Genomic DNA, 57,135 nt, shown 5'->3' with positions numbered 1-57,135 from the left:
GACATCGCCGAAACGAGCCCTGATTGCTCCATCTGCTCGAGCAGGCGCGCCGCGCGGTTGTAGCCGATGCGCAAATGACGCTGCACGAGCGAGATCGACGCGCGCCGATTCTTGATCACGATCTCCACTGCCTGGTCGTACAGCGGATCGGCCTCGCCGTTCGCGTCGCCGCCGGCCGCGGCCGAGCCCTCGTCGCCATCGGCCGTGCCGCCTTCGAGCAGCCCCTCGATGTAATTCGGCTCGCCATGCTCCTTGAGCTTCTCGACCACGCGATGCACCTCGTCGTCCGAGACGAACGCGCCATGCACGCGCACGGGCAGGCCGGTGCCGGGCGGCAGATACAGCATGTCGCCCTGGCCCAGCAGCGATTCCGCGCCCATCTGATCGAGAATCGTGCGCGAGTCGATCTTCGACGACACCTGGAACGCGATGCGCGTCGGCACGTTCGCCTTGATGAGGCCCGTGATCACGTCGACCGACGGGCGCTGCGTCGCGAGAATCAGATGAATGCCCGCCGCGCGCGCCTTCTGGGCGATCCGCGCGATCAGTTCCTCGACCTTCTTGCCGACCACCATCATCAAATCGGCAAGCTCGTCGATCACGACGACGATATTCGGCAGCCGGCCGAGCGGCTCCGGATCGTCGGGCGTCAGGCTGAACGGGTTCGGAATTTTCTCTTCGCGCTTCTTCGCATCCTCGATCTTGTTGTTGTAGCCGGCAAGATTGCGCACGCCGAGCTTGCTCATCAGCTTGTAGCGGCGCTCCATCTCGGCCACCGTCCAGTTGAGCGCGTGGCCCGCCTGGCGCATATCGGTGACGACCGGGCACAGCAGGTGCGGAATCCCTTCGTAGACGCTCATTTCGAGCATCTTCGGATCGATCAGGATCAGCCGCACCTGCTCGGCGCTCGCCTTGTACAGCAGCGACAGAATCATCGCGTTGATCCCGACCGACTTGCCCGAGCCGGTCGTGCCGGCAACCAGCAAGTGCGGCATCTTCGCGAGATCCGCGCACACCGGCTTGCCGCCGATGTCCTTGCCGAGGCCGAGCGTGAGCATCGACGGCGCGTCCGCGTAGACCTCGGAGCCGAGGATCTCCGACAGCCGCACCGTCTGGCGGCGCTGGTTCGGCAGCTCGAGCGCCATGTAGTTCTTGCCGGGAATCGTCTCGACGACGCGGATCGACACGAGCGACAGCGAGCGCGCGAGATCCTTCGACAGATTGACGATCTGGCTGCCCTTCACACCGGTCGCGGGTTCGATCTCGTAGCGGGTGACGACGGGCCCCGGATATGCGGCGACGACACTCACCTCGACGCCGAAATCCTTCAGCTTCTTCTCGATCAGGCGCGACGTGAATTCGAGCGTATCGGCGGAGATCGTTTCTTGCGCGGCGCTTGCCGGATCGAGCAGCGAGATCGCGGGCAACGTCGAGTCGCCCGGCAAGTCGGTGAAAAGCGGCTGCTGGCGCTCCTTCTCGGCGCGCTCGGATTTGACCGGCGTGACCACGGGCGGCACGATCGTCACGGGCTCGTGCTCCTCGATACGCACGCGCTCCTCCTCGACCTTGCCTTCGCGCTTGACGGCCGCCGCCTCGCCGAGCTTGCGGTCGCGCTCGGCCTCGCGGCGCAGCCGCGCGAGCGTGACGGCCGAGATGATCGCGCCGCCCACGCGCTCGGCCACCGACAGCCACGAAAAGCGGAAATACAGCGACAGCCCGATCGCGAGCGCGATAAGCAGCACGAGCGTGCCGCCCGTGAAGCCGAACGCGTGCGACACGCCGCGCGCGATCGTCTCGCCGACGACGCCGCCGGGCGCGCGCGGCAATGGCAGCTTCAGCGACCACATGCGCAGCGCCTCGACACCGTCGCTCGCGAGCAGCACGAGAACGAACGCGAAGCCTTCGGCAAGCCAGCCGATCGACTTTTCGGGCTTTTCCGGCTCGTCGGTCAGCGTCTCGTGCCGCGTGATGCGGCGATAGTTCGCGGCCACGCGCCGCCCGAGCAGCACGACGAGCCAATAGGCGGAAAGCCCGAACAACAGCAGCAGGATGTCGGCCGTCCACGCGCCGACCCGTCCCGCCCAGTTCGCGATGTGATCGACCTGCGCCGCGTGCGTCCAGCTCGGGTCGCTGCGGCTGTAGCTCAAGAGCGCCATGAGCAGGAACGCGAGCAGCGCGACCTGCAGGATCCAGCGGATCTCGACCAGAAGGCGCGACATGCGATGCGGCAGCGCTTGGGCCTGCGCGGTATAAGGAGCTTTTGCCATGAATCCGTCAAGAAGGCGATGAGGCGGCGTCACACCGGGTGCGGGCCGCCGATCGTTCGATTCGGTCTATTGTAAACGCTGCACTGCCCGGCCAAGTGTAAATGACGGTAACGCGTGCGTCGCGCGTGAGGCCCGGGCGACGCTATCGCGCCGATTGAAAACGCGTTGCGGCGGCACGGCGGGCAGGCCTTTATAATGCGCTCTTTGCCCCCATCTGCGACGCTATCCCGCTCGCATCGTGCCGCCCAGCGTCATCCGGCCGGCCGCTTTTTACGGATCATCCTCATGTCCACGCCCAAACACGCGAAAGTCCTGATTCTCGGTTCCGGCCCCGCCGGCTACACGGCGGCCGTCTACGCCGCCCGCGCGAACCTGTCGCCCGTGCTGATCACGGGCATCGCGCAAGGCGGCCAGTTGATGACGACCACCGACGTCGAGAACTGGCCGGCCGATGCGAACGGCGTCCAGGGGCCGGAGCTGATGCAGCGCTTTCTCGCGCACGCGGAGCGTTTCAACACGGAAATCGTGTTCGACCACATCCACACGGCGAAGCTGCACGAAAAGCCGATCCGCCTGATCGGCGACGCCGGCGAATACACGTGCGATGCGCTGATCATCGCGACGGGCGCGTCCGCGCAATACCTCGGCCTGCCGTCGGAAGAAGCGTTCATGGGGCGCGGCGTGTCGGCCTGCGCGACCTGCGACGGCTTCTTCTACAAGAATCAGAACGTGGCCGTGGTCGGCGGCGGCAACACCGCCGTCGAGGAAGCGCTGTATCTGACCGGCATCGCGAAGAAGGTGACGGTGATTCACCGCCGCGACAAGTTCCGCGCGGAGCCGATCCTGGTCGACCGGCTGCTCGAAAAGGAAAAGGAAGGCGTCGTCGAGATCAAGTGGAATCACGTGCTCGACGAAGTGACGGGCGACGACACCGGCGTGTCCGGCGTGCGCATCAAGCACACGCAGACGGGCGAAACCCAGGATGTCGCCGTGCAGGGCCTGTTCATCGCAATCGGCCACAAGCCGAACACCGATATCTTCAACGGACAGCTCGAAATGAAGGACGGCTATATCATCACGTCGAGCGGCCTTGCCGGCAACGCGACGGCAACCAGCGTGGCGGGCGTGTTCGCGGCGGGCGACGTGCAGGATCACGTCTACCGCCAGGCGATCACGAGCGCGGGCACCGGCTGCATGGCGGCACTCGACGCGCAGCGCTATCTCGAAAGCCTGCACGACCGCAAGTGACGATAACGGGCGGTGCGCGACGCTACAATGGCGTCGTCGCGCGCCGCCCGCTCAAGGCTCAAGGCCCCTGCCGCCAGCCGCTGTGCATCGCGCAGCGGCTTTTTCATGCCCGGCGGCGGCACGCTGCCCTCTCGCATCCGAACGATCATGGCGAAGAACCAGCCCCATCCCAGCGACCCCGCGAAGCGGCAAGCCGCCGCCCGGCCCGCCACTCCGGCGCCAGCGCCCGCACCCGCCAGCCCGCCGCCGCCCGCCGCGCTGCGCGGCCAGGGGCTGGCCGGGCTCGGCGCGCTGCGCGCCACGCTCGAGGGCCAAGCCGAGCAACGCGCCCGCGCGCAGGCGCAGGCCGCCCAGGCCGCGCGCGAAGCCGCGGCGGATGCCGATCTGTTCCGCCGCGAAATCGGCGACATCCAGCCGCTCGCCGTGCCGCAGCGCGCCGCAGGCGGCCGCACGCCGCCCGCGCCCGTGCCGAAACACACGCGGCAGGATGAAGCGGCGGTGCTCGACGCCACGTTGTCCGACGAATTCGATCCCGAGACGCTGCTCGACGCCGACGAATCGCTGTACTACCACCGCCCCGGCCTGAGCCGCGACGTGGTCCGCAAGCTCAGAAGCGGCGCGTGGATCGTCCAGGCGCAGCTCGATCTGCATGGCATGCGCCGCGACGAGGCGCGCGAGGCGCTCGCCGAATTCATCCGCGAATCCGCGAAGAAGGGGCTGCGCTGCCTGCGCGTGATCCACGGCAAGGGGCTGGGCTCGATCGGCAAGGAACCGGTGCTCAAAGGCAAGGTGCGCGCGTGGCTCGTGCAGAAAGACGAGGTGATCGCATTCTGCGAAGCGCGCGGCCACGACGGCGGCGCGGGCGCGGTGCTCGTGCTGCTGCGGCAGGCCGGCGTGGGCGGCGAGCGGGGGCCGCGTGCCGCATCCTAGGCTGACGCTGGCGATCACCGTACTCGAGGCGCTTGCCACGCTCGCGTTCGCGATCTCCGGTTTCATCGAGGCCCGCAAGAGCCGGCTCGACTCGGTCGGCACGTTCGTCGTCGCGCTCGCGACCGCGTTCGGCGGCGGCACCATCCGCGACATCCTGCTCGAGCGCCGGCCCTTCTACTGGGTCGTCCACGACGATTACGTGATCGCCATCTTCGCGATGGCGATGTTCGCGCCGATCGTGCTGCGGATGATGTCGCGGCTGTCGGCCGAACGCGCGCTGCTCGTCGCCGACGCGGTCGGGCTCGGCATCTTCAGCATCTCGGGCACGTCGATCGCGCTCGACGCCGAGATGCCGCGCTTCATCGCCGCGATGATGGGCGTGACCACCGGCGTCGCGGGCGGCATTCTGCGCGACGTGCTGTGCAACGACATCCCGCTGATCCTGCGCGACTCGCGCCCGTATGCGACCTGCGCGTTCGTCGGCTGCTGGTTCTATCTGCTGCTGGCGGAGCTGAAGCTCGATCCAGTCTACAGCGTGCTCGCCGCCACCGCGTTCATCCTCGCCGCGCGGCTCGTCACCTATAAGCTCGACATCCGGTTGCCGCACTGAGGGGCCATGCACGCGAAAACGCGAAGGGCCGTTCGTTCCTGCCGGAACAACGGCCCTTCGTCATGAACGCAGGCTGGCCTCGCGCGGCACGGCGGCGCCGCGCGCGCATCACGCGATGCGCGCCTCGGTCGACGGATCGAACAGCACCGCCTTCGACACGTCGAACAGCAGCGACAGCTTCTGCTGCGGCTTCGGATCGGCGGCCGGATGCACGCGGCTCACGATCCGCTTGCCGTTGACCTGCGCGAACACGTGCGTGTCCGGGCCGGTCGGCTCGGTCACGTCGACCGTCACGTCGATCGGCTGCAGCGACGATGCCTCGCCGTTGTGCGCGCTTCGCGCATCGGTGATCCGCTCGGGCCGCAGGCCGAGAATGACGTCCCGGCCGAGGTGCCCGTTCATCCGCTTCGCGTCGAACGGCAGGTGCAGCACGCCGCGCATCGCGCCCGTGTCGAGTTCGAGGCCGACGCCGCTGCCCTGCTCGACCAGCTTGCCGTTGATGAAATTCATCGGCGGCGCGCCGATGAAACCCGCGACGAACAGGTTCGACGGCGAATCGTAAATTTCCTGCGGCGCGCCGAATTGCTGCACGACGCCGTCCTTCATCACCGCGATCCGGTCGCCGAGCGTCATCGCCTCGATCTGGTCGTGCGTCACGTAGACGATCGTCGTGCCCAGGCGCTGATGCAGCAGCTTGATCTCGGAGCGCATTTCGATGCGCAGCTTCGCATCGAGATTGGACAGCGGCTCGTCGAACAGGAAGAGCGACGGATCGCGCGCGAGCGCGCGGCCCATCGCGACACGCTGGCGCTGGCCACCCGAGAGCTGGCCCGGCTTGCGATCGAGCAGATGCTCGATCTGCAGCATCGCGGCGACGCGCTCGACGATACTCTTCTGCTCGCTCTTGGGCACCTTGCGGATGTTCAGGCCGAACGAGATGTTGTCGCGCACCGTCATCGACGGATACAGCGCATACGACTGGAACACCATCGCGATGTCGCGATCCTTCGGCGACAGATCGTTGACGACCTGCCCGCCGATCCGGATCTCGCCCTTCGTCACGGTTTCGAGCCCGGCGATCATGTTGAGCAGCGTCGATTTTCCGCAGCCCGAGCCGCCGACGAGAATCAGAAACTGGCCGTCCTCGATATCGATATCGACGCCCTTGAGGACGGGCACCCCGTTCGGGTAGGTCTTGTACACGTCACGGATGGAAAGGCTTGCCATGCTGTGAATCCTCTGTCTTCAGTGCGGCGCGCGCGCCGCGTCGTGTCTCGTAATCTCGTATCGCCGCGCGGCGCCGGCCGCGCCCGCGTCATCCCTTTACCGCACCCGCCGTCAGCCCGCGCACGAAGTAGCGCCCGGCGAGCACGTAGACGAGCAGCGTCGGCAGCGCGGCGATGATCGCGCCCGCCATGTCGACGTTGTACTCCTTCACGCCCGTCGACGTGTTGACGAGGTTGTTCAATGCGACCGTGATCGGCATCGAATCGACGCCGGAGAACACGATGCCGAACAGGAAGTCGTTCCAGATCTGCGTGAACTGCCAGATCACGCACACCATGAAAATCGGCAGCGACACCGGCAGCAGAATCTTCGTGAAGATCGTGAAGAAGCCCGCGCCGTCGATGCGCGCGGCCTTCACCAGCTCAGCCGGCACGCTCACGTAGAAATTGCGGAAGAACATCGTCGTGAACGCAATGCCGTAGACGACGTGCACGAACACCAGGCCCGGGATCGTGTTCGCCATCCCGAAGTAGCCCTCCAGGCGCGCCATCGGCAGCAGGATCACCTGGAACGGGATGAAGCAGCCGACGAGCAGCATCGTGAAGAACGCGTCCGCGCCGCGAAAGCGCCAGTGCGTGAGCACGTAGCCGTTGAACGCGCCGATCAGCGACGAGATCAGCACGGCCGGAATCACCATCTTGAGCGAATTGAAGAAAAACGGCTTCATCCCGTCGCAGCGCACGCCGGTACACGCCTCGCTCCATGCCTTGACCCACGGCGCGATCGTCCAGTTGGACGGCGGCGTGAGCAGGTTGCCGGTGCGCAACTGGTCGAGATCCTTGAACGACGTCGACAGCATCACGTACAGCGGGAACAGGAAGTACAGCGCGAACAGAATCAGCGCCGCGTAGATCACAGCCCGGCCGATCGTCATCTTAGGCTGCATTGCGGGTGCTCCTCGATTCGAGATACATGAGCGGCACGAGCACTGCGACGACGGTGGCGAGCATCATCACCGACGATGCCGCGCCGACGCCCAGCTGCCCGCGATTGAACGAATACGTGTACATGAACATCGCAGGCAGCGACGACGACGTGCCCGGCCCGCCCGCCGTCAGCGCGACGACGAGATCGAAGGTCTTGATCGTGATGTGACAAAGGATCAGCAGCACCGAGAAAAACACCGGGCGCATGCTCGGAATCACGATCTTGCGGTAAATGGTGGGCAGCGTCGCGCCGTCGACCTGCGCGGCCTTGAAGATCTCGCCGTCCACGCCGCGCAGCCCGGCGAGGAACAGCGCCATCACGAAGCCCGTCGATTGCCAGACGGCCGCGATCACGACGCAGAAGATCGCCTTGTCCGGATCGTCGAGCCAGCCGAACGAGAAGTTCGTGAAACCCCAGTCATGCATCACTTTCTCGAGGCCGAGGCCGGGGTTCAGAATCCATTGCCACGCCGTGCCGGTGACGATGAACGACAGCGCCATCGGATACAGGAACACCGCGCGCAGCGCGCCTTCGTTGCGGATCTGCTGATCGAGCAGGATCGCGAGCAACAGGCCCAGCACGACGCAGATCACGATGAACGGAATGCCGAACCAGCCGAGGTTCGCGGCCGAGGTCCACCAGACGTCGTTGCCGAACAAATCGGAATAGCGGCCGAAGCCGTCGAACGTGTAGTTCGGCAGCAGTCGCGAATTCGTCATCGACAGATAGCTGGTGATGACGATGAAGCCATAGATGAACACCAGTGCGATCGCGATGCTGGGCGCGAGCACCAGTTTCGGAATCCAGCGGTCGGCGAGCGCCGACAGCGGCGACGTGCGGCGTGCGGCGGCCGCGCTGGTTCCGTTTCCGCCAAGTGGGGCAGCCACGTGTTTCGACTCCTGGAGCAAGATCGCCGGCGCCGCGGCGCGACGCCGCAAGCGGACAGCGGATAGGGCGCGAGCCGGCAACCGGCCCGTTTGCAGCACATGCGACGCGCGCAATGCCCGGCGCGCTAAGATCGGCGCAACCGGGCTTGCGCACCGTTCGTTACTTCACCTTCGCGGCCTTCGCGAGCGCGGCGACCGCGCTCTTCGCGTCCTGCTGCGAGTTCATGAACTTCGTCACGACGTCGGTGATCGCGCCCGCGGTGGCGTCGCTCTGAGCCATGCCGTGCGCGAGCGACGGCACGTAGCCGCCGGACTTGATCGCCGCCTGGCCGTCCGCGTAGGACTTCTTCGCGCAATCGTCGAACTTGTCCATCTTCACGCCCTGGCGCACCGGCACCGACCCCTTCAGCAAGCTGAACTGCTCTTGGAACGCGGGCGTCATGATCGTCTTCGCAAGCGCGATCTGACCCGGCGTCGCCGCCTTCTGACCCTTCTGCTGGAAGAACACGAACGAATCGACGTTGAACGTGTAGGCGTTCGCCGTGCCCGGCACCGCCGCGCAGATGTAATCCTTGCCCGCCTTCTTGCCGGCCGCCTCGAACTCGCCCTTCGCCCAGTCGCCCATGAACTGCATGCCGGCACGGCCGTTGATGACCATCGCGGTCGCGAGATTCCAGTCGCGGCCGTTACGGCCGGAGTCGAAGTAGCTTTGGATCTTGCGGACCGTGTTGAACACGTCGAGCATTTGCGGGGAGGTCAGCGTAGCCTGGTCGAGATCGACGAGCGCCTTCTTGTAGAACGCCGGGCCCTGCGACAGCACCACGTCCTCCCACAGCGTCAAATCTTGCCACGGCTGGCCGCCCATCGCGACCGGCTGAATGCCGGCGGCCTTCAGCTTGTCGGCGACCTGGAAGAACTCGGCCCACGTCGCAGGCGGCTTCGCGCCGACCTTGTCGAGCGCGGCCTTGTTGATGTAGAGCCAGTTCACGCGGTGCACCGAGAACGGCGCCGCGACGTAATTGCCCTTGTATTTGATGATCTTGTCGATCTCGGCCGGCAGGTTCTGCTTCCAGTCGCCCGCTGCCGCGTTGATGTCGACGAGCACGCCCTGATCGGCCCATTCCTGAATCAACGGCCCCTTGATCTGCGCGGCCGACGGCGCGTCGCCGCTGATCACCTTGGTCTTCAGCGCGGTCATCGCCGCGGCGCCCGCGCCGCCCGCGACCGCGAAATCCTTCCACACGTAGCCCTGCTTTTGCAGATCGTCCTTGAGCACGCCGACGGCCTTCGATTCACCGCCCGACGTCCACCAATGCAGCACGGTGACATTCTCGGCCGCTTGCGCCGCGGCGGCGCCGAACATCAGACCTGCGGCGCACAACGCGCCCATGATCGCGCGAACTTTCATCAGTTATCTCCTCCAGTTTGGGTCATCCACTCGTCGGACTTTCGATCGCGCCGAACGCGCGAAAGCCGGCTTATTGGCTAGGTCGCCGCACAAACGACGGCACTAAACAAACGGCACAGGAAAGAAGACACGGGGAATCGAGCCGCGAACGACGCGCCACACGCGGTACAGGCCGACGCATGGCGTGCGGGCCGATGCCGGCCGCGGGCTCTCAGAGGCTGAGTGCTGACTCGAGCTTCAACGACTGTCTCCTCCTGGGCTATCCGGTTGCGCTGCCCGACCACCGCCAGGCGTGCACCCCAGGGGCAGCAACGTGCACATATGCGCATCATCAATGTCCGATAACATCCGACGTGCGGCATACATCCGCCGCACGCCCCGTCCGAAGTTCGCGCCTCTTCATGCCGTGCGCTTCTTTTCTTCGTTCAGGTGCTACCCCTTGCGCCGGATTGTAGTTAAACTACAATTCAGTGTCAAAAATATTTTTATCGCACTACGGCCCACGATGCACGGCATCGCGGGCGCCCGAATCCGTGGGAGACACATGCATACCGACTCGAGCTTCACCTTCGTTCTCTTCGGCGGCACCGGCGATCTGTCGATGCGCAAGATTCTCCCCGCGCTCTTCGAGGCGCACCGCGCGAACATGCTGGCCGAAGCCGGACGGATCGTCGCGGTCGCGCGCGGCGCGGCCGATCGCGACGCCTACCTCGGCTGGGTCGAGGAGCACGTGAAGCCGCACGCGGCCAAAGCGGCCGGCAGCGCGTTCGACGAGGCGGTCTGGCGAAGCTTCCTCGAGCGGATCGTCTACGTGAAGCTCGACGCGAGCCGCGCGCAAGACTACGCGCTGCTGCGCGACGCGGTCGACAAGCTGTCGGGCATCCGCGTGTTCTATCTCGCGACCGGCCCGTCGCTGTTCGTGCCGATCTGCAACGCGCTTGCCGCGGTGGGCCTCAACGAGGGCGCGCGCATCGTGCTCGAGAAACCGCTCGGCTACGATCTGCGTTCGTCGAATGCGATCAACGACGCGGTCGGCGAGATCTTCGCCGAAGAGCAGATTTACCGGATCGACCACTACCTCGGCAAGGAGCCGGTGCAGAACCTGCTCGCGCTGCGCTTCGGCAATGCTCTTTTCGAGCCGCTGTGGCGCCGCGAATGGGTCGAGAGCATCCAGATCACGATCGCCGAGGAGCTGGGCGTCGAGGCGCGCGGCGATTTCTACGACAATACCGGCGCGCTGCGCGACATGGTGCAGAACCACCTGCTGCAACTGCTGTCGATCGTCGCGATGGAGCCGCCGCATTCGATGGATTCCGATTCGGTGCGCGACGAGAAGCTGCGCGTGCTGCGCGCGCTCAAGCCCGTCGATCAGCGCGACATCGGCAAGGTCGCGGTGCGCGGCCAGTACCACGCCGGCGTGATCAAGGGCGCGCAGGTGCCGGCCTATGCGACCGAACCCGGCGTGAAGCCGGATAGCCAGACCGAGACGTTCGTCGCGCTGAAGGTTGAGATCGAAAACTGGCGCTGGGCCGGCGTGCCGTTCTTCCTGCGCACCGGCAAGCGCCTGGCCGACCGCGTCGCCGAGATCGTCGTCAACTTCCGGCCGGTGCCGCATTCCGCGCTCGGGCCCACTGCGCTGCGCGCGGGCGCGAACCGCCTGGTGATCCGGCTGCAGCCGAACGAGTCGATCCGCTTGTACTGCCTCGCGAAGCAGCCGGGCGAAGGGATGAACCTCGCGAGCGTGCACCTCGATCTCGCGTTCGACCAGTTCTTCAAGGAAGGCCAGATGGAGGCGTATCAGCGCCTGCTGCTCGACGTGATCAACGGCCGCCTCGCGCTGTTCGTGCGTCGCGACGAGCAGGAGGCCGCGTGGCGCTGGGTCGAGCCGATCCTCAACGAGTGGGCGCGCTCGATGAAACCGCCGAAGCCGTATGCGGCCGGCACCTGGGGCCCCGCCGCCGCGAGCGCGATGCTCGCGCAGCACGGCACCTGCTGGCTCGAAGAAGAAAACTGATGAATGCGGCGCGGCTTCGCCGGCCGCCGCCGCGCCGACCCGCATCAATGCAGTCCCGCACAATTCGATGAATTCAATAAAGACAGTCTGGATGGAGGAGAAGTGATCGAGATTCACGCTTTCGAGACCCCGAGCGCTCAATCCGACGCGCTGGCGCGCGCGGTGGGCGAAGCGCTCGCGGCCGCGCTCGCGCAACGCGCGCGCGCGACGCTCGCGGTATCGGGCGGCACGAGCCCGCGGCCGTTCCTGCAAACGTTGTCGAACGCGGCGCTCGACTGGCCCCGCATCGACGTGACGCTCGTCGACGACCGCTGGGTTCCCGACACCGACTCGGCCAGCAACGCGAAGCTCGTGCGCGAGACGCTGCTGCAAAACGCCGCCGCCGGCGCGCGTTTCGCGCCGCTGGTGGATACGCGCGAGACGCTCGATGCGCGGATCGCGGCGCTCAACGCGAGCGCCGCGCATGCGCTGCCCGACGTCGCCGTGCTCGGCATGGGTGAGGACGGCCACACCGCGTCGCTGTTCGCCGACGCGCCCGAGTGGACGCACGCGACCACGACGCCCGAGCGCTTCGTCGCCGTGCATCCGCTCGCCGCGCCGCATGCGCGCGTGAGCCTGTCGCTCGACGCGCTCAAGCACATCGATCGTCTGTTCCTGCTGATCGCAGGCAAGCGCAAGCGCGAGGTGCTCGAAGCCGCCGCCGCGCCGCAACAGAACGCGATTTCGCAATTGGCCAACGACAAGGGGACAAAGCTCGATGTCTACTGGTGCGCAAATTAAAGCCGCCGCCGCGAACCAGCACGCGGACGGCCCGCGCCTGCTGGCCGACGTCGGCGGCACCAACGCGCGCTTCTCGCTCGAAACCGCCGCAGGCGAAATCGAGCAGATTCGCGTCTACCCGGTCGCCGACTATCCGACGCTCACCGACGCGATCCGCAAGTATCTGAAGGACGTGAAGATCAATCGCGTGAATCACGCGGCGATCTCGATCGCGAACCCGGTCGACGGCGATCAGGTGCAGATGACCAATCACGATTGGAGCTTTTCGATCGAGGCGACGCGCCGCGCGCTCGGCTTCGACACGCTGCTCGTCGTCAACGATTTCACCGCGCTCGCGATGGCGCTGCCGGGCCTGACCGACGCGCAGCGCCTGCAGGTCGGCGGCGGCACGCGGCGGCAGAACAGCGTGATCGGCCTGATGGGACCGGGCACCGGGCTCGGCGTATCGGGCCTGATTCCGGCCGACGACCGCTGGATCGCGCTCGGCAGCGAAGGCGGCCACGCGTCGTTCGCGCCGCAGGACGAGCGCGAGGATCTCGTGCTCCAGTACGCGCGCAAGAAGTTTCAGCACGTGTCGTTCGAGCGCGTGTGCGCGGGCCCCGGCATGGAGATCGTCTATCGCGCGCTCGCCGCGCGCGACAAGAAGCGCATCGCCGCGAGCGTCGACACCGCCGAGATCGTCGAGCGCGCGCACGCGGGCGACGCACTCGCGCTCGAAGCAGTCGAATGCTTCTGCGGGATTCTCGGCTCGTTCGCCGGCAGCCTCGCGCTGACGCTCGGCGCGCTCGGCGGCGTCTACATCGGCGGCGGCGTCGTGCCGAAACTGGGTGAGTTGTTCATGCGCTCGTCGTTTCGCGAACGCTTCGAGGCCAAGGGCCGCTTCGACACGTACCTCGCGAACATCCCGACCTATCTGATCACCGCCGACTATCCGGCCTTTCTCGGCGTATCGGCGATTCTCGCCGAGCAGTTGTCGAACCGCTCGGGCAGCGCGTCGTCGGCCGTGTTCGAGCGCATCAGGCAAATGCGCGATGCGCTCACGCCCGCCGAGCGCCGCGTCGCCGATCTCGCGCTCAACCATCCGCGCTCGATCATCAACGATCCGATCGTCGATATCGCGCGCAAGGCCGACGTGAGCCAGCCGACCGTGATCCGCTTCTGCCGCTCGCTCGGCTGCCAGGGGCTGTCGGACTTCAAGCTCAAGCTCGCGACGGGCTTGACGGGCACGATCCCGATGAGCCACAGCCAGGTTCATCTGGGCGACACCGCGACCGATTTCGGCGCGAAGGTGCTCGACAACACCGTGTCCGCGATCCTGCAGTTGCGCGAGCATCTGAACTTCGGCGACGTCGAGCGCGCGATCGATCTGCTGAACAACGCGCGGCGTATCGAGTTCTACGGGCTCGGCAATTCGAACATCGTCGCGCAGGACGCGCATTACAAGTTCTTCCGCTTCGGCATCCCGACGATCGCCTACGGCGATCTGTACATGCAGGCCGCATCGGCTGCGCTGCTCGGCCAGGGCGACGTGATCGTCGCGGTGTCGAAATCCGGCCGCGCGCCGGAGCTGCTGCGCGTGCTCGACGTCGCGATGCAGGCGGGCGCGAAGGTGATCGCGATCACGTCGAGCAACACGCCGCTCGCCAAGCGCGCGAGCGTCGCGCTCGAAACCGATCACATCGAGATGCGCGAATCGCAGTTGTCGATGATCTCGCGAATCCTGCATCTCGTGATCATCGATATCCTCGCGGTCGGCGTCGCGATCCGGCGCGCCACGCCCAATGCGGAACTCGCCGAAGCGATGGCGCGCGCGAAGGCGCGCGCGGGCGCGAAGGCGGACGACGAAAGCGCTGACGTGCTCGATTGGCTGAGCCACGGCGCGTCGCCGGTCGCGCGGGACTAGCGCGGCCGCTCGGCGCGCAACGCGTTGCGCCGAACGCGGAAACAGCGCCGCCGGCATGACCTCCGGCGGCGCTGTTTTTTTTGGATTGCCCGCGGCCCGACGTAAAAAAGGGGCTTGCTGCTTGCCATTTGCCGCTATGCGCTTGCGGGCCGTTTCGGCCGCTCGCCCCCGCCGGCGCAAACCCTTGCCGCCGCGCCCCTACCCCGCGTTTTTCACCGGCCGCCCGTGCCAGCGCAGCACGAGCACGCGCCCCGCGAAGCACAGCAGCCCCGTCGCACCGATCGTCACCCCCATCGCGAACGGCGAGCCGTCGGACAGCGCGCCGATCACGACGCTCGCGAGCGCACCGAGCGCGAGCTGCATCGCGCCGAACACGGCAGCCGCCGCGCCGGCGTTGCGCGTATAGCGGTGCATCAGTTCGGTCGTGCAGTTCGCCGACAGCACGCCGACGACACCGACGACGAAAAAAAGCCCCACGACGATCGACCACAGCCCGCCCAGCCCGGTGATCGCGAAGAACGCGACCGCGAGCGACGCCACGCAACTCACGAGCGCCGCGGCCGCGATGAGCGCGAGCGAGCCGACGCGGCCGACGAAATGCGTGTTCACGAAGTTGCCGATCATGATGCCGACAACATTCAGCCCGAACAGCAGCCCGTAATGCTGCGGCGACACGTGGAAATGCTCGATGTAGACGAACGGCGTCGCGGTGATGTACGCGAACATCGACGCGAACGCCATGCCGCCGCACAGGACGTAGCCCCACGCGAGCGGATCGGCGAGTATGCGCCCATACGCGGCGAACGCGCGCAGCACGCCCGCGCCGCCGCGTTTGTCGCGCGGCCAGGTCTCCGGCACGCGCAGAAACGCGGCCGCCGCGCACGCCGCGCCGAACAGCGCGAGCACGACGAACACGCCGCGCCAGCCGAGAAAGCGCAGCACCTGGCCGCCGATGAGCGGCGCGAGCAGCGGCCCGATCGCGGTGACGATCGCGACCATCGACAGCACCTTCGCCGCGTCGGCGGGCTCGTGCGCGTCGCGCGCGATCGCACGCGCGAGCACCGATGCCGCGCCCGCGCCTAATGCTTGCAGAAAGCGCACCACGATCAGCTGGTCGATCGACGCGGCCACGAAGCAGCCGATGCTCGCGAGCGTGAACAGCGCAATGCCGCCGAGCAGCACCGGCCGGCGGCCGTAGGTATCGGACAGCGGACCATAGAGCAGCATCCCGACCGAGAAGCCGGCCATGAAGCTCGTCAGCGTGCGCTGCGCGGCGGCGGCGCTCACCTGGAAGCCCGCCGCGATCGCGGGCAGGCTCGGCAGGTACATATCGGTGGCAATCGGCCCGCACGCGGCAAGCGCGCCGAGCAACAGGATCAGCCGGCCGTCGGGTCGGCCTCGGGAAACGTGACGCATCGGAATTCCATACGGAAAAGGGGCAGCCGAACCGCATTGGCCGCGCACGCGCGAGCAGTTGCGCACGCCCGGTCCGCCCAGCCCGGCAAGACAACGACGAAAAAGGCGGCCGACCGCGCCGCCATGGCCCCCGATTGTAAGCGAGCCACTTCGGCGCTTCGGTTAAGCTTCTCACTTTGGTCCGACAGCCCGCCCGCCAAATTGCCGACATGACTGCCTTCCTGCTGATCTGGAGCCCCAAGAAATGGCCGTGGCCCGAGTTGCCCGAGTTTGCCGCGCGCGTGCAGGCGGGCGAAGCGGTGGCCGACGTCTGGGGCTGCGGCTTCTCGCGCAGCATCCTGCCGGGCGACCGCGTGTTTCTGCACCGGGTCGCGCAAGAGCCCAAGGGCGTGTTCGGCTCCGGCTACGTAACGCGCGCGCCATATGAGGTGCCCGATTCGGCGACCAAGCGCGGTTACCGGCTCTGCATCGATTTCGTCTACGACTGGCTGGTCGACGGCCATCGCCAGGTCGTGATCGCGCGCGACGCGCTGCGCACGCATCCGTATTCAGTGCAGACCTGGGACGCGCAGACCTCCGGCACGTCGATCAAGCCGATGGTCGAGGGCCCCCTCGAGAAGCGCTGGGCCGAGCTGACCGGCAAGCGCAAGCCGCCGCGGCGCGCGTAGCCGCACGCACGGGCGGCGGACGGCAGCGACGCCGCCGAGCGGCCGCGGGCCGCCGCCCCGGCCGTCCTCCCCCCTTCCGCGCGCCGCCTTTGCGACGCACAAGCGTGCGCATACCGATCCGGTTCCGGCCTGCCCGCCCGCGCCCGCTTATGCCCGCCCCGCCTCCCGCGCCCCCTGCCAGCGCATCGGCACGAGCGCGATCGTCCGCCGCGCGCCGCACACGGCGCGTCACCCGCACGCCCCGGCGCGCCAAACCGCCACGCCCGCGCCGGACTCGCGCCGCACGCGTCTTAGGTACAATCGAGCGGTCAACGCATAGCCATCCCCGATACGCCGTCCGACGCGAACCGCGGCCCCGCCGCTCGCGCGCACGGCCCTCTCTGTCGTAGGTCCCATTCATGTCGAACAATCAAACTCTCTTCGAACGCGCGCAACGAACCAATCCGGGCGGCGTCAATTCGCCGGTGCGCGCGTTCCGCTCGGTCGGCGGCACGCCGCGTTTCGTCAAGCGCGCGCAAGGCGCGTATTTTTGGGACGCCGACGGCAAGCGCTATATCGATTACATCGGCTCGTGGGGGCCGATGATCGTCGGCCACGTGCATCCGGAGGTGCTCGACGCAGTCCAGCGCGTGCTTGCCGACGGCTTTTCGTTCGGCGCGCCGACCGAGGCCGAGATCGAAATCGCCGAGGAAATCGTGAAGCTCGTGCCGTCGATCGAGCAGGTGCGCATGGTCTCGAGCGGCACCGAGGCGACCATGAGCGCACTGCGCCTTGCGCGCGGCTTCACCGGCCGCAGCCGGATCGTCAAGTTCGAGGGCTGCTACCACGGGCACGCCGACAGCCTGCTCGTGAAAGCGGGCTCGGGGCTGCTCACCCTCGGCAACCCGACGTCGGCGGGCGTGCCGGCCGACATCGCGAAATACACCACCGTCCTCGAATACAACAACGTCGCCGCGCTGAACGAAGCGTTCGCCGCGTTCGGCGATGAAATCGCCGCGGTGATCGTCGAGCCCGTCGCGGGCAACATGAATCTCGTGCGCGGCACGCCCGAATTCCTGAACGCGTTGCGCGCGCTGTGCACGAAGCACGGCGCCGTGCTGATCTTCGACGAAGTGATGTGCGGTTTTCGCGTCGCGCTCGGCGGCGCGCAGCAGCACTACGGCATCACGCCGGATCTCACCTGCCTGGGCAAGGTGATCGGCGGCGGCATGCCCGCCGCCGCCTTCGGCGGCCGCCGCGACATCATGGCCGAACTCGCGCCGCTCGGCGCGGTGTATCAGGCCGGCACGCTATCGGGCAATCCGGTCGCGGTCGCCGCGGGGCTCGCGACGCTCAGGCTGATCCAGGCGCCCGGTTTCTACGACGCACTCGCCGACAAGACGCGCCGCCTCGCCGACGGCCTCGCCGCCGAGGCGCACGCGGCAGGCGTGCCGTTTTCGGCCGATGCGATCGGCGCGATGTTCGGCCTCTACTTCACCGAGCGCGTGCCGACCCGCTTCGACGACGTAACCAAGAGCGACATCGAGCACTTCAAGCGCTTCTTCCACCTGATGCTCGACGAAGGCGTGTATTTCGCGCCGTCCGCTTATGAGGCGGGTTTCGTGTCGAGCGCGCACGACGACGCGACGCTCGACGCCACGCTTGCCGCCGCCCGCCGCGCGTTCGCGGTGCTCGCCGGCTGAGCGCGCGGCCGCTCGAACCACAGGACGCGCCCATGTTTTCGGAACAGGACTTTATCCACATGCAACGCGCGCTTGCGCTCGCCGCGCGCGGGATGTACACGACGACGCCGAATCCGCGCGTCGGCTGCGTGATCGTCAACGGCGACGCCGTCATCGGCGAAGGCTTCACCCAGCCGGCCGGCCAGGATCATGCGGAAGTGCAGGCGCTCAAGGACGCGCGCGCGCGCGGCAACGACGTGCGCGGCGCGACCGTCTACGTGACACTCGAGCCATGCAGCCACTTCGGACGCACGCCGCCGTGCGCGCATGCGCTGATCGACGCGCGCGTGGGCAAGGTGGTCGCCGCGATGGAAGACCCGAATCCGCAGGTGTCCGGACGCGGCCTCGCGATGCTGCGCGATGCGGGCGTCGACGTGCGTTGCGGCCTGCTCGCGCACGACGCGCACGAGCTGAACGTCGGCTTCGTGTCGCGGATGACGCGCGGCCGGCCGTGGGTGCGGATGAAAGCCGCCGCGTCGCTCGACGGCCGCACCGCGCTCGCATCCGGCGAAAGCCAATGGATCACCGGCGAAGACGCGCGCGCAGACGGCCACCAGTGGCGCGCGCGCGCCTGCGCGATTCTGACGGGCATCGGCACCGTGCGCAAAGACGATCCGCGGCTCACCGTGCGCGGCGTCGACACGCCGCGGCAGCCGCGGCGCGTGCTGGTCGACAGCCACCTCGACGTGCCGCTCACCGCGCACATTCTCGAAGACGCGCCGCCCGTCATTTTCTGCGGCGCGCTCGACGCGCAGCGCGAAGAGCGCGCGCAGGCGCTGCGCGCGCGCGGCGCCGAGATCGTGCCCCTGCCAAACGCGCACGGCAAGGTCGATTTGCCCGCGATGCTCGCCGCGCTCGGCGAGCGCCAGATCAACGAGCTGCACGTCGAGGCGGGCCATAAGCTGAACGGCTCGCTGCTGCGCGAGCATTGCGTCGACGAACTGCTCGTCTACGTCGCGCCGACCCTGCTCGGCGCGGATGCGGCATCGATGTTCGATCTCGCCGGGCCCGCGTCGCTCGCGGACCGCGCGCGGCTCGCATTTCACAGCGTCGAGCGCATCGGCGACGACCTGCGCGTGCTCGCGCGTTTCGTCGGCGCTCACGCCGCTGCGCCCTCCACTCTCTGACAACGGAAACCGACCAAAATGTTTACCGGAATCGTCGCGGCAGTCGGCCGCATCGAAACGATCGCGCCGCTAGGCGCCGAACCCGAGGCCGGCGTGCGCGCCACCGTGCGCGCCGGCGCGCTCGATCTGGCCGACGTCGCGCTTGGCGACAGCATCGCGATCCAGGGCGCGTGCATGACCGTCATCGCGAAAACGGCCGACACGTTCGACGTGGAGATCTCGCGCGAGAGCCTGAACCGCACGGTCGGCCTCGCCGCGCCGGGCGACGTGAATCTCGAAAAGGCGCTGCGCGCGCACGACCGGCTCGGCGGCCATCTGGTGTCCGGGCACGTCGACGGGCTGGGGGTCGTCACGCGCTTCGCGCGCGTCGGCGAGTCGCACGAGCTGCGCATCGTCGCGCCGCGCGAGCTTGGTCGCTATCTCGCATACAAGGGATCGATCACCGTCAACGGCGTGAGCCTCACGGTCAACGCGATCGACGATCAAGCGCACGGCTGCGAATTCTCGATCAATCTGATTCCTCATACGGTCGAGGTGACGACGCTCAAGCATTTGCAGCCGGGCTCGCAGGTCAATCTCGAAATCGATCTGATCGCGCGGTATGTGGAGCGGATGCTGGCCACCGCCTCCGCGGCCGGCGGCCAGCCTTCCCGGTAAATCGATTGCCGGAATCAGCCGCCGGGCCCGCCAAGCTGCCGCGCGATGCGCCGCCGCAATTCCGGCAGCACATCGGAGCCGAACCACGGATGACGCTTGAACCACGCCTGGTTGCGCGGTGACGGATGCGGCAGCGGCAGCACCGCCGGGCCGTATTCACGCCACGCTTGAACGGTTTCGGTCAACGACGCCCGGCGTGCGTCGCGCAGGAAATGCCGCTGCGCATACTGGCCGATCAACAGCGTGAGACGGATCGCCGGCAGTTCCGCGAGCAGACGGTCGAGCCACAGCCGCGCGCATTCGGGACGCGGCGGATTGTCGCCGTTCGCGCCGCGGCCCGGATAGCAAAATCCCATCGGCACGATGGCAAAACGCGACGCGTCGTAGAACGTGCCGGCATCGACGCCCAGCCATTCGCGCAGCCGCTTGCCGCTCGCGTCGTCCCACAGCACGCCGCTCGCATGCACGCGCGCGCCCGGCGCCTGCCCGACGATCAAGATGCGCGCGTCGCGCCGCGCGCGCAGCACCGGACGCGGGCCGAGCGGCAGCTCGGCCTCGCAGGCGCGACACGCGCGAATATCGGCGAGCAGCGCGTCGAGCGGTGTGCGGAGTGGTTCAGGCATCGGCGGAGATTGTCATGTTCAAGGCCCGCGCATCGCGCGGCAACGAACATTGTAAGCCGGGCGCTTGCCAAGCCAGGCAAGGCCAGATCAACCCGGACCAGGCTGGGCCGGAGACCGCGCGGCCGATCCAGGCCGCGCCGCAACGCCATCCGGCCTCCCCCGGAATGCAAGGGTCCGCACCCCGCCCGCGGATTCGTCCGCGCCCGGCCGCACCGGCCGTTCGGCCAATGCAACGGGCCGTCGCACCATCCGAGGCGATAACCCGCCGCGCGTGGCGTAAAATACGCGCTTTCCCTTTCATGCATCCCTTTATGACGCTCGCCTCCACGCCTGACATCATCGCCGAGCTGAAAGCCGGCCGGATGGTGATCCTGGTCGACGAAGAAGACCGCGAAAACGAGGGCGACCTCGTGCTCGCCGCTGAATTCGTCACGCCGGAAGCGATCAATTTCATGGCGCGCTACGGCCGCGGGCTGATTTGCCTCACGCTCACGCAGGAGCGCTGCAAGCTGCTGAACCTGCCGCTGATGACGTACCGCAACGGCACGCAATACGGCACCGCGTTCACGGTCAGCATCGAGGCCGCCGAAGGCGTGACGACGGGCATCTCGGCGGCTGACCGCGCGCGCACGATCGCCGCCGCCGTCGCGCACGACGCGCGGCCCGAGCACATCGTCCAGCCCGGCCACGTGTTCCCAATCATGGCGCAGCCGGGCGGCGTGCTGGTGCGCGCGGGCCACACCGAGGCGGGGTGCGACCTGACCGCGCTCGCGGGTCTGACGCCCGCGGCCGTGATCTGCGAAGTCATCAAGGATGACGGCACCATGGCGCGCCTGCCGGATCTGATCGAATTCGGCCGCGAGCACGGGCTGAAGATCGGCACGATCGCCGATCTGATCCACTACCGCAGCCGCACCGAATCGATCATCGAACGGGTCGCCGAGCGCACGATGCAAACGGCGCACGGCGCGTTCAAGGCCGTGCTGTACCGCGACCATCCGAGCGGCTCGCCGCATATCGCGCTCGTGCGCGGCACGCCCGCGTCGCACGAAGCCACGCTCGTGCGCGTGCACGAACCGCTGTCGGTGCTCGATCTGCTCGAAACCGGCGTGTCGACCCACTCATGGACGCTGCACGCCGCGATGAAGGCGATCGCCGAGCGCGAGTGCGGCGTGATCGTGCTGCTCAATTGCGGCGATACCAACGAGCACCTCGTCGACGTGTTCCTCGCGTTCGACGAACAAGAGAAGGCGGCCGCGCTCAAGCGCCGGCCGGTCGATTTCAAGACGTTCGGCATCGGCGCGCAAATCCTGCGCGATGTCGGCGTCGGCAAGATGCAGGTGCTGTCGAATCCGCGCAAGCTCGGCAGCATGTCCGGCTACGGCCTTGAGGTCGTCGGCTTCGAGCCGATGCCGGGCGGCGCGTAACGGTTTTGTCACGGCTTTCGTGCCGTACTTGTCGTCAGCCTGCGCTGCAGTCAATCACACCGCTCATCCACTTTACGGAAAAAATATGGAAATCGGACAATATCAACCGAATCTCGAAGGCGACGGCCTGCGTATCGGCATCGTTCAGTCGCGCTTCAACGAACCCGTGTGCAACGGCCTCGCCGATGCCTGCGTCGAGGAACTGGAACGGCTGGGCGTTGCCGGCGAGGACGTGCTGCTCGTGACGGTGCCGGGCGCGCTCGAGATTCCGCTCGCGTTGCAAAAACTCGCGGAAAGCAACCAGTTCGACGCGCTGATCGCGCTCGGCGCGGTGATCCGCGGCGAGACGTATCACTTCGAACTCGTGTCGAACGAGAGCGGCGCGGGCATCACGCGCATCGCGCTCGATTTCAACACGCCGATCGCGAACGCCGTGCTCACGACCGACACCGACGAACAGGCGATCGCGCGGATGACCGAAAAGGGTCGCGACGCCGCGCGCGTTGCCGTCGAGATGGCCAATCTCACGATCACGCTCGATCAACTCAGCGATGACGAAGAGGACGAGGACGACGAAGAAGACGACGAAGAGGAACGCGCATGAAGAAGAGCGCCCGCCGGCAATCGCGCGAGCTTGCGACGCAAGGCCTGTATCAATGGCTGCTGTCGAATGCGGCGCCGGGCGAGATCGACGCGCAATTGCGCGGCGCGCTGGGTTACGACAAGGCCGACAAAACGCTGCTGGATACCCTGCTGCACGGTGTGATCCGCGAACACGCGGCGCTCTCGGACGCGCTCTCGCCGAACCTCGATCGCCCGATCGACCAGCTCTCGCCCGTCGAACGCGCGGTGCTGCTGATCGCGACGTATGAACTCACGCACCAGATCGAAACGCCGTATCGCGTGATCATCAACGAAGCGGTCGAGTTGACGAAGACGTTCGGCGGCTCGGACGGCTACCGGTACGTGAACGGCGTGCTCGACAAGCTCGCCGTCAAGCTGCGGCCGACCGAAACGCAGGCGCGGCGCGACCCGTCGTAATGCGCCCGGCGGGCGCGGCGATCGGCTGCCGGTGCGCCCGCCTGCCGGCCCATGCCGCGCGCGGCGTTCATGCAACCGCATCGCCGCCGCCGCGGGCGTTTCCCGCTGCGGCCCTGCGTCGCCCGCTCCCTTTTTGTAACCGCCTCTATCCGACGATGAACACCGCTACCGATTCGCCCGTCAGGCTTGCGTCGCGCGTCGATGCGATCGAGCCGTTCTATGTGATGGAAATCGTCAAGGAAGCCGCCGCGCTCGAGCGCGCGGGCCGCGACATCATCCACATGAGCATCGGCGAGCCGGATTTCACCGCGCCGGAGCCGGTCGTCGAGGCGGCCGCCGCCGCGTTGCGCCGCGGCGTCACGCAATATACGAGCGCGCTCGGCATCGCGCCGCTGCGCGAAGCGATCGCCGCGCACTACGCGCGCGCATACGGGCTCGCGATCGAGCCCGAGCGCGTCGTCGTCACGGCGGGGGCGTCGGCAGCGCTTTTGCTCGCCTGCGTCGCGCTCGTCGGCCGCGACGACGAGGTGCTGATGCCCGATCCTTCATACCCGTGCAACCGCCACTTCGTCGCAACGGCCGAGGGCCGCGCGATCCTCGTGCCGAGCGGCCCCGAAGCGCGCTTCCAGCTCACCGCGCGCGACGTGGACGCCCGTTGGACCGAGCGCACGCGCGGTGTGCTGCTCGCGTCGCCGTCGAACCCGACGGGCACGTCGCTCGCGCCCGGCGAACTCGGCCGGATCATCGGCGCGGTGCGTGCGCGCGGCGGTTTTGCGATCGTCGACGAGATTTATCAAGGATTGAGCTACGGCGGCGCACCGGTATCGGCGCTGTCGTTCAGCGACGACGTCGTCACCGTCAACAGCTTCTCGAAATACTTCAACATGACGGGCTGGCGGCTAGGCTGGCTCGTCGTGCCGCCGGCGCTCGTCGCCACGTTCGAGAAGCTCGCGCAGAACCTGTTCATTTGCGCTTCCGCGCTCGCGCAACATGCAGCGCTCGCGTGCTTCGAGCCGGATACGCTCGCCATCTACGAAGCGCGCCGCGCCGAATTCCAGCGCCGCCGCGACTTCATCGTGCCGGCTATCGAATCGGTCGGCTTCAAAGTGCCGGTGATGCCGGATGGCGCATTCTATGTTTACGCGCAATGCGGCGGCGTCGCGCACCCGGCGGCCCGCGACAGCGCCGCGCTCACGCAGGCAATGCTGCACGACGCGGGCGTGGTGCTGGTGCCCGGCATGGATTTCGGCATCCACGCGCCGCGCGACTATATCCGGCTATCGTATGCAACCGCATATGCGCGGCTGGAAGAAGCGATCGAGCGGCTACGCAAGCTGTTTGGCGGGTAATCACCACGCCGCGCGCCGCGCCAGATTGCACTGGCGCCATGCAGAGGCTGTGCAAACGAAACGTTAACCCAATGGGCTCGAAGCGCCGTATCCGGCAGGCGCGCTGGGCTCGGGCGCACCGCCCCGGTCGTGTTCAGCGGTGCGTCGCGCGAGCCGCGCCGCATCACACCACACTGCACTGCCCGACGCGGCACGGCGCGGGCGCCGCTCGGCACTGCCAAACAACGGACGCTCCCAGCCGTTCGCCCGGAAAACGGTCTGGCCGGATACAAGAAGGCCGGGCCCGCTGAAAGCGTGGCCCGGCCTTTTCTCATTCTTTATCCTCAACCGCTCCCGCCGGAACCGGAACAGTGGCGATCCGCCCAGACGCCGAGTCAGGTACCAAGATCGGGTGCAGCAGGATCGTGCTTCGCCGCCGTGTCGACACTGGCATCGTCATCCTGCGGCTGCGCCTTCGACGCGGCAGCAGAATTCATCGTCAGCGGGTGCGCGCTGTCGAGCGTCGCGTGCACGCGTTTTTGCGATCCGCCCGTCGCGCCCGGCGCCGACACCGCCACCGTCGTCACCGCCCCCTGCGCAGGCTGTTGCGGCGTGAAGATCGGCACCTTGCGCCCACGCGCGACATCGCGCAGCCGATCGCGTTCGCTAATCACCTTCGCGCCATAGCCGCCGTCATCCGCCGACGTCGCGCCGACGTACAGCCGCAACCCGCCGGCAACCGAGCCGCCGCGCGCAATGCAATCCTTCAGCACGAGCGCGCCAACCTGAATGTTGACGAGCGGCTGCAGCGCCGCGCCCGTGCCGCCGAAATACTCGAACTTGTCTGAATGGACCTTCGACATCACCTGCATCAGGCCCTGCGCGCCGACGCCGCTCTCGGCGTACGGATTGAACCCTGATTCAATCGCCATCACCGCCAGAATCAGCAGCGGATCGATACCGACTTCCCGGCCCGTCTCGAATGCCGTCTTCACGAGCTGGCCGAGCGGCTCCTGCGCAACGCGGTAGCGCCGCGCCAGATAAGTCGCGACGAGCGCCTGCTCGCGATTGGACACGAGCGCGCGATTGTCGCGCGCATCGGCGGCAACGCGCTGCGCCGGGATCAGTTTCGCGAGCGACACCGGCGACACGCCATTGCGCACCGCATCGAACGTCGCGTCCGCCGGGCTCGCAGCGGCTGCCACGGCCGGCGCGGCAGATACCGTCTGCGCACGAACCATCGCTTCGTTCTCGTTCACGCCCGAAGGGCCGAACGACGGCAACGGATGGCCGCTAAGCAGCCGTGCCGGGCCGGCCTCGACCGCGGCCGACACAAAAGGCATCAGCTTCGCCGCCAACGTGCCGCGCACGTTCGGCAGCAGCCATAGCGCGAGCGAAACCGCCACCGCGCAGCAGCCGACGACGCTAAACAAATGGTGACTGACACGCGTCCCACGACGCAGCACAACGCGCAACATCTGCGCATGCCGCTCGTTGGGGCGCCACGATAACCAAGCATTCATTCAGATCCTCCATGAGCATGACGCCTGCGGCTCGCTCGGCTCTAGATGGCGAGACGTGACGCGCTGCCGCGGAATCAAGACACCGAGCGTCTTGGTTGGACCGCATCGGTATCGGAGAGACGGTATAAGTACCGTCCGGGGCCACGGCGGAATTGGGCCTGCGCACAGAGGCGGGCACACGCGCGGTGGCTCCCACGCAAAAAGCCAGCGCTGACTGGGCGCTGGCCAGGGCAACAAACAGACCGTCGAAAAACCGTGCAGGTGTCGGCCGACGGAGACGCGTTGCGTCTATAGGACCGGGGATGGATTGGTTCAAAAAACTTGAGCCTGCAACCAATGTGAGCGGATTCTAGCAGGGTTTTATAGATCGTCAACACTATAGAAATAGATTTTCATAACAAAAAGTAATGAATTAACAGCGCGCTGCGGCCGATGCCGCTTGCCGTCTGGCATCCCGATCCGCCGCCATTTTTTGAGATTTCGGGCGGCTGACCGTTCGGCCGGGTAAAATCGGCGCTCGCTTCCAGGCGGACCCGACGCCCGCCCTCACCGCCGCCGCCTGCCGCGCGCGGCCCGGATATTCTTCATGAGATACAAAGATTTACGCGATTTCACGAACAACCTCGAGCGGCTCGGCGAGCTGCGGCGCGTCACGCAACCCGTATCGCCCGTGCTCGAGATGACCGAGCTTTGCGATCGCGTGCTGCGCGCGGGCGGCCCCGCTCTGTTGTTCGACGCGCCGCCCGGCTATCGGTTTGCGGTGCTCGGCAATCTTTTCGGCACACCGCGGCGCGTTGCGCTCGGCATGGGCGTCGATGCCGACGACCAGGCCGCGCTCGCGTCGCTGCGCGACATCGGCCGGCTGCTGTCCGCACTCAAGGAACCCGATCCGCCGAAAAGCCTGAAGGACGCCGGCAAGCTGCTGTCGCTCGCGAAGGCCGTCTGGGATATGGGGCCGAAAACCGTATCCGCGCCGCCGTGCCAGGAAATCGTTTGGGAAGGCAACGACGTCGATCTCGCGCGACTGCCGATCCAGACCTGCTGGCCGGGCGACGCGGCGCCGCTCGTCACGTGGGGGCTCACGGTCACGCGGGGGCCGAACAAGACCCGCCAGAATCTGGGCATCTATCGCCAGCAATTGATCGGCCGCAACAAGCTGATCATGCGCTGGCTCGCGCATCGCGGCGGCGCGCTCGACTTCCGCGAGTTCGCGCTGCGCCATCCCGGCCAGCCCTACCCGGTCGCCGTCGTGCTCGGCGCCGATCCGGCGACGACGCTCGGCGCGGTCACGCCCGTGCCCGACACGCTGTCCGAATACCAGTTCGCGGGCCTGCTGCGCGGTGCGCGCACTGAACTCGCCAAGTGCGTGACGCCCGGCGTCGACACGCTGCAGGTGCCCGCGCGCGCCGAGATCGTGCTCGAAGGCTTCATCCACCCGCAGCCGGACCGCGCGGCGCCCGCGCCGGCCGGCGCGCCGCCCCGGCCGGCCACCGGCCCGGCGGCGGCCTACGAACACGCGCTCGAAGGTCCGTACGGCGATCACACGGGCTACTACAACGAACAGGAATGGTTTCCGGTGTTCACCGTCGAGCGCATCACGATGCGCCGCGACGCGATCTATCACACCACCTACACCGGCAAACCGCCTGACGAGCCGGCCGTGCTCGGCGTCGCGCTGAATGAAGTATTCGTGCCGCTGCTGCAAAAACAGTTTCCCGAGATCACCGATTTCTACCTGCCGCCCGAAGGCTGCAGCTACCGGATGGCGATCGTCCAGATGAAGAAGAGCTACGCGGGCCATGCGAAACGCGTGATGTTCGGCGTCTGGAGCTTTTTGCGGCAGTTCATGTACACGAAGTTCATCGTGGTCGTCGACGAGGACGTCGACGTGCGCGACTGGAAGGAAGTAATCTGGGCGATCACGACGCGAGTCGATCCGGCGCGCGACACCGTGCTCGTCGAAAACACGCCGATCGACTATCTCGATTTCGCCTCGCCCGTCGCGGGCTTGGGCTCGAAGATGGGCCTCGACGCGACCAATAAATGGCCCGGCGAAACGCAACGCGAATGGGGCCGGCCGATCGAGATGGACGCCGCCGTGAAGGCGCGCGTCGATCGGCTGTGGACCGAAATCGGCTTGTCGTGAACGCCGCGGCTGCCGTAGCGTTTTGTGCCGTCATCGCGCAATGAGCCCGGACGACGAAAAGCGCGCGGACAGAGGGCCGATGCGCGTGCCATTTGGCGTGCCATTTGATATCGGCGCTGTTGTCCGCTTATTTCTCGTATGACGCGATCGCGGGCGGCGCTCGCGACTTGATTCCGAACGTCACCGCCTGACAGCGGCGGGATTTGCATGGGCCGCAACGCGGCAGGCAAGCGGCCCAGCGGCATGCAGGACGCCTGGGACGCCGCGGCGTCAGATGCGGCCGCCCGGCTGGCGGCCGGGCCGCTTCGCCGGGATCGCGTTCCCCCGCCGCCAAGCCAAGCCCGCCGCGCCCGGCACACCGCTCACCCGCGCAACCACTCGCCGTAGCGCGCGAGATCGACGTTGCCCCCGCTCAGGATCACGCCGACGCGCTTGCCCGCCACCGGCAGCACGCCATCCAGCACCGCCGCCGCCGCCAGACAGCCGGTCGGCTCGACGACCATCTTCATACGCTCGGCGAAAAAGCGCATCGTGTCGACCAACTGCGCGTCGCTGACCGTGACGATTCGCTCGACGAGCTTTCGGATGATCGGAAAGTTGTGCGCACCGACATGCGTCGACGCCGCGCCGTCCGCGATCGTGCGCGGCACCGGAATATGCACGACCTCGCCGCGCGCCAGCGACTGTTGCGCGTCGTTGCCCGCCTGCGGCTCGACGCCGATCACGCTGCAGCCGGACGCGAGCGCCGCCGCCGACAACGCGCTGCCCGCGATCAATCCGCCACCGCCCACCGGAACGACGAGCATATCCAGCCCGCCCACTTCGTCGATCAATTCCTTCGCCGCCGTCCCCTGCCCCGCGATCACATGCGGATGGTCATAAGGCGGCACGAGCGTCATCCCCCGCTCGTCGGCAAGCCGCGCGCCAATCTCCTCGCGGCTTTCCGTATAACGGTCGTAGGTGATCACTTCGCCGCCGTACTCCTTCGTCGCCGCCATCTTCGCGGCGGGCGCATCTTGCGGCATCACGATCGTCGCCCAGATACCCGCGAGCCGCGCGGCGAGCGCAATCGCCTGCGCATGATTGCCGGACGAATAGGCCAGCACGCCGGCGCGACGCTGCTCGACATCGAAATGCGAAATCGCGTTGTATGCGCCGCGAAACTTGAATGCGCCCATCCGCTGAACATTCTCGCATTTGAAGAATAGCGTCGCGCGGGTGCGCGCATCGGCGGTGCGGGACGTCAGCACGGGCGTGCGATGCGCGACGCCGGCCAGCCGGGCCGCGGCGTCGGTGACGTCGTCATAGGTGGGAAGAACGATGGAATCGGAGGTGGGGGAAGTGGACATGGGCGATGGCGCGGCAAGGCGATGGGTTGGAATGAAGCGAATATTGTCCCAGCTTCACCCGGCTTTTGCTGCCCGGAAATACGAACGGCGCGGCACGAATCGCTCCGTGCCGCGCCGTCATGCGGCGCGCCGCCTGCCGGGCGCGCCGGCCGACCGGCGTCAACGGCGCCAGTATGGCCGGCCGTAGCCGCCGTAATAGCCGTGATGCCAGTACGGACGCCCGTAGTAGCCGCCCACCACGACCGCGGGCGGCGGGTAATAAACGGGCGGCGGCGCGTAGACGACGGGCGGCGGCGCATACACGACGGGCGGCGGCGGCGCGGCGTAAACCGGATACGCCGGCGCGACGAGCGGCAATCCGATGCCGACGCCGATCGACACGTGCGCGTGCGCGGCGCCCGCGATGCCGAGACCCAGCGCGGCGGCGGCGATCAACGGAACGAGCTTTTTCACTTTGGTTCTCCTGGGCGACAGGCATCGGGCGCCGGCCGCATCGACAGCAAAGGTAGCTTGCTGCATGCGACGAATGTAGCGAAAACCGGTATCACGAGCCACGACCATTTGTTGCAAATTGCAATTTCGAAAAACGGGCCGGCGTTGGTTCGCGCGGCGTCGTGAAACGTCCCGCGCGGGCGGCCCGTCGGCCGTTCGGCGAATCGCGGGCGATCGGCGCAGGCGCGCGCGGCGCGGCCGCGCCGGGCGCTGCGCGGCCGGTAATGAACGATTACAAATTAGAGACAGCACATTGCCGGCAAAAGACGGATTCCGCTCCGGCAGCCACACCGATTTTGGGGCGGGAGCACGCCGTGCGCCCCCAAATACGCGATACTGACGAATTGCGCCGCCCCAACCTCAGGACCCGCCGCCATGCCCTTATCCGCCTCGCCTCGCATCGGCTTCATCGGCGCAGGCCGGCTTGCCCGCTGCGTCGCGCGCCGGCTTGCCCGCGCCGGGTACGCCGTCACCGCCATCGCGAGCCGCTCGGCCGCGTCGGCCGCGGCGCTGGCCGAACTGGTCGACATCGATTCGGCCGCTCGCGAAGCGCAGGCCGACGCCCGCCCAGCGGCGCCGCAAACCGTTCGCTGCGCTGCGCTGGACTCGCCGCAAGCGGTCGTCGACCACGCCGAGCTGATCTTCGTGAGCGTGCCCGACGACGCGCTCGCCGAGGTCGCCGCCAGCCTGCGTTTCGCGCCGGACCGTGCGCACGGGCAAGCGCTTGTCCATTGCAGCGGCGCATCGAGCCTCGCGCTGTTGGCGCCCGCGCGGGCGCAACGCGCCGCGACGGGCAGCTTCCACCCGCTCTATCTGTTCGGCGGCGGCGAAGCCGACCTCACGCGCATCGAAGGCTGCTCGGTAACGATCGAAGCCGACGGCGCGCTGAACGATCTGCTCACCGCCTTCGCCGCCGCGCTGGGCTGCCATCCGCTGCCATTTCCACAGGGCCAACTGACGCCGGACGACCGGATGCTTTATCACGCGGCCGCCCACTATGCGGCAAGCTTCACGCTGTCCAATCTCGCCGAATGCGTCGAGCTGTGGCGCACGCTCGGCCTGGCCGAGGACGACGCGCTGCGCGCGCTGTTGCCGATGCTTGCCGGCACGCTCGAAACCGCACGCGACAAGGGGCTCGCGAACGCCTTGTCAGGCCCCGTGTCGCGCGGCGACGCCGGTGTCGTCGCGCGGCAGCTCGCGCGCCTCGCATCGCAAGGCGGCGATCACGCGACGTTCTACGCGCTCCATACCCGCCGCGCGCTCGCGCTTGCGCGGCGGCGCACACCGTCGTCCGTTGCGCCCGCATCGCTCGATGCGATCGAGCGCGCCGTCACCGCATCGCTCGCGCCGGAGCGCGCCGCCACCCGCCCCGCAGACGGCGAGCCGTGATAAGGTGACGCCCGATGCGCGCCGTCCGCGGACGGCGCCGGCACGCTACCCGACTGCCTGTACCCAGAAAAGGATTCCAACGATGTTCGGCGAGATTGCCCGCTTTCTGCTCAATACCGTCTTCACGCTGTTCGGCGCGGCGCTGCTCCTGCGCGTCTGGCTGCAAGCCGTGCGCGTGCCGCCGTACAACCCCGTCACGCAGACCGTGCTGCAAGCGACCAACTGGCTCGTGCTGCCGCTGCGGCATATCATCCCGGGCGTGCGCGGGATCGATTGGGCGAGCGTCGCCGCAACCGTCATCACGTCGCTCGTCTATGTGACGCTGATGGTGTCGATGGCAGGGGTCGACGCGCTGTCGATCGCGCCGACGCTCGTCATCGTCGCGCTGCTGACGGTCGTGAAGTGGGCGCTCAACCTCGTGCTGTGGCTGACGATTCTGATGGCGCTGCTGTCGTGGCTCAATCCGCGCTCGCCCGCGATGGAAATCCTCTATCAACTGACCGCGCCGCTCCTGAATCCGCTGCGCCGGCTGATTCCGAATCTCGGCGGCATCGACTTGTCGCCGCTCCTGCTGTTCGTGATCGTCCAGGTGCTGATCATGATCGTCACGCGCGCCGCCGTTTCGCTGACGCTGTTCGGCATCTGATGGGCCGCGCGCGCCGGCACCGGCGGCATCATCGCGCGCCGGCGGGCGCCGCCGGCGCGGCGCCTTCGTCGAGATTGTCGATCACGCCGAAGCGCACCGGAATCGTCGCGTAACAAAGCCGCACTTTCTCGCGCGATACGCGCTCGATCAGTTGCCGTGCTTCGTCGTCGGTCGCAATGAATTCGACTTCGATCGCAAGCGAGCCTTGCAACTCGAAAAAACGGGCTTCGTGCAGCATCCGGTGCCTGCCGAATCCCGCGATCGCGCGAAATGCCGAGCCGCCGGCGATGCCCATCCGGTTCGCCTCGTCGAGCAGCCATTCCCAGAGCGGCTTCCAGTGCAGACGATGATCCTCATGGACATAAAAGCGCAGCAAGACCCGATCTTGCGCGCGCGCCTCGCAGGCGATCCCGTTCATCGCCCCCTCCCCCGCCTACGGCGGATCAGCCCGGCACGAGCCACGCTCGCGCGCTCGCCATGCCGAGCCACGTCAACGTGAATGAACCTATCAAGTGTAGGGCAGCAACGGCCAACGCCCAACCGAGTTCACCCTGCGTCAGATGCGAAATCACTTCGGCCGAGTAAGTGGAAAACGTCGTGAGGCCGCCCATGAAACCCGTGATCACGAACAGCCGCCACTCCGGCGGCAACCCCGCCTTCGCGCTGAACACGGCGATCGCGACGCCGATCAGATAGCCGCCGATCAGATTCGATGCGAGCGTGCCGAGCGGTATAGCGGGAAAGATCGCATTCAGGCCGAGGCTCAAAAACCAGCGCAACAATGCACCGAGCCCGGCGCCGACGAAAATGGCTGCGATCGAATAGAACAAGGCTGCTCCTATCTGGCGTTGAATGAAGCGGTAGACGTAGACACCCGTCGGGCTTCGACGCGCCGACGCAACCGGCGCTCGAGCGCGAGAAACTCGTCATCATACGTCCGCCTCCCGCGCACCGCATCGATGGCCGCCACCATACCGGGCTGGGCCGCTCCGTCCGCCCGCGCCCCCGCTCGACGATGCGCGGCGATCCACGTGCCTGCCAATCGCACTACGCCCCGCCGCCGAAGCACGATGTACGGAGCACGGCCAACGCACGCGGCGAGCGAACCGGCATGTTGAACCAAAGACAAACGAACGCGCGCCGGTCACGCGGCCTGCGCGACCGGCCGAAGCTGGACATGCGTCGAATCGACGCTATCATCGCGGATACCGAAATCATACGTTCCCGAATCGGGAGAAATCCTCATGACCATGACGATCGCCGGGCCCGACGGAAAATTGCGCTGCCGCTGGTGCAACGCCGCCCCCGAGTTTCTTCCGTATCACGATAGCGAATGGGGCTTTCCAGTCGACGACGATCGCCACCTGTTCGAAAAGCTGTGCCTCGAAAGCTTCCAGTCCGGGCTGAGCTGGCGCACCATCCTGGCGAAACGCGAGAATTTCCGCGCGGCGTTTCATCACTTCGACTTCGACAAGATTGCACGCTACACCCAGCGCGACGTTGACCGCCTGCTCGCCGACGCAGGCATCGTCCGCCATCGCGGCAAGATCGAGGCGGTGATCAACAACGCGCAACGGGCCCGCGAACTCATCGAGCAGGAGGGATCGCTCGCGGCGTTCGTCTGGCGTTACGAGCGCCCTGCCGAGCCGCGCGCAAAAGCGCAGGCGGTGGTGTCGACGTCGCCCGAATCGATCGCGCTGTCCAAGGCGTTGAAGGCACGGGGCTGGAAATTCGTCGGGCCGACCACCGTCTATTCGTTCATGCAGGCGATGGGCATCGTCAACGATCACGCCGACGATTGCGTGATCAGAGCCAAGGCCGAGCAAGCCCGCAAGAAACTCAAGCGGCCCGGGAACCGGTAGCGGACCCGCAAAGAAGCCGCGCTCGGCAACGGCCACCGGCGCTTGCGCGTTGCTGCGTGACCGGGAAAAGAACGGAAGACGAAAACCGCCCATTCGATAGCGATGTCTAACCGGTTCATGACTTGCGGTTCATGACTTGCGGTTCATGACTTGCGGTTCATGACTTGCGGCACACGCAAGCAGCCCGCGAGCGCGGCGCACATGGCACGCGTCGCCGCCTCGGCGACGCAAGGCGGTTCGGCATGCGCGCGAGCGGTTCGAGACGCGGTGTCGGGCGGCTATATCGGCCGCGCACTCCCCGCGAAGTGATTGGCGAAGCGCTGCGGAACGGCAATTAAGGCAATGGCGGGGCGCACAAAGTTGCCCGGGGAGGTGGAATGCCTTATACTTCAGCGCTCTGCGGGCGTCGTATAATGGCCATTACCTCAGCTTCCCAAGCTGATGACGTGGGTTCGATTCCCATCGCCCGCTCCATCCGAGCTTCCTAGATATTCACCGATTTCCATCATCGGCTGTCGATAAAGGTTTTTCTTCGACAGTGCTCCCGCCGAATCCATCGAAATCCTTGTTGAGCGGCCGGTTTCGCGTCGAGCGAGCGCCGGACGCCCGGCGCGCATTCTCTCCGCGATCGGTCGTCCAACACGAAGCCATCTTCGAGCGCTTCATGCGTCATCTTGCGACCTCCCACCGGACGCCGGCCACGCGGTGGACGAGTTCGACGAACACATGCCGCGCCATCGCGCGATCGTCGCGCGATGGCGCCCCACGGGCATCATCGCCTATTCATCGCGGTTGATCGGCGGCCTGGAAGGCTTCGTTGTGAACTGGACAATCGGCCGGCGGCCGGGCACCGAACGCAAACAAGCCGTTCGATGCTCGCGACCGGCGGACAGCGACTGTCGAGCGATTCGTCGAGGTACTTGCATTTCGCATCCGCCGGTCGCGATCGGACGCCCTGCTCGTTTCAATCTGCCGGACAAACGATCACGTGCGGCGGCCCGCCGCCCCGTTTCCAACATCGTCAAGCATGGTGGCGAGGACAAGCGCGGCAATCAGCCCGAGATGCTCGAAAAAGCTGTTGAGCGCCATGAAGCGCGCGACGCCCGCCTGATTCCAGAAGTCGTTCGCCACCGCCATTGCGACGACGGTCAGCACGCCGAGCCCGCCCGCGCCGATCCAGGTGAACCGGCGAAATATCACGCACAGCGAACCGCCGATCTCGACCACAACCGCCAGTGCAGCCCAGAGCGCGGGTGGGTGCAGGCCGAAATGCGCCTGCTCCGCGACCGCATCGCCGAAATGCAACGCCTTGTTGACGCCTCCGATCAGGAACGCGGAAACCAGCGCAACGCGTGCCAGCGCGCCGGCCCACGGCTGCGCAAGCAGCGCACGAATCCATGCGGGGCTGTATCGGCCGGTTGTCGTCGTCATGTCAGACTGCCCAGCACGAACAACCGAACGCGCCCCAGAAGCCCTTCGCGTCCGACGTCGGCAGCGCGCGACCCCACGCGCCCGCATGCGCATGGCCGTGTACGCCGCACGCACTGTCGCAGCCGCACATCGCCGCCGCCGCCGCGCGCTGCAGCGGTGCGCCGTTGCGCTGTGCCGCGCCCCAACCGCCATACCCCCCGTACTCGCGCACCGGCGACCAGTCCGGCATCGCCGGCGGAATCGGCGCATCGTGCGACGCGAACGGGCCCGCGCCCCACACGATCTTGCCGCCCACCACCGTCAGCAACGCCGTCGTGTCCGCTATATCGTCTTGCGCGCATGCGAAGAAATCGCGATCCGGCACCACCAGGTCGGCGAGTTGCCCGACCGCGATGCGGCCTTTCTTGCCCTCCTCGTTCGAGAACCAGCTCACGTACTCGGTCCACATCCGAAGCGCGGTTTCGCGATCGAGCAGGTTGCGCTGCGGATACATCCTGAGACCGCCGACCGTCTTGCCCGTCACGAGCCATGCGAGCGACACCCACGGGTTATACGACGCGACGCGCGTCGCGTCGGTGCCCGCCGAAACCTTGATGCCCTTGGACAGCATCTTCGCCACCGGCGGTGTCGCTTCGGCCGCCTGCGCGCCGTAGCGCTCGACGAAATACTCGCCCTGGTACGCCATCCGATGCTGCACCGCGATGCCGCCGCCCAATGCCGCAATACGATCCATCGATTTTTCGGTCACGGTTTCCGCGTGGTCGAAGAACCAGTTCAATCCTTCGAGTGGAATGTCCTTGTCGACCTTCTCGAACACGTCGAGCGCGCGGCTGATGGTTTCGTCGTAAGTCGCATGCAATCGCCACGGCCAGCGATTCTCGGCGAGCACGCGCACCACGCCTTCGAGATCGTCTTCCATCTGCGCGGGCAGATCGGGGCGCGCGACGCGGAAGTCCTCGAAGTCGGCCGCCGAGAACACCAGCATCTCGCCCGCGCCGTTGTTGCGAAAATAGTCGGTGCCGTCGTGATACTTGACGCTCTTCGTCCAGTTCACGAAGTCTTCCTTCTCCGCGTTCGGCTTCTGCGTGAACAGGTTGTACGCGATGCGCACCGTCATCTCGCCCGCGTCGTGCAGCTTGCGGATCACTTCGTAATCGTCGGGGTAATTCTGCGAACCGCCGCCCGCGTCGATCACGCCCGTCACGCCGAGCCGGTTGAGTTCGCGCATGAAGTGGCGCGTCGAGTTGTACTGGTATTCGAACGGCAGCTTGGGGCCTTTCGCGAGCGTCGCGTAAAGGATCGTCGCGTTCGGATTCGCGAGCAGCAACCCGGTCGGGTGGCCGGCGGCGTCGCGCAGGATCGTGCCGCCCGGCGGCTCGGGCGTGTCCTTCGTGTAGCCGACCACGCGCAGCGCGGCCGCATTCAGCAGCGCGCGATCGTACAGGTGCAGGATGAACACCGGCGTATCGGGCGCGGCCGCGTTGAGCTCGTCGATCGTCGGCAGGCGCTTCTCGGCGAACTGATGCTCGGTGAAGCCGCCGACCACACGCACCCATTGCGGCGCAGGGGTGATCGCGACCTGCCGCCGCAGCATATCCATCGCGACGGCGAGCGACGGCACGCCATCCCAGCGCAGTTCCATGTTGTAGTTCAAGCCACCGCGAATCAGGTGGCAATGGTTGTCGATCAGCCCCGGCAGCACCGTGCGGCCGTCGAGATCGACGATCTTCGTCGCACGGCCCGCGAGCGGCATCACATCCGCGTTGCCGCCCACCGCGATGAAGCGGCCGTCCTTGATCGCGACGGCGGCGGCGACGGGATTCGCACGATCGAGCGTCGTGATACGCCCGTTATGCAGGATGAGATCCGGTTGGGACTCGGTTGCGGTCATATGCGTCACCTCGTTTTGATCAAAAACCAAAGAGCTGTTTCAAGGCGGGGATCGCCTGCACGCCGATCACCATGCCGAGCAATCCGACAAGGGCGATCAGCGGCGGCGCCGGAGACCGCACCTTGATTGCGCTGTAAATCACGCCGATCAGCAAGCCCGCGCCAAGGGAAGCCACATAAGGTTCCATACGATCATCTTTTCTCGGACAGGTTGGAATGCAGGCTGTACGCCCTGGCAAACATGCGGCGGGCGGCATTCGTGAATCGGTCACGATCTGGCGCCCGCGATTCCGTATCGCCGATGCCACGTGTCCGCCGGGAGCACGCTGCACCGACAGCCGCAACGGCCCGCGTTACTTCGCCGGCACCGGCGGGATCGACTCGTGCGGCGTCGCGGTGCGCTGCGCGGTCTTGTGGACCATCGTGTACGCGTAATCGACGCCCATCCCGTATGCGCCCGAGTGTTCCTTCGCGATCGCCATCACCGCGTCGTAGGTCTCGCGGTGCGCCCAGTCGCGTTGCCACTCGAGCAGCACCTGCTGCCACGTAACCGGCACGACGCCGGCTTGCACCATGCGCTGCATCGCGAAATCGTGCGCATCCTTCGACGTGCCGCCCGATGCGTCGGCGACCATGTAGATCTCGTAGTCGCCTTCGAGCATCGCGCACAACGCGAACGTCGTATTGCAGACTTCCGTCCACAGGCCGGAGACGACCACCTTCTTGCGGCCGTTCGCAGCGAGCGCGTCGCGCACCTTCTGGTCGTCCCACGAGTTCATCGACGTGCGCTCGAGCGTCTTCTGGTTCGGAAACACGTCGAGCAGCTCGGGAAAGGTGTGGCCCGAGAAACTCTCGCTTTCAACCGTTGTGATCGTGGTCGGGATGTTGAACACCTTCGCAGCCTTCGCGAGCCCGACGACGTTGTTCTTCAGCACCTGGCGATCGATCGACTGCACGCCGAATGCCATCTGCGGCTGCTGGTCGATGAAGATCAGCTGGCTGTTATGGGGAGTCAGTACTTCAAGCTTCGGATTGCTCATGACGGTCATGTCCTTTGGTGCGAAAAAAAGAGAGCCTGCCTCGCCGACAAACCGGGAGGCGCCCAATGCGCAGTGCCGGAGGGTTGGCCTGCCAGCGGTTGTCATTCAACACGCGAATGGATCGTATCGCCAATTAATCGTTTTGATTAATAAAATCCCCAAAGCAAAGCCTTAAAAGATCTTAAAACCATTGAACCGCGTTCCTGCACGCGGAAAGATTTGATACGCTGGCCGCAACTTCCTGATCATTGCCTGATCGGAATTCATTCATATTCGTCTTCCTCACGCGGTTGTCATTTACTCGAATCTCAATCATGAAACCGTATATTTCGTCGCTATTGGCCGGCATTCTCGCTGGCGCCGTCTACTACCTGATCGGCGTGCCGTCACCGGCTCCCCCCACGATCGCGCTGGCAGGACTGCTCGGCATTCTTGCTGGCGAACAGATCCTGCCGATCGCGCGCCGGATGCTGTCAGGGATCCGGTTGCGTACCGCATGGAGCGACGCGAAATGCAGCCAGCACATGTTCGGCCCGCTGCCCGGCGCCCACGCATCCGATGCCGCCGCGAAGAAACACCGATCGACGCCGGCGTGAAGCATCCCGAATCCGGATCGACCAGATTCGGTGATGCCGACGCACGGGCAACCCGATATCCCGACACAGTCGGCACCCGGACGAATTGCTCTGAAAATCGTGTTGGTCCAAACGGTGCTTGGCGATAACATGACAGCCCGATGCCACCGTGGAATTCAACATGAAGCTGTCATTCGAAGCGCTCGAGGCACTGGACGCGATCGACCGCACCGGCACGTTCGCGGAAGCCGCGGAGCTTCTGCACCGCGTACCGTCCGCGCTGACTTATCTCGTACAAAAGCTCGAAGGCGACCTCGACGTCGCCCTGTTTGACCGAAGCGGGCGCCGTGCGAAGCTCACGCACGCGGGTCGCGTGGTCGTCGAAGAAGGGCGACGGTTGTTGCGCGCGGCCGAACAACTCGAACTCAAGGCGCAGCGTGCACAGCAAGGGTGGGAAACGGAGATTCGCATCTGCATCGACGAGATCCTGCCCTTCGACGCGATGTGGCCTTACGTGCACACGTTCTACGGACTCGAGATGGACACGCGATTGCGTCTGTCCACCGAAGTGCTCGGCGGCACTTGGGATGCGCTGATATCACGCCGCGCGGATCTCGTCGTCGGCGCAACGGGCGAGCCGCCGGAACTGCCGGACATCGTCGCGCGGCCGATCGGCACGCTCAAGCATGTGTTCGCGATCGCGCCGACCCATCCGCTCGCGGCGTTGCCCGAACCGCTGTCGATGGCGTCGGTCGTCGCGTATCGCGGCGCCGTCATCAGCGATACCTCGCGCGAACTGCAGCCGCGCTCCATCGCCATCGACGCCGGGCAGCCGTATCTGGCGGTCCCCACCCTCGCCGCGAAGCTGGCTGCGCAGTGCGAAGGACTCGCGGTGGGCACGCTGCCCGATTGCATCGCGGCGCGCGCGATCGCGCAGGGCAAGCTCGTCGCGCGCAAGGTGACCGGCATGCGAGACACGACGCAGTGCTATATCGCATGGCGCGGCGACGAAGCCGGACGCGCGCTGCACTGGTGGGCCGAGCAACTCGCGCACGCCGATCTCGTCGACCGGTTCACCGCGCTCGCCTGATTCGGCCGCACGGGTTCGTCGCGCGCCGGCCGAACCGCCCGCCTCGCGGCAAGACGGCGCCTGCGCGCCGCGTCAAGCGAGCGAATCGTGAAGACGCCTCATCGCCTTCCCAAGCCACTCGATCAGTTTGAACGATGCATGGGCGCTCTCGGCCGGCGGGATCATCATTCTCTCCTCGGTCGCGATGTGTTTGGCCAGGGATTCGCACATCGCCGTCCGAGTTCGGGTTTGCGCGCGATCAGCGGCGACAGGACACGGCTGCTCAACGGATAGCCGTCACGGCGGTCACCGCGTAGACGCTCGCATGAAGCTGCGTATCGGCCAGCACGGGCCAGCACGGCCGATTGGCCGATCGCGTCACCGGGCGCCATCCGCCTGACTTCCCTGTCGCCCGTCCCACCCGGCACGAATACCGGCGCGACGCCCGAGCCGACGATCGTCGGCACGCGCGTATCGGAATTCGACGCATAGATCGCGGCACCTTTATCGAAGACGCGGGCCGCCAGTGCATCGGCCAGCACCGCTATTCGCGGCAAGCGCGCGCGGTTACGGTCCGCCCGACAGCGGCTCGCCGTCGCCCACCTCGAACCCGCGCGCGTGCACTTCCGGCCATGCGTCGGGCACGACCTGCGTCTGTCCGGCGGTATGGGCGAGCGCGGCGGCATACGCGGCCAGCAGACGCACGCGCGCGTCGCCACGCGCTTGCGGGTCGTCCGTGTTGCGCATCGCATCGAGCGCCGCGCGCGCCCGTTCGCGACACTCATCCACCAGCGACAAGCCGAACAGGCACGGAACCGCTATCGCCGCCAGCGCAATGCCGACTTCCACATTGCCGCTCGGCGAAAACGCCCAGTCGAGCGCCGCGCGCAAATTGCCGAGTTCGCGCCGGACCACGTCGAGCCGCGACTCGGCGTTCGGCCCGTCGCGCCCGGCGGGTGCGAGCCTGAACAGCGTATGGAAATAGTTCGCGTGCGCAAGTGCCGCGGCCGCGCATTCCCCGTTGTTCTCAAGCTGCTGCAGCGCGTAGGCGCGCGTCGTGGTCAGCAGCCGATAGCGCGGCGCGCTGGGCGCGTTGTCAACGCTCAAGAGCGACTTCGAGACGAGGCTGGCGATCGTATCGAGCAGATCCGCATCGGCCAACCCCTGCGTTCCGACGACAGCGCGCACCGCGTCGATCGAGAAGCTGTCGCGGAACACGCCGAGCCACCGCAACAACAGACGCTCTGCGTCTCCAAGCAAACGGTAGCTCCAGTCGTACATCGCCTGCAGCGTCTGATGACGCGGCAACGCGGTACGAAAACCGCCGGTCAGCAACCTGAAGTGGTTGTCGAGATGGGCTGCCAGCACATCGATGCCGAGCACTGCGGCACGTGCCGCTGCCAGTTCAATCGCGAGCGGGAGACCGTCGAGACGCCGGCATACCGACGCCATCAACGACACGCTGTGTTCGTCGAGCGGAAAGCGAGGGTCGACGGCGCGCGCGCGCGCCGAGAACAATTGCACCGCGCTTGCGCCCAGGGTCTCGGTATCATCGGCGCCTTCGCCGGGCACATCGAGCGGCGGAATCGGATACAGTCGCTCGCCCTGGATACGCAGTGCCTCGCGGCTGGTCGCGAGCACGCACAATCCGGCGCCCGATTCCGTGAGTGTGGTTGCGATTTGCGCGGCGACATCGAGCAGATGCTCGCAATTGTCGAGCACCAGCAGCATCCGGCGCTGCGCCACGCTGGCCAGTACCGAGTCGAGCGTCGGCGATCCGCCCGGCCGCGCGATGCCGAGCGCACCCGCCAGCGCGTCGGGCACGAATTGCGGACACGCCACCGTGGCCAGCGACACGAACGCGGCGCCGTCCGGGAAGCTTGCGTCGGCCCGCATCGCCGCTTCGAGCGCAACCCGCGTCTTGCCGATACCGCCCGCACCGACCAGCGTCACGACGCGCGCGGCGCCGAGCGCCGCAAGGACGTCGGCGACGGTCTGCTCGCGACCGACGAGCACGGTTGGCGCGGCCGAGAGGCGCGACGTGGCGGTGCGCACGGGTACCGTATCGTCGACGTGGCCGCCAACCAGCCGATAGCCGCGCCCCGGCACCGTGACGATCATGTTGCGGTCGCCGGCCAGTGCCTTGCGCAACGCAGCAATATGCACTTGCAGGTTGTTTTCCTCGACGACCGTGTGCGGCCACACGCGCTGCATGATTTCGTCTTTCGATACCAGCGCGCCGTTTGCCCGAATCAGCAGTTCGAGAATTTCGAATGCGCGACTGCCGATGCGCAGTAATTTTCCGTCCGAGCGAATCTCACGCCTGTCGAGAAAAACATGAAGTTTTCCAATCCGGATCATGGGAATGTTTAATCGATCTCATTCATCGATGCCCTGTCAAAAATGACACCGGTTCGACGCCCATGCTACGGCATTTACCGCGTTTAATGATTCAAATTATCAGAATTCAAAGAACAAATTTCTTGAATCGACGAAAACCACGGGCCGAGACACATCAGCGTAAAAATGCATCGCGCATAACAATGCACGCCCTCGCCTTCCGCGCTTTCAATGCACGAAATAAGCGTTGACGCGTGAATCCGCCTCATGAGCGGAAACAGACGTTTCGTCTGAATTTATTTTCCGATCCGGTAAATCGACACCGCCGGCCGCATCGTTTGCGATCGCAATCCGGTAAAAGTGGCTGCAAAGCACGCGCGAAACGATTCTCGGTGTGACGGACGGTCGGTTTTTCCATTCAGAACGATTCAGATTCGGCACGGCGCTTTCGGCAGTGTGGCGCGCGTCGATGATTCGACGGCACACAGCGGCTCACGACTGACGGCGGGATGGCGAGCGCCATCCCGTGCTCCCAGCCATTGAACGCGTCCGTGGCGGCGCGTGCTGACAAACGGCGCAGGCCGGATGGTTCGCCAGGCCCGCATCGCAATCATCATCCGTCGACGCGGCCCGACAAGGGCCCACGACGGAATGATCTGATGCTGACGATAGCGGGCTGCCGCTGAAGAGTCTTGATGCCGGGCTTAATTTTTCTGGTTGGCGCGGCGCGCATCGTGCGCCGCGTCCGGCTTCATGACAATTCAGCGCGATTTCAGTACAAAACGCATGGTCGCGGGATAGGCTGCCGTCGGCATTCGCTCGCTACGTTCGCGGGCGCGCCGGCTGCCTGTGCGATTGCCGCATGCAGGCACGGCGAACCGCCATTCAACCAACGCGGCATTGTTGTACCGCACGTTCAAGGAGCCCCCATGCGTCCCACCGACACCGACGCCGTTGCCTCGGCGCGTCGCCGAGACATGCTGCTTGCCGGCGCGACCGCCGTTGCGGCCGCTGCGCTGCCGGCCGCCGCAGCCGCCCCCAAACGCGCTGCTTCTGACCATCAAGGAACCCATGCGATGAATACGATCACCACGAAAGACGGTACGCAGCTTTACTTCAAGGACTGGGGCAGCGGCCGCCCGGTCGTCTTCTCGCACGGCTGGCCGCTGTGCGCCGACGCGTGGGACACGCAGATGCTGTTCCTCGTACAGCACGGCTACCGCGTGATCGCGCATGACCGTCGCGGTCATGGCCGCTCGAGCCAGCCGTCGCATGGCAACGACATGGACACGTATGCCGACGATCTCGCAGCGCTGATGAACGCGCTCGATCTGCGCGAGGCCACGCTCGTCGGCCACTCCACCGGTGGCGGCGAAGTCGCGCACTACATCGGGCGCCATGGCACCCAGCGTGTGTCGAAGGCCGTGCTGATCGGCGCGGTGCCGCCGCAAATGGTGAAATCGGCATCCAATCCCGGCGGCCTGCCGATGGACGTATTCGACGGGATTCGCAAGAACGTCGCCGAGAATCGCTCGCAGTTCTACAAGGATCTCGCCATGCCGTTCTTCGGCTTCAATCGTCCGAATGCCAAGGTGTCGCAAGGCACGATCGACGCATTCTGGGCGCAGGGCATGATGGGCGGCGCGTATGGCCAATACCTGTGCGTCAAGGAATTCTCGGAGGTCGACTACACCGAGGACCTGAAGAAGATCGACGTTCCGACGCTGATCCTGCACGGCGACGACGACCAGATCGTTCCGATCGACGATTCGGCACGGCTGTCCGCGAAGATCGTGAAGCACGCGACACTCAAGGTCATCCCTGGCGGCGCGCACGGCATGTGCGTGATCGACGCCGACCGGATCAATGCCGAGCTCCTCGCATTCCTGAAGGCGTAAGCGCGGCCGTCACGCCGACGCGCCGGATTACCCGTTGCAGGATTTCTCAGGCCGTCAGGCCGCGCCGGGCGACACAAGCACGACGCGGCCGCGCATCCGGCATTCATCGCGGCCGCGATGCCCGGCAAGCCGATTCGCGTGCAGTGGATGCGCGAGTGGAAACGCGCGCGGAACCGCTTCACGCCGGCGATGGTCACCCGGTTCATTCAACGCGTCGCTCGACGCGAGCGGCCGCATCGTCGACTGGCAATACGCGTCGTGGAGCCGCGCGCACCACGCGCCCCGGCAATGCCGGCAGGCTGCTGCCCGCGCGGATGCCCGAGCCGCCGTTCGTCTGCGCGCCGTCGACGCCGATGCCGCAACCATAGAGCGACGGCGATCGCCACGCGATCCCGCTGTACGCGCTGCCCAATATGCCGCCGCGGCCGATCCCGGTGTTGCATCCCGCCGAATCGCAGCATCCCCGTCAAGTTCAAGGTATTCCAAGGTATTCGTCGACCGGCTCGCGGGCCTGTTCGAGCACCTCCCGGCACTGCAACGCAAGCGCGGCTGAATGCGGCAATGCGCTTGCGTGGCATCGCGCCGCGTCGAACGCTCCGCACGCCCCTTTGCGTACCGCGCAATGCTCGATTGCGCGCCGGACGCATTCTGCCGTTATCGACCGATCAATAAGATGGGCATCCATGCGGTGGGCCCGCTTCGCCGCAATGGCCATCGCCATGACCGCCCGGCCGACGGGCACCCGGCCTCTCTTTTCAAGGAATCGATCATGTCAGCAGATTCATTCGCGCATGCCGCCCACGCGCATGCTCCCAGGCTCACGCAAGGGCTCATCCTGCTTTTCGCGTTCAGTTGCGGCGCGATCGTCGCGAACCTCTACTACGCGCAGCCGATCACCGAACTCATCGCGCCCGGCCTGCACATGTCCGGCGACACCGCGAGCCTTATCGTATCGCTGACGCAGATCGGCTACGCGCTCGGCCTGTTCTTCATCGTGCCGCTCGGCGACCTGCTCGAAAACCGCAAGCTGATGATCGTCACGGCCGTCGTGTCGATCGTGAGCCTCGCGGCGGCGGCGATGGTGCATACGCCCGGGCCGTTCCTCGTGATCTCGCTTCTGATCGGTTTCAGTTCGGTCGCCGTGCAGATCCTGGTGCCGCTCGCCGCGCATCTCGCGCCCGATCATTCGCGCGGCCGGGTGGTCGGCACGATCATGAGCGGGCTGCTGCTCGGCATCCTGCTCGCCCGCCCGCTGTCGAGCGTGGTGGCCGACGCGTTCGGCTGGCGCTTCGTGTTCGCGGCCGCCGCCGTGCTGATGACGCTCGTGACGGCCGTGCTCGCGCTGACCATCCCGTCGCGCCAGCCCGATCACCGCGCGAGCTATTTCGCGCTGATCGGCTCGCTGCTGCATCTCGTGCGCACGATGCCCGTGCTGCGCCACCGCGCGTTCTATCAGGGCCTGATGTTCGCGTCGTTCAGCCTGTTCTGGACGGCCGTGCCTGTCGAGCTCACGCGTCACTACGGGCTGTCGCAGTCCGCGATCGGCCTGTTCGCGCTGGTCGGCGCGATCGGCGCGACTTCCGCGCCGGTCGCGGGCCGCCTCGCGGATGCCGGCCATACGGTGCGCGCCACGCTGATCGCTTTGGTCGCGGGTGCGATTGCGTATGCGGTGGCACTGATTCACGGTGCGGGGCTGTACGGCCTCGTCGTGACCGGCATCGTGCTCGATTTCGCCGTGCAGATGAACATGGTGCTCGGCCAGCGCGAGATCTATGCGCTGCACGCGGCGAGCCGCAACCGCCTGAACGCGCTCTACATGACCAGCATCTTCGTCGGCGGCGCGATCGGCTCGGCGCTCGCGAGCCCGCTTTACGAACAGGGTGGCTGGCCGCTCGTCGCGGCCGTCGCCGGTGCGTTCCCGATCGTCGCGCTCGCGCACTACCTCGCGATCGGGCTGCCGCACGCGCAACGCCACGCCCGGACCTGAATCGGCGCCGGCACCGGTTCACGCGCGAGCCGGATATCGACCGCTCGCGCGCAGGAACGCCGCCGGCACGTCGGCCGGCTTCCCGCAGGGCTCGCCGGCCGCAGCCGGACGGATTGCGGCATGGCCCTGTTTCACGCCAAAGGCATCCGCCATGTCTTGCGTGCTCAGCAACCACGGCAACCACGATCTGCGCGGCCTCGCGCTTCCCAACCGCGTCGCGATGGGCCCGATGACGCGCTCGCGCACCCTGTCGGGCGGCCAGCCGATCGGCCTGATTCGCAGCGGATGCACTGCTGGCCGAGCCGAAAACGCCCGGCTGATATGGCGGCCACCGCGCGGGCTACGCCGACTATGCGCGTCACGACGCGGCGGGTCGGCACGCGTGACCGCCTCGGCGGCCGCCGGGCGGCCGCTTTGCCCGGGCCGGTCTTCCGGATGCGCGCGCACGCCGTCAAGCGTCTTTCCAACGCGCGCCCAGCACGCGTCCGCAGAAATTCGGCCGATGAAAATCCGGATCGGCCCGCTCGAGCACATCGGCACTCCAGGTGCCGAACGTCGACGCCGGCCGGTGCGCGACCCCGCGCGCGATCGTGTCGAGGAACGCGTCGGCGAACCCGTCGCCACGCGGATAGGCGGCGAGCAACGCGCGGCGTTCGTCGTCCGAATACGCGTCGAGGCCGGTTGCCATCAGGTCGGTCGATACGGCGCACGCCAGTGCACGCGCGAGCGGCGACACGCGCGCGGCCACGCCGGGCGTCGTATGCAGCGCGATCGCGCACCACACGTCGTCGCGCATGCGCTGCGGCATCTGATGACGCAGCAGGAACGCCTGCGCGGCATCGGCGCTATCGAGTTCGTAGCGCGCGTTCGAGCGGCCATACGCCGTGCTCAACCCCATGTTCGCGTACATCGCGGCCACGTACAGCGCGTCGGCATCGCAAGTTTCGCCCGCCCGTCGCACGGCAAGCGACGCGAGGACGAACACGCGGCAAGCATGATCGACGATCGCCCGCGGCAGCGACGCGCGTGCCGCTTCCACTGCTTCGAGCGCCATCGGCGTGCTGGGAATGCGAACGCCGGCGACTTCGTCTTCGGCCGGTGCGCACGTGTGCGCAGAACTCATCTCGTCTCCTTCTACCTCCTGCCGGAGGCCGAAAATGCTTCATTCGTCGCGCCGCGCGGCACGCGGCGAAACAGCCGGCAGCGCCGCCGGTTCAAGCTGTCCTAAAAAGCGGCCCTCGGGAGGCCGAATGCCTCGCACTGCTCGACGGCTTCCATCGCGGCCGCCCGCAGGCGCTGCGCAAAACGACCTTGCACGCGCGCGAACGCGCGATCCGGGCGACGGCCGGCCGTTGCGCGCAGCGGCGCAGGCTCGGCGCGGGCGCGCAGGCCGACACTGCCGAATTCGGCCACCGGCGACCACGCGGGGCTGACCGCCAGCGGCGGCGGCGCGAGCGGCGCGAACTCGCCGTCCGCATGCACGATCTTGCCGTCGACGACCGTCAGCACCGACGACAGGGACTTGATACGCGGTTCGTCGATCGTGAAGTAGTCGTCCGTCAACACCGCAAAATCCGCGTATTGCCCGGGCACCAGCGCGCCCTTGCGATCGTCCTCGCTCGAGAACCATGCGCTGCCGACCGTGTAGCGGCGCAGCGCTTCCATGCGGCTGAGCCGGTTGCGTTCGGGATAAAGCGTCGTGCCGCCGACCGTGCGCCCGGACACCATCCAGTACAGGGAGACGAACGGGTTGTAGCTCGCAATGCGCGTGGCGTCGGTGCCCGCGCCGACCGGCAGGCCGGCCGCGAGCATCGCGCTGATCGGCGGCGTGCGCATGGCTGCTTGCGCGCCGTAGCGCGCAACGAAGTACTCGCCCTGGAACGCCATCCGATGCTGGACCGTCACGCCGCCGCCAAGCGCGGCGATGCGCGCGATGTTCGCGTCCGAAATCGTCTCGCAGTGGTCGAAGAACCAGCGCAGCCCGTCGAACGGCATGTCGCGGTTCACCGCTTCGAGCACGTTCAGGAAGCGCCCGATCGATTCGTCGTATGTCGCGTGCAGCCGAAACGGCCAGCGGTGCCGCACCAGCAGCCGCACCACGGCGGCCAGTTCGGCTTCGAGCGCGGCGGGCAGATCGGGGCGCGGTTCGAGAAAGTTGCCGAAATCGGCGGCCGAATACACCAGCAGTTCGCCGGCGCCGTTCATCCGCAGGAACGCGTCGCCGTCGCCGGGCTTGGCCAGCGTCATCCATTGCGCGTAGTCGTCGAGTTCCCGGCCGGCGTGCTGCACGAACAGGCTGTATGCGATGCGCACCGTCAGTTCGCCGCGCTTCGCGAGCGCGACGATCGCCGCATAGTCGTCCGGATAGGCCTGGAAATCGCCGCCGGCGTCGATCGCGCTCGTCACGCCGAGGCGATTCAGTTCGCGCATGAAGTGGCGCATCGAGTTCATCTGGTCGTCGTGGCCAAGCTTCGGGGCCTTCTCGAGCGCCGCATGCAGGATCGCCATGTCCGGGCGTGCGATCAGCATGCCGGTCGGCCTGCCGAGGCGGTCGCGCTGAATCTCGCCGCCCGGCGGAGCCGACGTCTCGCGGCCGTAACCGATCGCGCGCAGCGCGGCCGCGTTCAGAATCGCGCTGTCGCCGAGGTGCATGACGAAGACCGGCGTATCGGGCGCGATCGCGTTGAGTTCGGCCACCGTCGGCCCGCGCTTTTCCGCGAACTGGAATTCGGTCCAGCCGCCGACGACGCGCACCCACTGCGGCGCGGGCGTGCGCAGCACCTGGCGACGCAGCATGCCGAGCGCGTCGGCGAGCGTCGGCACACCGTCCCAGCGCAGTTCGAGATTGAAATTCAGGCCGCCGCGGATCACGTGCAGGTGCGAATCGTTCAGCCCCGGGATCACGGTGCGGCCGTTCAGATCGATGCTGAGCGTGTCGGCGCACGCATGGCGTACCACCTCGTGGCCGCTGCCGGTCGCGAGGATCCGTCCGTTCTTCACCGCGAGCGCGGTCACGAACGAGCGCCGGTCGTCTTGCGTCGCGATCTTGCCGTTCCATACGATGAGGTCCGCCGCTTCGGCGGATTGCGTCGCCTTAAGCACCGTCAGACCTCCCCGCTCGCGCCGAAAGCAGGCATGCAGCCGCACGCCGCTTGCCTGCGGTTTGACGATACACGGACCATCCACTCCCCCTTGAACATTGAACGATCGGACCGACGGGCCGCGGCGCGTTGGCGCGGCGTCGTCCTGAGCAGGCCGGGCACGCCGCTATGCCACCGACTGCATCGCATCCGCCCCCGCGCGCAGCATGCGCGTTCGGCCCGACGACGGAACCGGCTCCGGGCGAACGAAGTTCTGCACGCGCGCGAGGCGGCGAACATCCACCGCGCGCGATTGCGGATCGAAATACCCTGGCAGGTTGGCGACCAGCGACGAAGCCTGCCCGATCCGCCCGCGCTCGATCAGATGATCGGCGAGATCGAGCGTGCCGCGCAGCGCCCACATGGCCGCGCCTTGCGCGTTCGCCGTATGAATCCCCGTCAGCAGATGACGATGCCCGTCGGTTTCGTAGGCGAGCGCGAGGTCCGCATCCGCGGTGCGGGCCTGCTCGAGCATCGCCAGCCCCTTCGCGCGCAACAGTTCGGGCACGAACAGATGCTCGCCGTGCGCACGGCAGCGCGTGAGCGTCGCGTCGAGCTTCGTGCGCGCCTCGGCCGCGCGGCCCGTGCGCGTCAGCCCTTCCGCGTAGGCGACGATCAACGGCGCGAGCAGGCGCCGGAATCCGCTCGCCTCGACGCGCCGCAGTGCGGGCTCGAGCCGCGCGAGGCCGGCGCCGGGATGCCCGGCCTGCATGTCGAACTGTCCGGCCAAACATTCCGCGTGGCTGAGCCAGATGTCGAACCCGTGCGCCTGCGCGGTCGTGCGCAGCGTCCCCAGATAGTCGGAAATCATGTCGTGATCGCCGTAGTGCAATGCGATCGGGACGGCTGCGGCGGCAAGTACGACGCACAACGCCGGTGCCGACCCGGCACGGCGCGCACGCTCGAGCGCCTGCGCGGCCAGCCGCATCGCATATTCCGGATCGCCCTGTATCCACACGAGCCGGGCCAGCATCGTTCGGCCGAGCGTCGCGACGTCGATCCTCAGCGCCGCCTCTGCGCACGGCGGCTCTCCGGCCTCGGCCAGCTCGGCCGTCGCCGCCTCCAGCCGCTCGCGTGCCTGCGCGTGCTCGCCGAAATAATGGAGCGACGTCGCAACCATCGCATTCGCCAACAGTCGCCGCGACCGGTCGCCGCGCCGCTCGGCGGCGCGCTCGAAACGCGTCGCATAGCGCAACGATTCATGAATGTCGGAGCGCGTCAGCATCGTGTTCCACAGCCCGACCAGCGCGCATGCGTCGAACGCGTCGTCGCCGATCCGGCCCGCCACGGCGAGCGTGCGGTCCCACATCGCGGCGGCCGTGTGCGTATCGCCATCGGTATGCAACAGCGCCGATGCGTAGGCCGCGCGCAAGCGCATCTCACACGCCGCGTCGACGCCCGCCGTTGCGCCCGCCTCGATTGCGTCGAGTGCGCGGCGCGCCGGTGTCGAACATTCACGCATCCGCGCCGGCTCCAGCAGCGCGAGCGCCAGCGCGTCCGCTTCCGGCGCGGGCGGCGCGGGCGGCTCGGCCGCCGCGGGCGCGCGCCGCGCCGGCGGGCCCGCGGCGAGACGCAGGTCCGCAAGATCCGCGGTTTGCGCCTGCATCTGCCTCCGGGCCTCGCCCTGTCCGCGTTCGTAGCGGCCATGCCGCTCGGCAATGGATTCGAATTCACCCTCGTTGTGCAGCTTTTCGAGCGCGTATGCGCGGGTCGATTCCGTCAACCGGTAGCGCACCTGCGCGCCATTGAACTCCACGCTCACCAGCGACTTCGCCACCAGTTCGCCGAGCACTGCGATCATCTCGGCGGCCGGCATGCCGGGATCCATTGCCACCTCGCGCGCGGCATCGAACGTAAACGGGCCGATGAAGCACGCCATGCGGCGAAACAGCGCCCGGGCGGGCGCATCCAGCAGCACGTAACTCCAGTCGAACGTCGCCCGCAACGTCTGGTGGCGCGGCAACGCCGATCGAAACCCGCCCGTCAGCAGGTTCAGCCGGTCGTCGAGACGCGACGCGACGATCTCGAGCCCGAGCGTCGCGACGCGCGCGGCAGCCAGTTCGATGGCGAGCGGCAGCCCGTCGAGACGGCGGCAAATATCGCCGATCAGCCGGATGCCGGCCGCATCGACCGCACAGTCGGGCGTGGCGGCGCGAATCCGCGCCAGAAACAGCTCGACGGCCGAATGGCGCATCATCTCGTCGACGGATGCATTGCCGTCCGGCACGGCCAAAGGACTGACGCGAAACGCGGCTTCGACCGAGATATGAAGCGGCTCGCGGCTCGTCACGAGCACGCGCAGCGCCGTGGCGCGCGAGGTCAGCGTGTCGACCAGGTCGGCAACCAGATCGACGACGTGCTCCGCGTTGTCGAGCACGAGCAGGCCCGGCGACTCGACGAAGGCATCGGCGAGCCGCTCGGCGTCCGGCACGCCAGCCGCGTCGAGCCCGAGTTCGGCGGCAATCGCGAGCAGCACGTCGTCGCGCGTCGCGGCACTCGCCAGCGCGACGAACAGGACGCGCTCGCCGCACCGGCCGCGCAGCTCGTGCGCGACCCGCTCGGCCAGGCTCGTCTTGCCGATGCCGCCCGCGCCGACGAGCGTGACGACCGGCGCACGTTCGATCATGCCGACGATCTGCTCGATCTCGGCCTGACGACCCACGAGCGGGACCGCACGGGCCGCCGCGGCGGCGTCGGGCGGCAACGCGGCCGCGCGCGGCGCCACCTCGGGCGCGGCGGCAGGATGCGCGATCAGCAGATAGCCGCGGCCCGGCACCGTCTTGATCAGGTCGCGGTTCGTGCCCAGCGCCTTGCGCAAGGTCGCGACATGGACCTGCAGCCGGTTCTCCTCGACGATCAGGCCCGGCCAGACGGCATCCATGATGTCGTCCTTCGACACGACGGAACCGTTGGCGCGATACAGTACTTCCAGTATGTCAAGCGCGCGCGCGCCGATGCGCAGCGACGCGCCGTAGCAGCGAATATCGCGCTGCTCGAAATCCACCGATAACGTCCCGATCTGGATCATGGCCGCCTCCAGGTTCCCCACGATGACCGCCATGTGAACGCGACCGTTCACTGGAGCGGGAGTCCGCATCCGGCCAACCCGGCCGCCGGACGCAAAATCTCAAAAAGTGGGCCGAGTGTACGCGCCGCATCAATAAAAATCTTGAAGGAAAATGCGCTGACGCCGTCCGCAAACGCACGCCACCCGGCACACGCGGCGTGAACATCAATGGAGCAACTTCGTTCAGAATGGCGGATTCGCATGCCGGGCGAGCCCGGCGCGGCATAGGCCCCTTCGCGACCAGCGTTCGGTCAGCGAACGGACATTTGTTCAAGTTATCGTGGGCGTGCCGGGCGCGTCGTATAAACTGCGCGTAAAAATGCTCGCGTGCCGTCCACCCACCGAAGGATTGTTCCGCCATGCCAAATCCCGTTGCCGCACTGCCGGCGGCGCCGCCGAAAGATACGCTTGGCTGCATTTCGAGCCTGTTGACCAAGGATATCGAAAGATCGGCCGGCGGCCTGACGCTGCACCGCAAATGCATGCGCGACGAGCAATTCGAGCGCATCGAGATGGCGGCCAGCGATCGCGGCTTCCTGATCGGCGTATCGCTCAACGGCGGGCACCGACGCACGATCTATGGCAAAGCCGGCAAATCCGAGCGGCGGTTTCAGCATAACTCGATCTACATTCGCGACTTTTCCCGGCATTTCCGCGCCGATCTGTACGGTAAATTCGACTTCGTGCTGGTCGAGCTGTCGCACCGCTACCTCGACGACCTGGGCCGCGAGCACGGCGGCACGGAAATCGGCGGCCTGAGCTGCGCACCCGACGTGCAGGACGCGGTGCTGGGCCATCTCGCGCACGCCGTAGCCGACCGCCTCGACGAGCCCGGTGCGCTGAACACGCTGTTCGTCGAGCAGATGGGGCTCGCGATCGGCACGCATCTCGCGCGCCAATACGGCAACGCGTGCGCGCGCGACCTGCAGCGCAAGGGCCGGCTGTCGCCGGCCAAGACCGCGCTCGCCAAGGAGCTGCTGGTGGAAAAGGCGGATCTCGGCGTGTCGATCGAGGAGATCGCGAGCGCATGCGATCTGTCGCGCGGCTATTTCATCCGCGCCTTCTCCCGCACGACGGGCCGCACGCCGCATCAGTGGCTGCTCGAACAGCGTGTGATCCGCGCGCGGCAACTGATCGAGACGACCGGCATGACGCTCGCCGAAATCGCGGTCGCGTGCGGTTTTGCGGATCAGAGCCATCTGAACCGCGTCTTTGCGCGCATCGTCGGCCATCCGCCGGGCGCATGGCGGCGCGAGCTGTCCCGCTGACGACGCCGCGCGCAACGCATCGTTGCGACACGCACCAAGGCGATGACATGGACAAATTCTCCGCGCTGCGCGCGTTCGTGGAAGTGGTGGAAGCCGGCGGCTTCTCGAGCGCGGGACGACGTCTCGAACTTGCGGCGTCGTCGGTCGTGCGCGCGGTCGACGCGCTCGAGGCATCGCTCGGCACCGTGCTGCTGAACCGCACGACGCGACAGGTCACGCTGTCCGATGCAGGCTCCGTGTACTACGCTCGCGCCAAGCGGCTGCTCGAAGCACTCGCGGAAGCCGATGCGCTGGTCGCCGATCGCGGCGGCGAGCCGTCCGGGCCGCTGCGCGTCTCGGTGCCGGTCGCATACGGCATGCGCCGGATCGCGCCGCACGTCGCCGCCTTCCTCGCACGCTACCCGAAGCTCGACCTCGACCTGCAGCTCACCGACGAACGCGTCGATCTCGTCGCCGGCCGGATCGACGTCGCGATCCGGCTCGGCGAAGCGGCGCCGTCCGCGGAAGTCGTCGCACGGCAGCTCGGCACGTTCCAGCGCTATGTGGTGGCAAGCCACGGCTACCTTGATGCGCGCGGCACGCCGGTGGTCCCGGGCGAGCTGGTCGACCACGAATGCCTGCGCTTTCACTTCGGCGGCGACCAGCAGGCCTGGACCTTTGCCGACCCGCACGGCACGAAGAAAGTGCTCGTCGCCGGGCGGCTGAAATCCAACCATATCGAAGTGTTGCGCGATGCCGCGCTCGACGGTGCGGGCATCGCGCTGCTGCCCGACTGGCTGGTCGACGCCGACGTCCAGTCGGGCCGCCTGCGCAGGCTCTTCGAGGCGTTCGACGTGATGCCCGATGCGGCGCGCTCGGTCGTGACCGCGCTCTACCTGCCGAATCAGCGCGGCTCCAAACGCGTATCGGCGTTCATCGACTTTGTCGAAACGCTCGCACGCGCGCAGCGTTGAGCCGCGCGGCGTGCCGTGTGCCGTGTGCCGCGTGCCGCGTGCGCTACCAGCCGAACTTCGCTTCCATGCCGACGTAGTCGGCGTTGCGCGCACCGAGCGCGCGTATCGAATCGGCGATCTGAAAGTGCACGGCCTCGACCGCCAGCGCGACGTTCGAATTGACTAACCAGTCCACGCGAGCCTGTGCATACATGCCGGTCCACGAACCACCCTTGCCGGCCGTGCCGGGCACCGCCGACATGCCTTGTCCGTAGATCGCATCGGCCGTCGTCTCGCGCCACTGAAAACCGACCGCGGTCAGCACCGTCACGTTGCTCGACGGCTTGAACGTCAGCGAAGGCTTCACGTGAATCAGGTTGCTGTAACCGGTGTAGCCGGCCAGCGTGAAGTAATAGCCGTTCGGGAATAGCGGGTTGAAAGTGCCCATGCGCCCGTCGCCGGGATGCTTGTCGCCCGACGCGCCATCGACCTGCAGGCCGATACGCGGCGTGCCCGGCGCCTTCGCGAAGGTATAGCCGCCCAGCGCGCCGAACGCCCACGCCCCGATCGTGTCCTGTCCGATATGCCCCGTCTGCAGCATCGCCTCGACGTCCCAGTCGAGCTGGCCGGATTTGCCTGCGTAGCGCATGTCGAATACGTCGCGCCGCTCGGTGCCGGCGCCGTCGAGATAGCGCGCGTTGTCGCGCGTATACCGCGACCAGTAGGCCGACAGGTCGCCGGGGCCCGTGCCGTTGCGCTCGACGCGCACGCCGTCGAATCTCAGGTGCCGGTTCGACGCGTCGTCGAACACCGCATCGTTGCGATATTGCACGGGGCGCGACACGTAGCCGATGAGCCGCCACTTGCCGATTTCGTAATCCGCCCACAGCGCGTCGAACGCCTGGCGCACGTTCGGCCCGTCGCGCACCGACACGAACCGCTGCAGGTCGAACGCCATCTCCTGCCGGCCGATGCGGGTCTTGAACGTGCCGCCGCCGAGCTGGTCGACATAGGCGACGAATGCCTGCTCGATATCGAGCCGATTCCTGTCGACGGAGCCGACCGTATCCTTGCCGAACGGCCGCGCGTCGACGAACTGGACGAACGCCTGAAAATGCCCGGCGTAGCGCAGATCCGCATGCACCGTCGCGCGTTGGATCACGTAATTGTCGTCGTGCGCGGCGCCGAGCCCGAACAGCGGCGCATTGTTCAGCTCGAAGCGCTCGCGCAGATTCGCGCCGAGCGACAGATAAGTCGACGGATCGCCGCCCAGCGGGATGTACTTCAGCGCGTCGAGCGGCTTGCGCGGCACGCATGGGTCCGCGAGCACCGACCAGTCTTCCTGCCAGCGGTTGAACAACGGCGCGGGCCGCTTTGCGGTGCATGCCGTGCCGGCCGCCGAAGCCGCCGCAGCGGGAGCCGCGGATGCGTCGGCACCGGCCGCCATCCCCGCGTAGCTCGCGACGCCGCCTGCCAGCACGGCGGCCGGCAGCGCGCTGCGCCACGATCGCCCCATCGCCCGGCGCCTCATCATTTCGCCCGCGCGTGAATCTCGGCGACGTAACCGCCCGGAAACTGCACGAGCGCCGCATCGCGCCCGTCCGACGTGAACGTCGGCACCAGCACGGTCACGCCCGCGGCCTGCGCCTGCTTCAACGTCGCGGCCAGATCCGGCACTTCGTAACCCGTCATCTCGCGGCCAAACGGATAAGGGAGATGGCCGTCCGTCGCCAGCACGGTCATCTTGCCGAAACCCGATTCGATGCGGATGCGCCGATACGTATCGTTCGGCCGGCCGATCTCGATGCCCGGCGCCTTGCGCACGTCGGACACGACCTTGCCGCGCGAGAACGCGACGAAGTCGCGCACCAGCTTGTTCGCGCTCTCCGGCGACACGTACACGCGGTTTTCCGGCACGGTCTGCAGCGGATCGTAGTGCGGCGCCTGGGTGTGCCAGTACAACTGCATGTTCACGCCGCCCGGCCAGCGAATGATCGCGTCGCGGCCGATCGGATCGGGGAACGTGTCGACGATCACGTCAGCGCCGTGCGCGCGCGCCGACTTCATCGCGACGTCCATGTCGGTGACGAGATAGCCGGTACGCTCGGCGCAGAACGGATACGGAATCGGCGTCTTGAAGCCGAACACCGAAATCGTGCCGGCCGGCGTGAACACGAGCTGCGACATCGTCTGGCTCGGCGTGGGCGTGACCTGAAACACGCCCTGCTGCGACTTCTTGCCGCCGAACGTCGCGACGAAGCTGTCGGTGAAGCGATCGAAATCTTCCGGCGCGACGCACACGTGCGTCGTATCGTATTGCGGACCGACCGCGACGGACGGCGCCCGTGCGGACGACGACTGGTCCAGGCGCGTCGCATCCGCATGGGCCGGCGCGCTCGCCAGGAATGCACCGAGCATCGCCGTCGACACGGCCGTCATCCGCAGCACCTGTTGCAACTTCACTGCAATCATCGAGTTCTCCTTGAAAGTGACAAGCGCGGCAGCACGCCGCGCCCGCATTCAGCGTTGCGCCGGCCGCTCGTCGGGCCGACCGGATTGATAGGCGAGGAAGCACAGCACCGCGAGCGGCAGCGCCAGCGCCCAAAACGCTGCGAACAGATACGCGGCCGCCCCCGCGCCTGCGCCGAGCGCAAAACCGGCGATCGGCGGCACCGTGCGCCGCAGGCGCGCGCGCGCCGCTTCCCGTTCGGACGGCGCGGCGAGCGGCACGAGCCAGTCGAACGCGTCGATCACCGCCTGCGTGACATTGCCTGTCATCACCGTGTTGGCGACCACCGAGCGTGCCGTCAGCCGCGCGTGCG

At 67.0% G+C, this 57,135-nt stretch carries 48 protein-coding genes, 1 tRNA gene and 2 pseudogenes (2 of these 51 only partly in view); 27 read left to right on the top strand and 24 right to left on the bottom strand.

Annotated elements, in window-relative coordinates; all coding sequences use genetic code 11:
* On the bottom strand, nucleotides 1–2,267 hold the 5' portion of the coding sequence (locus AQ611_RS06030; RefSeq protein ID WP_069233980.1) for a DNA translocase FtsK. It extends 49 nt beyond the left edge of the window; 2,267 of the gene's 2,316 nt are visible here — the first part of the coding sequence; its start codon is at nucleotides 2,265–2,267; the stop codon falls past the left edge of the window.
* Between the two features lie 285 nt (nucleotides 2,268–2,552).
* Between AQ611_RS06030 and trxB the strand changes: the two genes are divergently transcribed.
* The 3 genes from trxB to AQ611_RS06015 all read left to right on the top strand — a co-directional run bounded on the left by trxB (nucleotide 2,553) and on the right by AQ611_RS06015 (nucleotide 5,055).
* A complete protein-coding gene (gene trxB / locus AQ611_RS06025) occupies nucleotides 2,553–3,515 on the top strand; it encodes a thioredoxin-disulfide reductase (protein WP_059519909.1) in 963 nt (320 codons plus the stop codon).
* A 147-nt stretch (nucleotides 3,516–3,662) separates the two neighbouring features.
* Nucleotides 3,663–4,445: a Smr/MutS family protein gene (locus tag AQ611_RS06020; protein ID WP_069235164.1), complete on the top strand. Its 783-nt coding sequence runs from the start codon at nucleotides 3,663–3,665 to the stop codon at nucleotides 4,443–4,445.
* Entirely contained in the window at nucleotides 4,432–5,055 is a 624-nt protein-coding gene (locus tag AQ611_RS06015) for a trimeric intracellular cation channel family protein (RefSeq protein ID WP_059519910.1), read from the top strand. The genes AQ611_RS06020 and AQ611_RS06015 overlap by 14 nt, the downstream gene beginning before the upstream one ends.
* 108 nt (nucleotides 5,056–5,163) lie before the next feature.
* Here AQ611_RS06015 and AQ611_RS06010 read toward each other — a convergent pair whose 3' ends face one another.
* The 4 genes from AQ611_RS06010 to AQ611_RS05995 all read right to left on the bottom strand — a co-directional run bounded on the left by AQ611_RS06010 (nucleotide 5,164) and on the right by AQ611_RS05995 (nucleotide 9,564).
* Nucleotides 5,164–6,282: an ABC transporter ATP-binding protein gene (locus AQ611_RS06010; RefSeq protein WP_059519911.1), complete on the bottom strand. Its 1,119-nt coding sequence runs from the start codon at nucleotides 6,280–6,282 to the stop codon at nucleotides 5,164–5,166.
* A gap of 88 nt (nucleotides 6,283–6,370) precedes the next feature.
* Nucleotides 6,371–7,228, bottom strand: coding sequence for a carbohydrate ABC transporter permease (locus tag AQ611_RS06005; RefSeq protein ID WP_059519912.1), 858 nt, complete (start codon nucleotides 7,226–7,228; stop codon nucleotides 6,371–6,373).
* The gene (locus AQ611_RS06000) at nucleotides 7,218–8,156 is read right to left on the bottom strand and encodes a carbohydrate ABC transporter permease (protein ID WP_059520071.1); all 939 of its coding nucleotides are present in this window, start codon (nucleotides 8,154–8,156) and stop codon (nucleotides 7,218–7,220) included. The genes AQ611_RS06005 and AQ611_RS06000 overlap by 11 nt, the downstream gene beginning before the upstream one ends.
* 160 nt (nucleotides 8,157–8,316) lie before the next feature.
* Nucleotides 8,317–9,564 carry an ABC transporter substrate-binding protein gene (locus AQ611_RS05995; protein WP_059519913.1) on the bottom strand — a complete coding sequence of 416 codons (1,248 nt, stop codon included), beginning with the start codon at nucleotides 9,562–9,564 and terminating at the stop codon, nucleotides 8,317–8,319.
* Nucleotides 9,565–10,108: 544 nt separating this feature from the next.
* Here AQ611_RS05995 and zwf point away from each other — a divergent pair.
* From zwf to AQ611_RS05980, 3 genes are all read left to right on the top strand, one after another.
* Complete coding sequence (gene zwf, locus AQ611_RS05990; protein WP_069233979.1) at nucleotides 10,109–11,578, top strand: glucose-6-phosphate dehydrogenase; 1,470 nt, start codon at nucleotides 10,109–10,111, stop codon at nucleotides 11,576–11,578.
* 102 nt (nucleotides 11,579–11,680) lie between these two features.
* Nucleotides 11,681–12,358, top strand: a complete 678-nt coding sequence (pgl, locus tag AQ611_RS05985) for a 6-phosphogluconolactonase (protein WP_069235163.1) — start codon at nucleotides 11,681–11,683, stop codon at nucleotides 12,356–12,358.
* On the top strand, nucleotides 12,336–14,261 hold the full coding sequence (locus AQ611_RS05980; protein ID WP_059519915.1) for a bifunctional transcriptional regulator/glucokinase: 1,926 nt from the start codon (nucleotides 12,336–12,338) through the stop codon (nucleotides 14,259–14,261). Before pgl ends, AQ611_RS05980 begins: the two co-directional genes overlap by 23 nt.
* A gap of 198 nt (nucleotides 14,262–14,459) precedes the next feature.
* Here AQ611_RS05980 and AQ611_RS05975 read toward each other — a convergent pair whose 3' ends face one another.
* Nucleotides 14,460–15,677 (bottom strand): Bcr/CflA family multidrug efflux MFS transporter, encoded by a 1,218-nt coding sequence (locus tag AQ611_RS05975; protein ID WP_059519916.1) that lies wholly within the window; start codon nucleotides 15,675–15,677, stop codon nucleotides 14,460–14,462.
* Between the two features lie 209 nt (nucleotides 15,678–15,886).
* On the opposite strand from AQ611_RS05975, the gene AQ611_RS05970 reads away from it, so the two are divergent.
* The 4 genes from AQ611_RS05970 to AQ611_RS05955 all read left to right on the top strand — a co-directional run bounded on the left by AQ611_RS05970 (nucleotide 15,887) and on the right by AQ611_RS05955 (nucleotide 19,850).
* Nucleotides 15,887–16,345, top strand: coding sequence for a hypothetical protein (locus AQ611_RS05970; RefSeq protein WP_059519917.1), 459 nt, complete (start codon nucleotides 15,887–15,889; stop codon nucleotides 16,343–16,345).
* Between the two features lie 398 nt (nucleotides 16,346–16,743).
* Nucleotides 16,744–18,027, top strand: a complete 1,284-nt coding sequence (hemL, locus tag AQ611_RS05965) for a glutamate-1-semialdehyde 2,1-aminomutase (RefSeq protein ID WP_059519918.1) — start codon at nucleotides 16,744–16,746, stop codon at nucleotides 18,025–18,027.
* 32 nt (nucleotides 18,028–18,059) lie between these two features.
* Nucleotides 18,060–19,193 carry a bifunctional diaminohydroxyphosphoribosylaminopyrimidine deaminase/5-amino-6-(5-phosphoribosylamino)uracil reductase RibD gene (gene ribD / locus AQ611_RS05960; RefSeq protein WP_069233978.1) on the top strand — a complete coding sequence of 378 codons (1,134 nt, stop codon included), beginning with the start codon at nucleotides 18,060–18,062 and terminating at the stop codon, nucleotides 19,191–19,193.
* 18 nt (nucleotides 19,194–19,211) lie between these two features.
* The gene (locus tag AQ611_RS05955) at nucleotides 19,212–19,850 is read left to right on the top strand and encodes a riboflavin synthase (protein WP_059519920.1); all 639 of its coding nucleotides are present in this window, start codon (nucleotides 19,212–19,214) and stop codon (nucleotides 19,848–19,850) included.
* Between the two features lie 14 nt (nucleotides 19,851–19,864).
* Here the strand turns inward: AQ611_RS05955 and AQ611_RS05950 are convergent, their stop codons facing one another.
* On the bottom strand, nucleotides 19,865–20,473 hold the full coding sequence (locus tag AQ611_RS05950) for a uracil-DNA glycosylase family protein (protein ID WP_069233977.1): 609 nt from the start codon (nucleotides 20,471–20,473) through the stop codon (nucleotides 19,865–19,867).
* A gap of 311 nt (nucleotides 20,474–20,784) precedes the next feature.
* Here AQ611_RS05950 and ribBA point away from each other — a divergent pair, with 311 nt between their 5' ends.
* From ribBA to AQ611_RS05930, 4 genes are all read left to right on the top strand, one after another.
* Nucleotides 20,785–21,900, top strand: coding sequence for a bifunctional 3,4-dihydroxy-2-butanone-4-phosphate synthase/GTP cyclohydrolase II (ribBA, locus tag AQ611_RS05945; protein ID WP_069233976.1), 1,116 nt, complete (start codon nucleotides 20,785–20,787; stop codon nucleotides 21,898–21,900).
* An 85-nt stretch (nucleotides 21,901–21,985) separates the two neighbouring features.
* Nucleotides 21,986–22,504, top strand: coding sequence for a 6,7-dimethyl-8-ribityllumazine synthase (ribH, locus tag AQ611_RS05940; protein WP_059519923.1), 519 nt, complete (start codon nucleotides 21,986–21,988; stop codon nucleotides 22,502–22,504).
* The gene (gene nusB, locus AQ611_RS05935) at nucleotides 22,501–22,941 is read left to right on the top strand and encodes a transcription antitermination factor NusB (protein ID WP_059519924.1); all 441 of its coding nucleotides are present in this window, start codon (nucleotides 22,501–22,503) and stop codon (nucleotides 22,939–22,941) included. Before ribH ends, nusB begins: the two co-directional genes overlap by 4 nt.
* 155 nt (nucleotides 22,942–23,096) lie before the next feature.
* Nucleotides 23,097–24,290: a pyridoxal phosphate-dependent aminotransferase gene (locus AQ611_RS05930; protein WP_059519925.1), complete on the top strand. Its 1,194-nt coding sequence runs from the start codon at nucleotides 23,097–23,099 to the stop codon at nucleotides 24,288–24,290.
* Nucleotides 24,291–24,664: 374 nt separating this feature from the next.
* Here the strand turns inward: AQ611_RS05930 and AQ611_RS05925 are convergent, their stop codons facing one another.
* A complete protein-coding gene (locus AQ611_RS05925; RefSeq protein WP_059519926.1) occupies nucleotides 24,665–25,792 on the bottom strand; it encodes a lytic transglycosylase domain-containing protein in 1,128 nt (375 codons plus the stop codon).
* Between the two features lie 586 nt (nucleotides 25,793–26,378).
* On the opposite strand from AQ611_RS05925, the gene AQ611_RS05920 reads away from it, so the two are divergent.
* The gene (locus tag AQ611_RS05920; protein ID WP_069233975.1) at nucleotides 26,379–27,938 is read left to right on the top strand and encodes a UbiD family decarboxylase; all 1,560 of its coding nucleotides are present in this window, start codon (nucleotides 26,379–26,381) and stop codon (nucleotides 27,936–27,938) included.
* Nucleotides 27,939–28,300: 362 nt separating this feature from the next.
* Here AQ611_RS05920 and AQ611_RS05915 read toward each other — a convergent pair whose 3' ends face one another.
* Nucleotides 28,301–29,287, bottom strand: coding sequence for a threo-3-hydroxy-L-aspartate ammonia-lyase (locus AQ611_RS05915; protein ID WP_059519928.1), 987 nt, complete (start codon nucleotides 29,285–29,287; stop codon nucleotides 28,301–28,303).
* A gap of 159 nt (nucleotides 29,288–29,446) precedes the next feature.
* On the bottom strand, nucleotides 29,447–29,740 hold the full coding sequence (locus AQ611_RS05910) for a hypothetical protein (protein ID WP_059519929.1): 294 nt from the start codon (nucleotides 29,738–29,740) through the stop codon (nucleotides 29,447–29,449).
* 414 nt (nucleotides 29,741–30,154) lie between these two features.
* Between AQ611_RS05910 and AQ611_RS05905 the strand changes: the two genes are divergently transcribed.
* Nucleotides 30,155–31,168, top strand: a complete 1,014-nt coding sequence (locus tag AQ611_RS05905) for a Rossmann-like and DUF2520 domain-containing protein (RefSeq protein WP_069233974.1) — start codon at nucleotides 30,155–30,157, stop codon at nucleotides 31,166–31,168.
* Between the two features lie 82 nt (nucleotides 31,169–31,250).
* Nucleotides 31,251–31,814: a YggT family protein gene (locus AQ611_RS05900; RefSeq protein ID WP_059519931.1), complete on the top strand. Its 564-nt coding sequence runs from the start codon at nucleotides 31,251–31,253 to the stop codon at nucleotides 31,812–31,814.
* A 28-nt stretch (nucleotides 31,815–31,842) separates the two neighbouring features.
* Here the strand turns inward: AQ611_RS05900 and AQ611_RS05895 are convergent, their stop codons facing one another.
* Both AQ611_RS05895 and crcB read right to left on the bottom strand, forming a co-directional pair.
* On the bottom strand, nucleotides 31,843–32,232 hold the full coding sequence (locus AQ611_RS05895; RefSeq protein WP_059519932.1) for a DUF190 domain-containing protein: 390 nt from the start codon (nucleotides 32,230–32,232) through the stop codon (nucleotides 31,843–31,845).
* A gap of 25 nt (nucleotides 32,233–32,257) precedes the next feature.
* The gene (gene crcB, locus AQ611_RS05890; RefSeq protein ID WP_059519933.1) at nucleotides 32,258–32,644 is read right to left on the bottom strand and encodes a fluoride efflux transporter CrcB; all 387 of its coding nucleotides are present in this window, start codon (nucleotides 32,642–32,644) and stop codon (nucleotides 32,258–32,260) included.
* Nucleotides 32,645–33,058: 414 nt separating this feature from the next.
* Here crcB and AQ611_RS05885 point away from each other — a divergent pair, with 414 nt between their 5' ends.
* Nucleotides 33,059–33,676: a DNA-3-methyladenine glycosylase I gene (locus AQ611_RS05885; RefSeq protein ID WP_069233973.1), complete on the top strand. Its 618-nt coding sequence runs from the start codon at nucleotides 33,059–33,061 to the stop codon at nucleotides 33,674–33,676.
* A gap of 399 nt (nucleotides 33,677–34,075) precedes the next feature.
* Nucleotides 34,076–34,150: transfer RNA gene (locus AQ611_RS05880), tRNA-Gly, on the top strand.
* Nucleotides 34,151–34,660: 510 nt separating this feature from the next.
* Here AQ611_RS05880 and AQ611_RS05875 read toward each other — a convergent pair.
* The 4 genes from AQ611_RS05875 to AQ611_RS05860 all read right to left on the bottom strand — a co-directional run bounded on the left by AQ611_RS05875 (nucleotide 34,661) and on the right by AQ611_RS05860 (nucleotide 38,037).
* Entirely contained in the window at nucleotides 34,661–35,107 is a 447-nt protein-coding gene (locus tag AQ611_RS05875) for a DoxX family protein (protein ID WP_059519935.1), read from the bottom strand.
* Between the two features lies 1 nt (nucleotide 35,108).
* Nucleotides 35,109–36,998, bottom strand: coding sequence for an amidohydrolase (locus tag AQ611_RS05870; protein ID WP_069233972.1), 1,890 nt, complete (start codon nucleotides 36,996–36,998; stop codon nucleotides 35,109–35,111).
* 19 nt (nucleotides 36,999–37,017) lie between these two features.
* A complete protein-coding gene (locus AQ611_RS05865; RefSeq protein WP_069233971.1) occupies nucleotides 37,018–37,185 on the bottom strand; it encodes a DUF1427 family protein in 168 nt (55 codons plus the stop codon).
* A 165-nt stretch (nucleotides 37,186–37,350) separates the two neighbouring features.
* Complete coding sequence (locus tag AQ611_RS05860) at nucleotides 37,351–38,037, bottom strand: hydrolase (RefSeq protein WP_059520073.1); 687 nt, start codon at nucleotides 38,035–38,037, stop codon at nucleotides 37,351–37,353.
* 314 nt (nucleotides 38,038–38,351) lie between these two features.
* Between AQ611_RS05860 and AQ611_RS05855 the strand changes: the two genes are divergently transcribed.
* Both AQ611_RS05855 and AQ611_RS05850 read left to right on the top strand, forming a co-directional pair.
* Nucleotides 38,352–38,633: a XapX domain-containing protein gene (locus AQ611_RS05855; RefSeq protein WP_059519938.1), complete on the top strand. Its 282-nt coding sequence runs from the start codon at nucleotides 38,352–38,354 to the stop codon at nucleotides 38,631–38,633.
* Nucleotides 38,634–38,793: 160 nt separating this feature from the next.
* Entirely contained in the window at nucleotides 38,794–39,702 is a 909-nt protein-coding gene (locus AQ611_RS05850) for a LysR family transcriptional regulator (protein ID WP_069233970.1), read from the top strand.
* A 164-nt stretch (nucleotides 39,703–39,866) separates the two neighbouring features.
* Here the strand turns inward: AQ611_RS05850 and AQ611_RS24485 are convergent, their stop codons facing one another.
* Together AQ611_RS24485 and AQ611_RS05845 are read right to left on the bottom strand one after the other, a co-directional pair.
* Complete coding sequence (locus AQ611_RS24485) at nucleotides 39,867–40,223, bottom strand: hypothetical protein (RefSeq protein ID WP_231935912.1); 357 nt, start codon at nucleotides 40,221–40,223, stop codon at nucleotides 39,867–39,869.
* 25 nt (nucleotides 40,224–40,248) lie between these two features.
* Entirely contained in the window at nucleotides 40,249–42,042 is a 1,794-nt protein-coding gene (locus tag AQ611_RS05845) for an ATP-binding protein (RefSeq protein ID WP_069233969.1), read from the bottom strand.
* Nucleotides 42,043–43,097: 1,055 nt separating this feature from the next.
* Here AQ611_RS05845 and AQ611_RS05835 point away from each other — a divergent pair.
* The 4 genes and pseudogenes from AQ611_RS05835 to AQ611_RS26700 all read left to right on the top strand — a co-directional run.
* On the top strand, nucleotides 43,098–43,919 hold the full coding sequence (locus AQ611_RS05835) for an alpha/beta fold hydrolase (RefSeq protein ID WP_059519943.1): 822 nt from the start codon (nucleotides 43,098–43,100) through the stop codon (nucleotides 43,917–43,919).
* A gap of 81 nt (nucleotides 43,920–44,000) precedes the next feature.
* Nucleotides 44,001–44,284, top strand: a pseudogene (locus AQ611_RS26275) (xanthine dehydrogenase family protein molybdopterin-binding subunit); the annotation flags it as partial.
* Between the two features lie 404 nt (nucleotides 44,285–44,688).
* Nucleotides 44,689–45,906: an MFS transporter gene (locus tag AQ611_RS05825; RefSeq protein WP_069235162.1), complete on the top strand. Its 1,218-nt coding sequence runs from the start codon at nucleotides 44,689–44,691 to the stop codon at nucleotides 45,904–45,906.
* A gap of 151 nt (nucleotides 45,907–46,057) precedes the next feature.
* Nucleotides 46,058–46,183: pseudogene (locus AQ611_RS26700) on the top strand (alkene reductase); the annotation flags it as partial.
* 174 nt (nucleotides 46,184–46,357) lie between these two features.
* Here AQ611_RS26700 and AQ611_RS05815 read toward each other — a convergent pair.
* The 3 genes from AQ611_RS05815 to AQ611_RS05805 all read right to left on the bottom strand — a co-directional run bounded on the left by AQ611_RS05815 (nucleotide 46,358) and on the right by AQ611_RS05805 (nucleotide 52,074).
* Nucleotides 46,358–47,029: an HD domain-containing protein gene (locus AQ611_RS05815; protein WP_059519946.1), complete on the bottom strand. Its 672-nt coding sequence runs from the start codon at nucleotides 47,027–47,029 to the stop codon at nucleotides 46,358–46,360.
* Nucleotides 47,030–47,130: 101 nt separating this feature from the next.
* On the bottom strand, nucleotides 47,131–49,008 hold the full coding sequence (locus AQ611_RS05810) for an amidohydrolase (RefSeq protein WP_069235161.1): 1,878 nt from the start codon (nucleotides 49,006–49,008) through the stop codon (nucleotides 47,131–47,133).
* A gap of 165 nt (nucleotides 49,009–49,173) precedes the next feature.
* Complete coding sequence (locus tag AQ611_RS05805; protein ID WP_069235160.1) at nucleotides 49,174–52,074, bottom strand: ATP-binding protein; 2,901 nt, start codon at nucleotides 52,072–52,074, stop codon at nucleotides 49,174–49,176.
* Nucleotides 52,075–52,472: 398 nt separating this feature from the next.
* On the opposite strand from AQ611_RS05805, the gene AQ611_RS05800 reads away from it, so the two are divergent.
* On the top strand, nucleotides 52,473–53,381 hold the full coding sequence (locus AQ611_RS05800) for an AraC family transcriptional regulator (protein ID WP_069233966.1): 909 nt from the start codon (nucleotides 52,473–52,475) through the stop codon (nucleotides 53,379–53,381).
* A gap of 47 nt (nucleotides 53,382–53,428) precedes the next feature.
* Nucleotides 53,429–54,334: a LysR family transcriptional regulator gene (locus AQ611_RS05795; protein WP_069235159.1), complete on the top strand. Its 906-nt coding sequence runs from the start codon at nucleotides 53,429–53,431 to the stop codon at nucleotides 54,332–54,334.
* A 43-nt stretch (nucleotides 54,335–54,377) separates the two neighbouring features.
* On the opposite strand, the gene AQ611_RS05790 is transcribed toward AQ611_RS05795, so the two are convergent.
* The 3 genes in view from AQ611_RS05790 to AQ611_RS05780 are tightly spaced (at most 48 nt apart) and all read right to left on the bottom strand, a layout consistent with a single transcriptional unit that may run on beyond the window.
* On the bottom strand, nucleotides 54,378–55,829 hold the full coding sequence (locus AQ611_RS05790; protein WP_069233965.1) for an alginate export family protein: 1,452 nt from the start codon (nucleotides 55,827–55,829) through the stop codon (nucleotides 54,378–54,380).
* Between the two features lie 14 nt (nucleotides 55,830–55,843).
* Nucleotides 55,844–56,785: a VOC family protein gene (locus AQ611_RS05785; RefSeq protein ID WP_069235158.1), complete on the bottom strand. Its 942-nt coding sequence runs from the start codon at nucleotides 56,783–56,785 to the stop codon at nucleotides 55,844–55,846.
* A 48-nt stretch (nucleotides 56,786–56,833) separates the two neighbouring features.
* Nucleotides 56,834–57,135, bottom strand: the 3' end of a protein-coding gene (locus tag AQ611_RS05780; protein ID WP_069233964.1) for a YoaK family protein. 436 nt of this gene lie beyond the right edge of the window; only the last 302 of its 738 coding nucleotides appear in the window; its start codon lies off the right edge, out of view; it ends in the stop codon at nucleotides 56,834–56,836.

This window comes from Burkholderia singularis (assembly GCF_001718875.1).
GTDB classification, from domain to species: domain Bacteria; phylum Pseudomonadota; class Gammaproteobacteria; order Burkholderiales; family Burkholderiaceae; genus Burkholderia; species Burkholderia singularis.
This window is presented reverse-complemented; position numbering and strand designations above follow the sequence as displayed.

Excerpts from the sequence above, each read along its gene's own strand:
- AQ611_RS05855 (WP_059519938.1), top strand. The coding sequence starts at position 38,352 with ATGAAACCGTATATTTCGTCGCTATTGGCCGGCATTCTCGCTGGCGCC.
- AQ611_RS05870 (WP_069233972.1), bottom strand. The coding sequence starts at position 36,998 with ATGACCGCAACCGAGTCCCAACCGGATCTCATCCTGCATAACGGGCGT.
- AQ611_RS06020 (WP_069235164.1), top strand. The coding sequence starts at position 3,663 with ATGGCGAAGAACCAGCCCCATCCCAGCGACCCCGCGAAGCGGCAAGCC.
- AQ611_RS05875 (WP_059519935.1), bottom strand. The coding sequence starts at position 35,107 with ATGACGACGACAACCGGCCGATACAGCCCCGCATGGATTCGTGCGCTG.
- AQ611_RS05865 (WP_069233971.1), bottom strand. The coding sequence starts at position 37,185 with ATGGAACCTTATGTGGCTTCCCTTGGCGCGGGCTTGCTGATCGGCGTG.
- AQ611_RS05785 (WP_069235158.1), bottom strand. The coding sequence starts at position 56,785 with ATGATTGCAGTGAAGTTGCAACAGGTGCTGCGGATGACGGCCGTGTCG.
- AQ611_RS05995 (WP_059519913.1), bottom strand. The coding sequence starts at position 9,564 with ATGAAAGTTCGCGCGATCATGGGCGCGTTGTGCGCCGCAGGTCTGATG.
- AQ611_RS05920 (WP_069233975.1), top strand. The coding sequence starts at position 26,379 with ATGAGATACAAAGATTTACGCGATTTCACGAACAACCTCGAGCGGCTC.
- AQ611_RS05790 (WP_069233965.1), bottom strand. The coding sequence starts at position 55,829 with ATGGGGCGATCGTGGCGCAGCGCGCTGCCGGCCGCCGTGCTGGCAGGC.
- hemL (WP_059519918.1), top strand. The coding sequence starts at position 16,744 with ATGTCGAACAATCAAACTCTCTTCGAACGCGCGCAACGAACCAATCCG.
- nusB (WP_059519924.1), top strand. The coding sequence starts at position 22,501 with ATGAAGAAGAGCGCCCGCCGGCAATCGCGCGAGCTTGCGACGCAAGGC.
- AQ611_RS05975 (WP_059519916.1), bottom strand. The coding sequence starts at position 15,677 with ATGCGTCACGTTTCCCGAGGCCGACCCGACGGCCGGCTGATCCTGTTG.
- AQ611_RS05850 (WP_069233970.1), top strand. The coding sequence starts at position 38,794 with ATGAAGCTGTCATTCGAAGCGCTCGAGGCACTGGACGCGATCGACCGC.
- AQ611_RS05825 (WP_069235162.1), top strand. The coding sequence starts at position 44,689 with ATGTCAGCAGATTCATTCGCGCATGCCGCCCACGCGCATGCTCCCAGG.
- AQ611_RS06005 (WP_059519912.1), bottom strand. The coding sequence starts at position 7,228 with ATGCAGCCTAAGATGACGATCGGCCGGGCTGTGATCTACGCGGCGCTG.
- AQ611_RS05970 (WP_059519917.1), top strand. The coding sequence starts at position 15,887 with ATGACTGCCTTCCTGCTGATCTGGAGCCCCAAGAAATGGCCGTGGCCC.
- zwf (WP_069233979.1), top strand. The coding sequence starts at position 10,109 with ATGCATACCGACTCGAGCTTCACCTTCGTTCTCTTCGGCGGCACCGGC.
- AQ611_RS05905 (WP_069233974.1), top strand. The coding sequence starts at position 30,155 with ATGCCCTTATCCGCCTCGCCTCGCATCGGCTTCATCGGCGCAGGCCGG.
- AQ611_RS05980 (WP_059519915.1), top strand. The coding sequence starts at position 12,336 with ATGTCTACTGGTGCGCAAATTAAAGCCGCCGCCGCGAACCAGCACGCG.
- ribH (WP_059519923.1), top strand. The coding sequence starts at position 21,986 with ATGGAAATCGGACAATATCAACCGAATCTCGAAGGCGACGGCCTGCGT.
- AQ611_RS05805 (WP_069235160.1), bottom strand. The coding sequence starts at position 52,074 with ATGATCCAGATCGGGACGTTATCGGTGGATTTCGAGCAGCGCGATATT.
- AQ611_RS05915 (WP_059519928.1), bottom strand. The coding sequence starts at position 29,287 with ATGTCCACTTCCCCCACCTCCGATTCCATCGTTCTTCCCACCTATGAC.
- AQ611_RS05795 (WP_069235159.1), top strand. The coding sequence starts at position 53,429 with ATGGACAAATTCTCCGCGCTGCGCGCGTTCGTGGAAGTGGTGGAAGCC.
- AQ611_RS05950 (WP_069233977.1), bottom strand. The coding sequence starts at position 20,473 with ATGCCTGAACCACTCCGCACACCGCTCGACGCGCTGCTCGCCGATATT.
- ribBA (WP_069233976.1), top strand. The coding sequence starts at position 20,785 with ATGACGCTCGCCTCCACGCCTGACATCATCGCCGAGCTGAAAGCCGGC.
- AQ611_RS05845 (WP_069233969.1), bottom strand. The coding sequence starts at position 42,042 with ATGATCCGGATTGGAAAACTTCATGTTTTTCTCGACAGGCGTGAGATT.
- trxB (WP_059519909.1), top strand. The coding sequence starts at position 2,553 with ATGTCCACGCCCAAACACGCGAAAGTCCTGATTCTCGGTTCCGGCCCC.
- AQ611_RS05800 (WP_069233966.1), top strand. The coding sequence starts at position 52,473 with ATGCCAAATCCCGTTGCCGCACTGCCGGCGGCGCCGCCGAAAGATACG.
- AQ611_RS05835 (WP_059519943.1), top strand. The coding sequence starts at position 43,098 with ATGAATACGATCACCACGAAAGACGGTACGCAGCTTTACTTCAAGGAC.
- ribD (WP_069233978.1), top strand. The coding sequence starts at position 18,060 with ATGTTTTCGGAACAGGACTTTATCCACATGCAACGCGCGCTTGCGCTC.
- AQ611_RS06010 (WP_059519911.1), bottom strand. The coding sequence starts at position 6,282 with ATGGCAAGCCTTTCCATCCGTGACGTGTACAAGACCTACCCGAACGGG.
- AQ611_RS05955 (WP_059519920.1), top strand. The coding sequence starts at position 19,212 with ATGTTTACCGGAATCGTCGCGGCAGTCGGCCGCATCGAAACGATCGCG.
- AQ611_RS05900 (WP_059519931.1), top strand. The coding sequence starts at position 31,251 with ATGTTCGGCGAGATTGCCCGCTTTCTGCTCAATACCGTCTTCACGCTG.
- AQ611_RS05925 (WP_059519926.1), bottom strand. The coding sequence starts at position 25,792 with ATGAATGCTTGGTTATCGTGGCGCCCCAACGAGCGGCATGCGCAGATG.
- AQ611_RS05885 (WP_069233973.1), top strand. The coding sequence starts at position 33,059 with ATGACCATGACGATCGCCGGGCCCGACGGAAAATTGCGCTGCCGCTGG.
- AQ611_RS05860 (WP_059520073.1), bottom strand. The coding sequence starts at position 38,037 with ATGAGCAATCCGAAGCTTGAAGTACTGACTCCCCATAACAGCCAGCTG.
- AQ611_RS05930 (WP_059519925.1), top strand. The coding sequence starts at position 23,097 with ATGAACACCGCTACCGATTCGCCCGTCAGGCTTGCGTCGCGCGTCGAT.
- AQ611_RS05815 (WP_059519946.1), bottom strand. The coding sequence starts at position 47,029 with ATGAGTTCTGCGCACACGTGCGCACCGGCCGAAGACGAAGTCGCCGGC.
- AQ611_RS05895 (WP_059519932.1), bottom strand. The coding sequence starts at position 32,232 with ATGAACGGGATCGCCTGCGAGGCGCGCGCGCAAGATCGGGTCTTGCTG.